55 protein-coding genes (2 of these 55 running past the window's edge) are annotated in these 54,461 nt (G+C 69.7%); 38 read left to right on the forward strand and 17 right to left on the reverse strand.

Features of this window, described 5'->3' with window-relative positions; all coding sequences use genetic code 11:
• On the reverse strand, positions 1-574 hold the 5' portion of the coding sequence (locus ACIGHN_RS19700; RefSeq protein ID WP_082517035.1) for a DNA-3-methyladenine glycosylase. 89 nt of this gene lie to the left of the window's left edge; only the first 574 of its 663 coding nucleotides appear in the window; its start codon is at positions 572-574; the stop codon falls past the left edge of the window.
• A 406-nt stretch (positions 575-980) separates the two neighbouring features.
• Here ACIGHN_RS19700 and ACIGHN_RS19705 point away from each other — a divergent pair, with 406 nt between their 5' ends.
• The gene (locus tag ACIGHN_RS19705) at positions 981-1,481 is read left to right on the forward strand and encodes a GNAT family N-acetyltransferase (RefSeq protein ID WP_396505668.1); all 501 of its coding nucleotides are present in this window, start codon (positions 981-983) and stop codon (positions 1,479-1,481) included.
• A gap of 155 nt (positions 1,482-1,636) precedes the next feature.
• On the forward strand, positions 1,637-1,888 hold the full coding sequence (locus ACIGHN_RS19710; RefSeq protein ID WP_056171071.1) for a hypothetical protein: 252 nt from the start codon (positions 1,637-1,639) through the stop codon (positions 1,886-1,888).
• Between the two features lie 57 nt (positions 1,889-1,945).
• Here ACIGHN_RS19710 and yjjJ read toward each other — a convergent pair whose 3' ends face one another.
• A complete protein-coding gene (yjjJ, locus tag ACIGHN_RS19715; RefSeq protein ID WP_396505669.1) occupies positions 1,946-3,313 on the reverse strand; it encodes a type II toxin-antitoxin system HipA family toxin YjjJ in 1,368 nt (455 codons plus the stop codon).
• Between the two features lie 178 nt (positions 3,314-3,491).
• On the opposite strand from yjjJ, the gene ACIGHN_RS19720 reads away from it, so the two are divergent.
• Positions 3,492-4,067 (forward strand): DUF1439 domain-containing protein, encoded by a 576-nt coding sequence (locus ACIGHN_RS19720; RefSeq protein WP_396505670.1) that lies wholly within the window; start codon positions 3,492-3,494, stop codon positions 4,065-4,067.
• Between the two features lie 156 nt (positions 4,068-4,223).
• Here the strand turns inward: ACIGHN_RS19720 and ACIGHN_RS19725 are convergent, their stop codons facing one another.
• The 3 genes from ACIGHN_RS19725 to ACIGHN_RS19735 form a co-directional block, all read right to left on the reverse strand.
• Positions 4,224-5,306: a serine hydrolase domain-containing protein gene (locus tag ACIGHN_RS19725; RefSeq protein WP_396505671.1), complete on the reverse strand. Its 1,083-nt coding sequence runs from the start codon at positions 5,304-5,306 to the stop codon at positions 4,224-4,226.
• A 144-nt stretch (positions 5,307-5,450) separates the two neighbouring features.
• The gene (locus tag ACIGHN_RS19730; protein ID WP_082485733.1) at positions 5,451-6,212 is read right to left on the reverse strand and encodes an aspartate/glutamate racemase family protein; all 762 of its coding nucleotides are present in this window, start codon (positions 6,210-6,212) and stop codon (positions 5,451-5,453) included.
• A gap of 138 nt (positions 6,213-6,350) precedes the next feature.
• On the reverse strand, positions 6,351-7,274 hold the full coding sequence (locus tag ACIGHN_RS19735) for a LysR family transcriptional regulator (protein ID WP_056411267.1): 924 nt from the start codon (positions 7,272-7,274) through the stop codon (positions 6,351-6,353).
• Between the two features lie 157 nt (positions 7,275-7,431).
• Here ACIGHN_RS19735 and ACIGHN_RS19740 point away from each other — a divergent pair, with 157 nt between their 5' ends.
• Positions 7,432-8,250: an SDR family oxidoreductase gene (locus ACIGHN_RS19740; protein ID WP_396505672.1), complete on the forward strand. Its 819-nt coding sequence runs from the start codon at positions 7,432-7,434 to the stop codon at positions 8,248-8,250.
• A 48-nt stretch (positions 8,251-8,298) separates the two neighbouring features.
• On the opposite strand, the gene ACIGHN_RS19745 is transcribed toward ACIGHN_RS19740, so the two are convergent.
• Positions 8,299-9,282, reverse strand: coding sequence for a LysR family transcriptional regulator (locus ACIGHN_RS19745; RefSeq protein ID WP_396505673.1), 984 nt, complete (start codon positions 9,280-9,282; stop codon positions 8,299-8,301).
• 168 nt (positions 9,283-9,450) lie between these two features.
• On the opposite strand from ACIGHN_RS19745, the gene ACIGHN_RS19750 reads away from it, so the two are divergent.
• The 3 genes from ACIGHN_RS19750 (at position 9,451) to ACIGHN_RS19760 (ending at position 12,071) form a co-directional block, all read left to right on the forward strand.
• Positions 9,451-10,341 carry an oxidoreductase gene (locus ACIGHN_RS19750; protein ID WP_056171047.1) on the forward strand — a complete coding sequence of 297 codons (891 nt, stop codon included), beginning with the start codon at positions 9,451-9,453 and terminating at the stop codon, positions 10,339-10,341.
• 170 nt (positions 10,342-10,511) lie between these two features.
• A complete protein-coding gene (locus ACIGHN_RS19755) occupies positions 10,512-11,516 on the forward strand; it encodes an SDR family oxidoreductase (protein WP_396505674.1) in 1,005 nt (334 codons plus the stop codon).
• A gap of 111 nt (positions 11,517-11,627) precedes the next feature.
• On the forward strand, positions 11,628-12,071 hold the full coding sequence (locus tag ACIGHN_RS19760; RefSeq protein ID WP_396505675.1) for a hypothetical protein: 444 nt from the start codon (positions 11,628-11,630) through the stop codon (positions 12,069-12,071).
• Positions 12,072-12,170: 99 nt separating this feature from the next.
• Here the strand turns inward: ACIGHN_RS19760 and ACIGHN_RS19765 are convergent, their stop codons facing one another.
• Positions 12,171-12,707, reverse strand: coding sequence for a hypothetical protein (locus ACIGHN_RS19765; protein ID WP_396505676.1), 537 nt, complete (start codon positions 12,705-12,707; stop codon positions 12,171-12,173).
• A gap of 23 nt (positions 12,708-12,730) precedes the next feature.
• Positions 12,731-13,525 (reverse strand): NIPSNAP family protein, encoded by a 795-nt coding sequence (locus ACIGHN_RS19770; protein WP_396505677.1) that lies wholly within the window; start codon positions 13,523-13,525, stop codon positions 12,731-12,733.
• Between the two features lie 187 nt (positions 13,526-13,712).
• Here ACIGHN_RS19770 and ACIGHN_RS19775 point away from each other — a divergent pair, with 187 nt between their 5' ends.
• Positions 13,713-14,726 (forward strand): helix-turn-helix transcriptional regulator, encoded by a 1,014-nt coding sequence (locus ACIGHN_RS19775; RefSeq protein ID WP_396505678.1) that lies wholly within the window; start codon positions 13,713-13,715, stop codon positions 14,724-14,726.
• A 69-nt stretch (positions 14,727-14,795) separates the two neighbouring features.
• On the opposite strand, the gene ACIGHN_RS19780 is transcribed toward ACIGHN_RS19775, so the two are convergent.
• Together ACIGHN_RS19780 and ACIGHN_RS19785 are read right to left on the reverse strand one after the other, a co-directional pair.
• A complete protein-coding gene (locus tag ACIGHN_RS19780; RefSeq protein ID WP_396505679.1) occupies positions 14,796-16,415 on the reverse strand; it encodes a methyl-accepting chemotaxis protein in 1,620 nt (539 codons plus the stop codon).
• 304 nt (positions 16,416-16,719) lie between these two features.
• Positions 16,720-17,367, reverse strand: coding sequence for a TetR/AcrR family transcriptional regulator (locus ACIGHN_RS19785; RefSeq protein ID WP_396505680.1), 648 nt, complete (start codon positions 17,365-17,367; stop codon positions 16,720-16,722).
• A gap of 100 nt (positions 17,368-17,467) precedes the next feature.
• On the opposite strand from ACIGHN_RS19785, the gene ACIGHN_RS19790 reads away from it, so the two are divergent.
• The 14 genes from ACIGHN_RS19790 (at position 17,468) to ACIGHN_RS19855 (ending at position 32,154) form a co-directional block, all read left to right on the forward strand.
• Entirely contained in the window at positions 17,468-17,896 is a 429-nt protein-coding gene (locus ACIGHN_RS19790; protein ID WP_056411656.1) for a VOC family protein, read from the forward strand.
• Between the two features lie 8 nt (positions 17,897-17,904).
• Entirely contained in the window at positions 17,905-18,564 is a 660-nt protein-coding gene (locus tag ACIGHN_RS19795) for a glutathione S-transferase family protein (protein ID WP_396505681.1), read from the forward strand.
• Positions 18,565-18,632: 68 nt separating this feature from the next.
• Positions 18,633-19,118 carry a DUF1579 domain-containing protein gene (locus tag ACIGHN_RS19800; protein ID WP_396505682.1) on the forward strand — a complete coding sequence of 162 codons (486 nt, stop codon included), beginning with the start codon at positions 18,633-18,635 and terminating at the stop codon, positions 19,116-19,118.
• A gap of 95 nt (positions 19,119-19,213) precedes the next feature.
• Positions 19,214-19,582, forward strand: a complete 369-nt coding sequence (locus ACIGHN_RS19805; RefSeq protein ID WP_056171024.1) for a DUF1428 domain-containing protein — start codon at positions 19,214-19,216, stop codon at positions 19,580-19,582.
• A gap of 289 nt (positions 19,583-19,871) precedes the next feature.
• The gene (locus ACIGHN_RS19810; RefSeq protein WP_396505683.1) at positions 19,872-20,957 is read left to right on the forward strand and encodes a pirin family protein; all 1,086 of its coding nucleotides are present in this window, start codon (positions 19,872-19,874) and stop codon (positions 20,955-20,957) included.
• 165 nt (positions 20,958-21,122) lie between these two features.
• Entirely contained in the window at positions 21,123-21,596 is a 474-nt protein-coding gene (locus tag ACIGHN_RS19815) for a peptidylprolyl isomerase (protein WP_396505684.1), read from the forward strand.
• Between the two features lie 82 nt (positions 21,597-21,678).
• Positions 21,679-22,215 (forward strand): prolyl hydroxylase family protein, encoded by a 537-nt coding sequence (locus ACIGHN_RS19820; protein WP_396505685.1) that lies wholly within the window; start codon positions 21,679-21,681, stop codon positions 22,213-22,215.
• A 346-nt stretch (positions 22,216-22,561) separates the two neighbouring features.
• Entirely contained in the window at positions 22,562-24,196 is a 1,635-nt protein-coding gene (locus ACIGHN_RS19825; RefSeq protein ID WP_396505686.1) for an S-layer protein, read from the forward strand.
• 340 nt (positions 24,197-24,536) lie between these two features.
• Positions 24,537-26,114, forward strand: a complete 1,578-nt coding sequence (locus tag ACIGHN_RS19830) for a sensor histidine kinase (RefSeq protein WP_396505687.1) — start codon at positions 24,537-24,539, stop codon at positions 26,112-26,114.
• On the forward strand, positions 26,099-27,505 hold the full coding sequence (locus tag ACIGHN_RS19835) for a sigma-54-dependent transcriptional regulator (protein ID WP_396505688.1): 1,407 nt from the start codon (positions 26,099-26,101) through the stop codon (positions 27,503-27,505). Before ACIGHN_RS19830 ends, ACIGHN_RS19835 begins: the two co-directional genes overlap by 16 nt.
• A gap of 364 nt (positions 27,506-27,869) precedes the next feature.
• Positions 27,870-29,042 carry an SLC13 family permease gene (locus tag ACIGHN_RS19840; RefSeq protein WP_396505689.1) on the forward strand — a complete coding sequence of 391 codons (1,173 nt, stop codon included), beginning with the start codon at positions 27,870-27,872 and terminating at the stop codon, positions 29,040-29,042.
• A 182-nt stretch (positions 29,043-29,224) separates the two neighbouring features.
• Positions 29,225-30,202: a hypothetical protein gene (locus ACIGHN_RS19845; RefSeq protein WP_396505690.1), complete on the forward strand. Its 978-nt coding sequence runs from the start codon at positions 29,225-29,227 to the stop codon at positions 30,200-30,202.
• A 118-nt stretch (positions 30,203-30,320) separates the two neighbouring features.
• On the forward strand, positions 30,321-30,869 hold the full coding sequence (locus tag ACIGHN_RS19850; RefSeq protein WP_396505691.1) for a hypothetical protein: 549 nt from the start codon (positions 30,321-30,323) through the stop codon (positions 30,867-30,869).
• Positions 30,862-32,154, forward strand: a complete 1,293-nt coding sequence (locus tag ACIGHN_RS19855) for an MFS transporter (protein WP_396505692.1) — start codon at positions 30,862-30,864, stop codon at positions 32,152-32,154. Before ACIGHN_RS19850 ends, ACIGHN_RS19855 begins: the two co-directional genes overlap by 8 nt.
• Before the next feature lie 81 nt (positions 32,155-32,235).
• On the opposite strand, the gene ACIGHN_RS19860 is transcribed toward ACIGHN_RS19855, so the two are convergent.
• Positions 32,236-33,210 (reverse strand): LysR family transcriptional regulator, encoded by a 975-nt coding sequence (locus tag ACIGHN_RS19860; RefSeq protein ID WP_396505693.1) that lies wholly within the window; start codon positions 33,208-33,210, stop codon positions 32,236-32,238.
• Positions 33,211-33,318: 108 nt separating this feature from the next.
• Between ACIGHN_RS19860 and ACIGHN_RS19865 the strand changes: the two genes are divergently transcribed.
• The 4 genes from ACIGHN_RS19865 to ACIGHN_RS19880 all read left to right on the forward strand — a co-directional run bounded on the left by ACIGHN_RS19865 (position 33,319) and on the right by ACIGHN_RS19880 (position 36,202).
• Positions 33,319-33,963: a glutathione S-transferase family protein gene (locus ACIGHN_RS19865; protein ID WP_396505694.1), complete on the forward strand. Its 645-nt coding sequence runs from the start codon at positions 33,319-33,321 to the stop codon at positions 33,961-33,963.
• On the forward strand, positions 33,960-34,946 hold the full coding sequence (locus ACIGHN_RS19870; protein WP_396505695.1) for a pyridoxamine 5'-phosphate oxidase family protein: 987 nt from the start codon (positions 33,960-33,962) through the stop codon (positions 34,944-34,946). Before ACIGHN_RS19865 ends, ACIGHN_RS19870 begins: the two co-directional genes overlap by 4 nt.
• 230 nt (positions 34,947-35,176) lie before the next feature.
• Positions 35,177-35,665, forward strand: a complete 489-nt coding sequence (locus ACIGHN_RS19875; protein WP_396505696.1) for a YcxB family protein — start codon at positions 35,177-35,179, stop codon at positions 35,663-35,665.
• 48 nt (positions 35,666-35,713) lie between these two features.
• Positions 35,714-36,202 (forward strand): hypothetical protein, encoded by a 489-nt coding sequence (locus tag ACIGHN_RS19880; protein WP_396505697.1) that lies wholly within the window; start codon positions 35,714-35,716, stop codon positions 36,200-36,202.
• Positions 36,203-36,253: 51 nt separating this feature from the next.
• Here ACIGHN_RS19880 and ACIGHN_RS19885 read toward each other — a convergent pair whose 3' ends face one another.
• From ACIGHN_RS19885 to ACIGHN_RS19895, 3 genes are all read right to left on the reverse strand, one after another.
• A complete protein-coding gene (locus ACIGHN_RS19885; RefSeq protein WP_396505698.1) occupies positions 36,254-37,150 on the reverse strand; it encodes a TIGR03915 family putative DNA repair protein in 897 nt (298 codons plus the stop codon).
• Positions 37,151-37,296: 146 nt separating this feature from the next.
• A complete protein-coding gene (locus tag ACIGHN_RS19890; RefSeq protein ID WP_396505699.1) occupies positions 37,297-38,577 on the reverse strand; it encodes a putative DNA modification/repair radical SAM protein in 1,281 nt (426 codons plus the stop codon).
• A gap of 337 nt (positions 38,578-38,914) precedes the next feature.
• Complete coding sequence (locus ACIGHN_RS19895) at positions 38,915-39,799, reverse strand: gamma-glutamyl-gamma-aminobutyrate hydrolase family protein (protein WP_396505700.1); 885 nt, start codon at positions 39,797-39,799, stop codon at positions 38,915-38,917.
• Between the two features lie 420 nt (positions 39,800-40,219).
• Here ACIGHN_RS19895 and ACIGHN_RS19900 point away from each other — a divergent pair, with 420 nt between their 5' ends.
• The gene (locus ACIGHN_RS19900) at positions 40,220-40,588 is read left to right on the forward strand and encodes an HPF/RaiA family ribosome-associated protein (protein ID WP_056411311.1); all 369 of its coding nucleotides are present in this window, start codon (positions 40,220-40,222) and stop codon (positions 40,586-40,588) included.
• 215 nt (positions 40,589-40,803) lie between these two features.
• Here the strand turns inward: ACIGHN_RS19900 and ACIGHN_RS19905 are convergent, their stop codons facing one another.
• Entirely contained in the window at positions 40,804-41,769 is a 966-nt protein-coding gene (locus ACIGHN_RS19905) for a PDR/VanB family oxidoreductase (protein ID WP_396505701.1), read from the reverse strand.
• A complete protein-coding gene (locus ACIGHN_RS19910; RefSeq protein WP_396505702.1) occupies positions 41,766-42,824 on the reverse strand; it encodes a Rieske 2Fe-2S domain-containing protein in 1,059 nt (352 codons plus the stop codon). Before ACIGHN_RS19910 ends, ACIGHN_RS19905 begins: the two co-directional genes overlap by 4 nt.
• 280 nt (positions 42,825-43,104) lie before the next feature.
• Here ACIGHN_RS19910 and ACIGHN_RS19915 point away from each other — a divergent pair, with 280 nt between their 5' ends.
• From ACIGHN_RS19915 to ACIGHN_RS19945, 7 genes are all read left to right on the forward strand, one after another.
• Positions 43,105-43,884, forward strand: coding sequence for a GntR family transcriptional regulator (locus ACIGHN_RS19915; protein ID WP_396505703.1), 780 nt, complete (start codon positions 43,105-43,107; stop codon positions 43,882-43,884).
• A gap of 292 nt (positions 43,885-44,176) precedes the next feature.
• Complete coding sequence (locus ACIGHN_RS19920) at positions 44,177-45,367, forward strand: ABC transporter substrate-binding protein (RefSeq protein ID WP_056170959.1); 1,191 nt, start codon at positions 44,177-44,179, stop codon at positions 45,365-45,367.
• 344 nt (positions 45,368-45,711) lie between these two features.
• Positions 45,712-46,584, forward strand: a complete 873-nt coding sequence (locus ACIGHN_RS19925; protein WP_396505704.1) for a branched-chain amino acid ABC transporter permease — start codon at positions 45,712-45,714, stop codon at positions 46,582-46,584.
• Position 46,585: 1 nt separating this feature from the next.
• Complete coding sequence (locus ACIGHN_RS19930) at positions 46,586-47,581, forward strand: branched-chain amino acid ABC transporter permease (protein WP_396505705.1); 996 nt, start codon at positions 46,586-46,588, stop codon at positions 47,579-47,581.
• A gap of 1 nt (position 47,582) precedes the next feature.
• Positions 47,583-48,356 (forward strand): ABC transporter ATP-binding protein, encoded by a 774-nt coding sequence (locus tag ACIGHN_RS19935; RefSeq protein ID WP_218382258.1) that lies wholly within the window; start codon positions 47,583-47,585, stop codon positions 48,354-48,356.
• Positions 48,349-49,080 (forward strand): ABC transporter ATP-binding protein, encoded by a 732-nt coding sequence (locus ACIGHN_RS19940; protein WP_218382257.1) that lies wholly within the window; start codon positions 48,349-48,351, stop codon positions 49,078-49,080. Before ACIGHN_RS19935 ends, ACIGHN_RS19940 begins: the two co-directional genes overlap by 8 nt.
• Positions 49,081-49,099: 19 nt before the next feature.
• Positions 49,100-50,080: a tripartite tricarboxylate transporter substrate binding protein gene (locus tag ACIGHN_RS19945; RefSeq protein WP_396505706.1), complete on the forward strand. Its 981-nt coding sequence runs from the start codon at positions 49,100-49,102 to the stop codon at positions 50,078-50,080.
• 181 nt (positions 50,081-50,261) lie between these two features.
• Here the strand turns inward: ACIGHN_RS19945 and ACIGHN_RS19950 are convergent, their stop codons facing one another.
• Positions 50,262-51,182, reverse strand: coding sequence for a LysR substrate-binding domain-containing protein (locus ACIGHN_RS19950; RefSeq protein ID WP_396505707.1), 921 nt, complete (start codon positions 51,180-51,182; stop codon positions 50,262-50,264).
• A 186-nt stretch (positions 51,183-51,368) separates the two neighbouring features.
• Here ACIGHN_RS19950 and ACIGHN_RS19955 point away from each other — a divergent pair, with 186 nt between their 5' ends.
• The 4 genes from ACIGHN_RS19955 to ACIGHN_RS19970 form a co-directional block, all read left to right on the forward strand.
• Positions 51,369-52,058, forward strand: a complete 690-nt coding sequence (locus ACIGHN_RS19955) for a substrate-binding domain-containing protein (RefSeq protein WP_396505708.1) — start codon at positions 51,369-51,371, stop codon at positions 52,056-52,058.
• A gap of 58 nt (positions 52,059-52,116) precedes the next feature.
• Positions 52,117-53,151 (forward strand): amidohydrolase family protein, encoded by a 1,035-nt coding sequence (locus tag ACIGHN_RS19960; protein WP_396505709.1) that lies wholly within the window; start codon positions 52,117-52,119, stop codon positions 53,149-53,151.
• Positions 53,152-53,333: 182 nt separating this feature from the next.
• Positions 53,334-54,017: a 4-carboxy-4-hydroxy-2-oxoadipate aldolase/oxaloacetate decarboxylase gene (ligK, locus tag ACIGHN_RS19965; RefSeq protein ID WP_396505710.1), complete on the forward strand. Its 684-nt coding sequence runs from the start codon at positions 53,334-53,336 to the stop codon at positions 54,015-54,017.
• A 91-nt stretch (positions 54,018-54,108) separates the two neighbouring features.
• A protein-coding gene (locus ACIGHN_RS19970) for a tripartite tricarboxylate transporter substrate binding protein (protein ID WP_056411328.1) crosses the window boundary here: on the forward strand, positions 54,109-54,461 show its start. 661 nt of this gene lie beyond the right edge of the window; the window shows 353 of its 1,014 coding nt (coding positions 1-353); it begins with the start codon at positions 54,109-54,111; the stop codon falls past the right edge of the window.

Consider the following 54,461-nt stretch of genomic DNA (forward strand, 5'->3'; position numbering starts at 1 on the left):
TGGAGATGCCGATGCGCGGGCCGGTCACCACGTCGTTGGGCGGCATGCCCGCGGCAGCCACCGCATCGGGCTCCAGCAGCGCGAACGGCGGCAGGTGCAGCGGCTGGCCGTTGAAGCTGGCGTCGATGCCCAGCGCCTGCGCCAGGCGCCCCGGACCCGCGCACAGCAGGCGCACATCCTGCAGCCCGCGCCGTGCCTGCTGCGTGTCGATGCCATGGGTGGGTTCCAGCGCGCGCAGCAGCACCCCGGCGCCGTGCCCGGCCTCGCGGCACACGGTGTTGACGCACCAATGCAGGCCGTACGAGCGGTACACATACGCGCAACCCGGTGGACCGAACATGGCCGCATTGCGCGTTGTGGGGCCGCCAAAGGTGTGCGACGCCGCATCCGTCTGGTCGTACGCCTCGGTCTCCACGATGCGCCCGCCCACGCCGTCCACCAGCAGCGTCACGCCGATCAGGCGGCGCGCCACCTCGTGTGCGGGCGCTGAAAAGTCGATGGTGGCCAGCACCAGTGGTGGGTTGGGCGAAGGCGCTGCAGCAGGCGGTGCGGTGGTTGAAAAGGGGCGAGGCATGTGGGCGATCCTGGTGGCTTGAATTGAACGCGGTGCATCGGTGGATCGGTCGGTGGACAGGCAGTGGCGGGTGATTCGGTGAGTGGTCAGCGAAGGGCAAGGTGGCCGCGTGGAGCGTGACCAAGGCCATGTGCACAAGTGCACAAGTGCTGTGTTGTCCTGCCCAGGTACGAGCCATGACGCAACCGATTGCCACCCCAAACACTAGCGAACCGCACGCGGCGCAGGCGCGGTGACGCGGCCTGTCGTGCTGTGCGCCATGGCCTACGCGCGCTGCTGTTGCGGCCGTGTGCAGTGCATGCAGCCCACTAATGCACAATCGCGCGCTTTTCCATGCGACCCACAGGCCCTGTGCGTGCCGCCCGCCATGCGCTTCGCGCTAGGTCGCTGATCCAATCGTCACCATATGCCCTCCCTCCTCATCCGCCACTTCCGCACGGGCGACGAAACCGCACTGCGCGCCGTGTTTCACGCGTCGGTGCACGGCCTGGCCTGCAAGCACTATTGCGCCGAACAGCTCGTAGCCTGGGCGCCGCTGGAGCACGACGCTGCGCAGTGGGCGCAGCGCATGCAGGCCAACCAGCCCTTCATCGCTCAGGCCGGCGACGGTGGCGCCATCGCCGGGTTTGCGGACCTGCAGGCCGACGGCACCATCGACATGTTCTACGTGGCCCCGGCGTTTGCGGGCCAGGGCGTGGCGCGGGCGCTGATGGCCCACATCCACGCGCAGGCCGTGGCGCGTGGCATCGCCCGGCTGCACGCCCACGTGAGCCTGACCGCCGAGCCGTTTTTTGCCGCGCAGGGCTTTGTGGTGCAGGCGCGCCAGCAGGTGGAGCGCGCGGGCGTGCTGCTGCACAACGCGCGCATGGACAAGGCGCTGGGGGTGGGGATGGGCGCCCACTCCTGATTCGATAGCTGGTGGCGCTTTATCATCGGGCACCACAGGCCGATTTGGCTTGCAGTCAGCCTGCCCTGCCGGGCTCCCGTGTTCGCCGGTGCCTTACAGTAGCCGCCCCGCAGCACGCAAACCACCCCCACCACAGCCCCCAGGCTGCCCCACCCATGACCAAAGACCTGGCCCGACAGAACGATCTCAAACCCATGGCTCTGTGCGAGCCGTGCCAGGGCATTCAGCGCAATTGGCGCAAGGCCCCCGGCCACGCCGAGCTGGTGCAGCGCGGCAACCGCAAGGAAGAGCGCGACCACGGCACCGTCACCATCACCCGCTATGTGTGCGACCGCTGCGGCACCGCGTGGGAGTATGAGAACGACAAGACCGACCAGAAGGTCGGCTGGTCGGTGGTGGGGCGCTGAGACGCCAGGGAATTTCAGCTATTGAAATAATAGCTGGCAGCGCTTTGTGGATAAGCGCTAGCGGCCTATTTGACCTATGTGACCTATGTGACCTATGTGGCTTGCATTCTCGGCCGCGATGCCCCGAAACTGAGCCGACACCCGCGCATCCGCCGCCGCTGCGCGCCAGAACGCCAGTGCCAGGCCCCGCGCGTCGGCCCATTCGCCCAGCGTGGCGGCGGTGGGTTGCAGGGGGCGGCTGGCAAAGTCGCGCGGCACCAGTTCGCCACCCACCGGGGCATACAGCATGGGCAGCATGTCGTAGGTGGGGGACAGCGCCCAGTCGTCATCTTTGAGCACCAGCGAGATGTTGCCGTAGTGCCGGTCGGTGTTGGCGATGAGCTGGCCGTAGGCCTCCAGCAGGCGCAGGGTGCGGGCGTCGGCCGGGGTCAGCAGGTGGCGCGCTGCCATGCGGTTGGCGGTGGCGGCCCAGTTGTCGATCTCGCCCACGTACTCGGCGTTGTACACCTGCAGCGACACCATGCCGATGCGTCCGCCCAGGCTGTCGGCGCCCTGCCCCGCCAGCGGCGTGCGGTCAAAACGCTCCGACTCCAGGAACACGCGCCCCGCGTCCATGAACAGCTGCGTGGGCGCCGCCGGCAGCCCGGCCTGCGCCAGGGTCTGCAGCGCCAGGTGCTCGCACACCAACAGGTCGCGCAGGCGCTGGTCGGCGGGCGCGGCGCCCGCGGGCGAGAACTTGACGATCACGTGCCGCCCCGCGGTGATGGTGCAGAACTTGGGCTGCTCACCGCCCGCCGACGAGCCGGGGTGGGTGCCGCGCATGGCCTGCTCGGCCAGGGCTGGGTAGGCCGCCGCAGAGTCCACCCGCGAGGCGCGTGCTGGCAGCGTGTGAAAGCGCTGGAACGCGGCCTCGCCCATGATGAGGTTGCCCGGCAGGTCGTCGCCATACAGCGTCATCGCGCGCAGCACGTCGTCGTCGCTCCAGTGGCCCGGGTCGTGGCCCAGCTGCAGCTCGGGGTGGGCGTGCGCAAAGGTGCGGCCCATGAAGCCCTGGGGCCGCATGTCGTCCAGAAACCAGGGCAGGCCGTCGTGTCGCGCGCTCACACCGTCGGCCTCGTCCACCCAGAAGGCGCCGCCCTCCAGCGGCACCATGCGCGCAAACGGTGACGGGTGGCCGTGCGCGTCGATGCGCATCACCAGCACTTCGTTGCCCACGTTGGGCACGGTGCGCGGCAGCACATAGCGCTGCGACCGCGCCGCGCCCACCTTTTGCACCTGGCCCCCGTGGATCAGCGGCGCCAGCGCCCGCGACACGGTGGGCTGGCTCACGCCCAGCCGCTCCTGCAGCTCGGCACTGGTGAGCACGCCGCCCTGGCGGCGCAGGGCGGCAAGGGCTTTGGAGGTGAGGTCTGGGGCGCGCGCCATGAATGATTATATGAATGGATAAAAATCAGTGGATAGCCAATGAATTCAATGGTTTTTTGATATTTTTGAATAGATAAATTGGAATGCAGCTGGCGCGAAGATGGCACGATGGCGGTGATGGCCCGGCACCTTTTCAAAGCATCCGTGTCTCACCCAACCCTTCAAGGAGAGAACCCCCATGCTGCACCGCCGACGATTTCTGACCACCGCCTCCCGCAGCCTGGCCCTGGGCGGCGCTGCGCTGACGCTGGCGGGGCGTGCCGCGTGGGCCCTGCCCAGCTACACCGTGCCGCTGTCGCAGCTGCAGGAGATGACGGCCACCAAGTTCCCGCGCAGCGTGCCGGTGCAGGGCCTGTTCGACCTGACCCTGCAGGCGCCGCGGCTGCGCCTGTTGCCCGAGGTGAACCGCATCGGCGCCACCATGGCGGTGGACGCGGCGGGCGCTGCGCTGCGGCGCAGCCATGCGGGCACGTTCGATGTGGAGTTTGCGCTGCGCTACGAGGCCAGCGACCGCACGCTGCGGGCGCACCAGATCAAGCTGGGCAAGCTGGATTTCCCCACGCTCAAGCCGGCGGTCAACGAACTGCTCAACGCCTACGGCCCGGTGCTGGCCGAGCAGTCGCTGGGCGAAGTCACGCTGCACCAGCTGCGCCCGCAAGACACCGCCATGTTCGACGGCATGGGCCTGCAGCCGGGGGCCATCACGGTGACGGCCAAGGGGCTCACGGTGGCGTTCGTGAACAAGCAGCAGTGACGCCGGTGGGGCGCTGCGGCCATCAACCGCCACCGCAGCGCCCTGCCTGACTCCCTCTCCCCCCGCGGGAGAGGGCCGGGGAGAGGGGGCTTTTGCGGGGGAGTGCGGCGCTTGTCCCTCCTCAGGCCAGGAGGGCGGATTCAACGCCCCGCCTTGCTACTTCCGCTCCGCCGCCACCCGCCGCTGCGCCGCTGCAAACGCATGGTTGCGAATCCACTGCAACGCCTGTCCGCGCTGCCCGCTCTCGGCCGACACGGTGGACGTGGTGGCCACCACCAGGTCCATCGGCGGATACACCCAGATGAACTGCCCGCCAAACCCGCTGGCCATGAAGGTGGGGCGCGGCGCCTTGCCGGGCACCACCCACCACAGGTAGCCGTACGACAGCCCCACCGGCGGGCCGCCGGTGCTCTGCACTTGCACCGAGGCATCGGCGAACCCCTCGGGCACCAGCGGCTTGCCGTCCCACTGGCCGCGTTGCAGGTACAGCTGGCCGAGCTTGGCCATGTCCAGCGTGCGCAGGTGCACGATGCTGCCCTGGTAGCGCGGCGCGGCCCACCCCATGGGGCCGACCAGTTGCTGGTGCGCATAGTCGGGCAGGGGCATGCCCGTGGCTTTTTCCAGCACGGCGGCCAGCAGCGGCGTCACGGAGTTGTCGTAGGCAAAGGCCTGGCCCGGGTCTGCCGCCAGCGGCCGCGCCCAGGCCTCGCGCGCGGGCAGCGGCGGCGCGTTGCCGGACCGGGTGCGCGGGTCGCTGGGCAGCGCAAAGCCCGCCGTCAGTGTCAGCAGGTGCCGCAGCGTGATGGTGGCGGCGCGCGGGTCGGGGTTCAGGGGCGCCCATTCGGGCACCAGGTCCACCACGCGCTGGTCCACGCTGGCAATGCGGCCCTGCGCGATGGCCGTGCCCAGGAGGGCCGACAGTGCGCTCTTGGAGGCCGACTGCGTGTCGCGCAGCTTGTCCGGCTCGCCATCGCGGTAGAAGCGGTACACCACGCGGCCGCGCAGCACCACCACGGCGCTGTCGACATCGGCAAACTGGGGCGTGGCCAGCGTGGCCTGCACGCCCTCGAACGCCGCGGCATCCAGCGCCTGCTCTTCAGGCGTGGAGGTTTCGCGCCAGGGCGTAGGGGTCGATTGCGTTGGCGATTGGGATTGCGCCTGCGCGGCAGGCCCGGCCAGACACGCCAGCAGGCCGACGGTGATGCCGATCGATCGGATGGGCCAGCGACGAGTGCGCATGCAGACTCCTTCATCAAGCGGTGGGCGGACGGTGCGTTCGCGCAGTGTAGAAGCGCAGACCTTTGCGGCAGCCAAAGGCGTCGCGCTGTGCCGCGCGCCCACGCGGTCGTGCGTTGAAGTGAGCCGGACCCGGGGAGCTATCGCTCAGTGGCCCGCCACAGCCCTGCGCAGCGCTGCGCGCGCCAGCAGCCGCGTCGAATCCAGCGTGGGCAGGGCCGAGTTCGCGTCGCTGAGGATGAGCGGGATCTCGGTGCAGCCCAGCACCACCGCGTCGCAGCCCTCGTCGCGCTGCATGCGCGCGATGACCTGCTGAAACGTCGCCACCGACGGCGCGCGGATCACGCCGGGCACCAGCTCGTCCATGATGATGCGGTTGATCTCGCTGCGCTCGGCCTCGGCGGGCCTGACCCAGGCCAAGCCCTGTGCAGCCAGGGCGTCGGGGTACACGCTGCTGTCCACCAGCCAGCGGGTGCCCGTGAGCGCCAGGCGCTGGTAGCCACGCGCCGCGGCCTCGGCGGCCACCACCTGGGCAATGTGCAGCCAGGGCAGCGGTGAATGCGGCTGCACCCGGTCGAACGCCTGGTGGATGGTGTTGTCGGGGCAGATCAGAAAGTCCGCGCCCGCCCGCGCGAGCTTGTGGGCCGACGCCAGCATCAGGTCGGCCACGCCCTGCAGGTCGCCGCGGTCCAGGCAGTCCACGTAGTCGGCCAGCGAGGGCGTGTGCATCGACACCTCGGGGTGCGCGTGCGCACGGCCCATCAGCGCTGCGCCTTCGGTGCACAGCGTGCGGTAGCACAGGGCCGCACCTTCGGCGGAGCAGCCCACGATGCCGATGTGCAGCGGCTTTGCGCGCGCGTGTGCCGGGGTTGGCAAGGGGGTGTGGGGGGCGGGCGTGGATGCGGTCATGCGGCGGCGGGCACGGTGGCCGGGTGGGCGACGGGGAGGCCTCCATGATGCCAGCCGCGCCAGCCGCGCCAGCCGCGCCATCCGCCACCTGCCCAAGTCAGCGCAGCGCCGTGCTGCCCGTGCCTGGCCGGTGCGCCGTCAGTCGCCCCGCACGCGCTGCGCAAAGCCGCGCTGCGCGAACTGCTCGACGATGAAGTCCACGAACACCCGGGTGCGCGCGGGCAGCAGCTTCTTGCTGGGGTAGTACAGCGAGGTGGGGCCCGAGTCGGCCCACCAGCCGGGCAGCACGCGCACCAGGTCGCCGCGCGCGAGCCAGGGCTGCGCAAACGGCATGGGCAGCACGGCCATGCCCAGGCCCATCATCGCGGCCTGGCACATGGCCTCGGGGTCGTCGAAGACGATGCGCGGGCGCAGCTCCGCAGGGGCCGCATCGCCCGCCTTGTTGCGCAGGGTGGTCACCTGCACGCGCCCGGTGCGGATGGTGCGGCGTGCAATACCGTCCCAGCGCGCCAGGTCGGCGGGGTGGCGCGGCGCACGCCGGCCGCGCAGCAGCGCGGGCGCGGCCACCACCACCAGGTGGATCTGCCCCAGCGTGCGCGCCACCATGTCGGGGTTCAGGTTGAGGCCGCCGCCAATGCCCGCGTCGAACCCCTCGCCGATCAGGTCGACCTGCCGGTTCTCGAAGCGCCAGTCCGGCTGGATGGCCGGGTAGCGCTGCAAGAACTCATCGAGCAGCGGCACCAGGTAGGCCCGTCCGAACGCCAGGCCCATGCTGACCTTGAGCGTGCCCGCCGGCTGCCCGTCGGCCTCGGCCGCGTGTGCCACCGCGTCGGCCAGCGTGCCCAGCGGCTCGCTGATCTGCGCCAGCAGCCGCTGCCCGCCCTCGGTCAGCGCCAGGCGCCGCGTGCTGCGCTGAAACAGCCGCACCCCCAGGCCGGCTTCGAGCCGCGCCACGTTCTTGCTCACGGCCGCAGGCGTCAGGCCCATGAGCCGCGCGGCGGCCGAAAAGCTGCCGGACTCGGCGGATTTGACGAAGGATTCGAGGTGGCTCAGGGGCTGCATGGTGGGTCTCGGTGTGATGTGCCATTTTCAACCAGGGGTTGAAATAAATACAGCCCATTCATGGCTACCGCCAATGCAATGGTTTGCCGACACTGCAGGTGTTTCGCGGCTTCCACAGCCGCTCTTTTGCAACCCCCTGATTTCCCTGGAGAACACCATGACCAGCACCTCTAGCCCTGTCTCTGCCCCTGCTTCCGTGCAGCCTTCATCGTCCCCCGCATTCACCGCGGGCGTTTTGGCCGGCAAGGTGGCGTTCGTCACCGGCGGCTCGCGCGGCATCGGCGCGGCCATCGTGCGGCGCCTGGCGCGCGACGGCGCTGCGGTGGCCTTCACCTACAGCAGCTCCGAGGCGCCGGCCCAGGCCGTGGCCGCAGCGATCGAGGCCGCCGGTGGCCGTGCGATGGCCTTGCGCGCCGACAGCACCGATGCCGCGGCCCTCACAGCGGCCATCGACAACGCCGCCCGCACGCTGGGCCGCATCGACATCCTGGTCAACAGCGCCGGTGTGGCGGTGGCGGGCGAGATCGACAGCTTCTCGCTGGCGGACTTCGACCACACGGTGAACGTCAACGTGCGCGCCGTGTTCGTTGCCACGCAGGCCGCCGTGCGCCACATGGGGCAGGGCGGCGCCTACGGCCGTGTGATCACCATCGGCAGCACCAACTCCGACCGCATTCCATGGGCGGGCTTCAGCGTGTACGGCATGAGCAAGGCCGCCATCGTGGGGCTGACCAAGGGCCTGGCGCGCGACCTGGGGCCGCGCGGCATCACCGTGAACAACGTGCAGCCCGGGCCGGTGAATACCGACATGAACCCGGCCGACGGCCCGCTCGCCGGCAACATGCATTCGATGATGGCGCTGGACCGGCACGCGCACCCCGACGAGATCGCGGGCATGGTGGCCTACCTGGCGGGGCCCGAGTCGGGCATGGTCACGGGTGCCAGCCTGCTGATTGACGGCGGCTTCGCGGCCTGACCGGCGTGACCAGCCTGAGCGGCCCGTGCATCGCCCGGTGCGCTACCGTCACTGCGCCGGCTTGCGTGCGCGGGGCTTTTTCTGGACTGCCGGGCCGTGGGCCGCCAGCTCCTGCGGCGTGAGGGTGTAGGCCGGGTTGCCCGCCACCATCTCCACCGCCAAGTCGATGAAGGCCCGCACCCGCGCGGGCAGCGCGGTGCGGCTGCCGTAGTACGCGTACAGCGCCAGGTGCTGCGCCACGTGCTGGGGCAGCAGCGGCACCAACTGGCCGCTGCGCACCAGCGGCGCTGCGGTCACGCCCACCAGCTGGCCCACCGCGTGGCCGCCCACCACGGCGCGCGCCTCGACCTCGATGTCGTTGGTGCAGAACGCGGGGTGCACCGTGCGCGCCACGATGTCGTCGCCCACCTGGAACTCCCACGGCATGGGCTTGCCGGTGGACGGGTGCCGAAACCCGCTGCAGCGGTGCTGCGCCAGGTCGTCGATGCTGGCAGGCGCGCCGTGGCGGGCGATGTAGGCGGGCGCGGCGCACACGATGAGCTGCAGGGTGATCAGCCGCCGCGCGACCACGCCGCCCTCGGGCGGGTAGCCCGAGCGAAAGCCCACGTCCACGCGGTCTTCCACCCAGTTGCCGATGCGGTCGTCCAGCTGCACATCGGGCTCCACCCGCGGGTGGCGGCGGCAGAACTCGTGCAGCACCGGCCAGATCACCTCCAGCACGATGGAGCGCGGCGCCGCAATGCGCAGCGGCCCGGCCATCTCCTCGCGCCCGCGCCGGGCGCCCTGCACTGCGTGCTGCAGCGTGGCCAGGCCCGGCTGCGCCGACGCCAGAAACTGCCGGCCCTCCTCGGTCAGGCTCAGGCTGCGCGTGGTGCGGTGGAACAGCCGCACGCCCAGGTGCGACTCCAGCTGCACCAGCAACTGGCTGGCCGCCTGGGGCGTGATGCCCTGCGTGGCGGCGGCCTGGCGCAGGCTGCCCAGCTCGGCGGCCTTGGCGAAGTTGGCGATGGCGCGCAGTTCATTGATGGCCATGGTGGGCAGGCATTGTGCGGTTCGGGTGCGGGGTGAGTGTGTGGTGGATTGGCAAGCAATGCTTGCGAATGAATCCAGAGATTATGGGCTAGTCGCGTGGCAATGACGTGCCTAGAGTTCACGGCCATGGGCACCGCCCATTGCTCAACACCACCTCCAGGACCTGCCATGACTTCCACCACAGCCACCACCACCCATTCCTCGTATCCCCGCGTCTGGATGATCACCGGCGCCTCGCGCGGCATCGGCGCGCGCATTGCCGAGGCCGCGCTGGCCCAGGGCGATGCCGTCGTCGCCACATCGCGCAGCGCCGCATCGGTCGAACAGCGCCTGGGCGCCCGCGACGCGCTGCTGCCCCTGGCGCTGGACGTGACCGACGAAGCCCAGGCGCAGGCCGCCGTGCAGCGCGCGCTGGCGCACTTCGGCCGCATCGATGTGCTGGTCAACAACGCTGGCTACGGCCTGCTGGGCGCGGTCGAAGAAGCCACCGCCGACGAGGTGCGCCGCCTGTACGACACCAATGTGTTCGGCCTGCTGCACGTGACCCGCGCGGTGCTGCCCGCCCTGCGTGCACGCCGCGCCGGGCACGTGGTCAACATCTCGTCGCTGGGCGGCGTGCAGTCGGCCGCGGGGTTCGGCGTGTACTGCTCGACCAAGTTCGCGGTCGAAGGGTTGACCGAGGCCCTGCACGCCGAGCTCGCGCCGCTGGGCATCCACGCCACGGTGGTGGAGCCCGGGTACTTTCGCACCGAGTTCCTGGACGGCAGCTCGCTGGCCGTGTCGCCCCAGGTGATGGACGACTACGCCATGAGCGCCGGCGCCGTGCGCGAGGCCGCGCGCCGCATCAACCTGAACCAGCCCGGCGACCCGGTGCGCCTGGCCCAGGCCATCATGCAACTGGTGGCCAGCCCCACGCCCCCGCTGCGCCTGCCGCTGGGCACGGACACGCTGCAGACCATTGCCGACAAGCACGCGTTCGTCGAGCGCGAAACCGCGCAGTGGCGGGCGGTGGCGGCGTCCACGGACTTTCCGGCAGAGACGGCATTGCGCGCGGCTTGACGCAGTCCGCATGCACGGCGCGGGCTGGGCGGCGTGCGCCCCGCCCGCCGCATCGGGTGGGGGTTCTGGCAACCGTCCTACAGCGGCGCGGCAGCGCGTGGATTACAACCGGACATCGTTGTTGTCCATGCCCTGCCGACACACCGGCCGGCGCTGATCCCCCTTCTGCCATGGCATCTCCATCCCCCGCTTCTTCCAACGCCTTCCGTACCGCCAGCGCCCGGGTGGCGCCGGTGGTGGTCATCACCGGTGCCTCCAGCGGCATCGGCCACGCCACCGCGCTGGCCTTCGCCCGCCGCGGCGCGCGCCTGGTGCTGGCCGCCCGCAACCCCGACACCCTGGCCCCCGTGGCCATGGCCTGCCGCGAGGCCGGCGCCAACACCGCGCTGGGCGTGCCCACCGACGTGACCGACCCCGACGCCGTGGCCCAGCTGGCCGATACCGCGCTGCGCCACCATGGCCGCATCGACGTGTGGATCAACGGCGTGGGCGTCGGAGCGGTGGGTCGGTTCGACGAGACACCGGTGTCATCGCACCGCCGCGTGCTGGAGGCCAATCTGCTGGGGCACCTGCACGGCGCACATGCAGCGCTGCGCCACTTCCGCGAGCGCGGCGAGGGCACGCTGATCAACATGATTTCTGCGGGCGGCTGGATCCCGTCGCCGTATGCGGCCGCGTACACGGCCAGCAAGTTCGGGCTGCGCGGCCTGTCCGAGGCGCTGCGGGCCGAAGTGTCCGACCTGCCCCGGGTGCATGTGTGCGATGTGGCGCCCACCTTCGTCGATTCGCCAGGTCTGTCGCACGGCGCCAACTACACCGGCCGCAACCTGCAGCCCCGCATCCCGATGCTGGACCCGCGCCGCGTGGCCGACGCCATCGTGGCGCTGGCCGACAGCCCCCGGGCGGTGACCTGGCTCGGCGCTGCCGCCGTGCCGGGCCGCGTGGCCCACACGCTGGCGCCGGAGCGCCTGGGCGCGGTGATGCGCTGGGTGACCGAGCGCGCCCTGGGCAGCGCGCGCGCCGTGCCGTCCGGTGACGGCAACCTGTTCGAGCCCTCGCGCGGCACCGCCATCGACGGCGGCCAGCGCCGCGCGCAGCGCCACAGCCTGGGCCTGGTGGCCGCACTGGGCGCCGCAGGCCTGGCCCTGGGCGTGTGGGCGGGCCGCCGCCGTTGATGATGATGATGGGGACGACCCAGCGCAGATAACGAAACCCAGCGCAGCGGCTCTGGCCGGCCGCTGCAACGACGCCCGCAGAGTTTTTACAGCCGCTCCAAGGAGCTTGCCATGCCGGATTCCATCCCCCTGTCGTCGGCGCCCGTTGCGGCACCGGTCGCTCCCGCTGTTCCCACTGCCCCTGCTGCGCCTGCTGCGCCTGTGGCTGCTGCGGGCAGGGCCGCGGTGCCCTTCGTGCTGTATGCGGTGCGGGGCCGCGTGTACGCCAGCAACGTGAAGAACAAGCTCGTGGACCTGGGCCGCCTGTCGCACGACGGGGCCGATGGCACGTATGCCTATCTGCTCGATGGCGACAAGGCCACGGGCAGCGGGTTCGCCGATGCGCAGGCGGCGCTGGCGCACATCGCGCAGACGACCACCTTCCTCTTCCTGGACGGCCAGTTCACCGCGCTGGAGGACCTGGGCGGTGCCGACCGACCCGACATCGCCGATGTACCGCAATTGTCGGTCGCGCTGGAGCGCCCGGGGCGCGGCGATACGGCGGTGTCGAGGTAGCGAACGAGCTTCGGCCGGGGCACTGCCAGGCCACCGCCAGGCCGCGCCCGGCATCGGCCAGGGGGACTGTCTGGCACGGCGGCCTGCAGCGCGGCGTGTTCACACCGGCCGCGAGAACTCCATCACCCAGTTCACTTCCCAGGTGCCGCCACCGTCGCCTGAAAACGCCTGCTGCCAGCGCGGCGTCGGCGTGCCGGTCCGGGTCCATTCAAAGCGCACCTGCACGGGGCGGCCGTCCAGCAGTTCCTGGCCTTCAAAAATGCCCACGCCGTTGTCGAAGCCGCCCACCACCGGCGGCATCAGCAAACCCGTGGCGGCATCAAGCCCGCCGGTGGTGTTGTCCAGCCAGTAGATGCTCCAGCGCTGCGCGGCGGGGCTGAACACCCGCAGCGTCATGCCCACGAAGCCGGGCTTCCAGGCCAGCGGCACAAAGTCGTCGCAGTTGCCGATGCCGCCGGGCAAGGGCCGTGCATGGCCGGTGGCGTCGAACACCTCCCAGTCGTTGCAGCCCGCCAGACGCCGCACCAGCCGCGTGTTGCGGATGCGCCAGGGGCCCATGAGGAAGTCGAAGTCGCGCGCGGCGCTGGGCGCCACGGCGGGCGAGGGGATGGTGATGAGGTGGGGTGTCGTGGCCATGGTGGTGCTCCGGTGAGGCCGCTTCAGGCGTGCAACGCGCTGCGCGCCGTGGGCTGCAGCCGCAAGGACTCGGGCGCGCGGGCCAGCCAGGGCGCCAGGCCCGGCGCGACGCCGCGCTCCCAGGCGCCGCTGGTGGCAAACGCCTGCGCCGCCGATTCGCTGCCGAACAGTGCCAGTGCCAGCAGCACATGCTCGCCTTCGCGCACCGGCAGGCGGGGAAAGGTGTTGGGGCTGGTCTCGGTGCAGTACCACGCCACCTGCCGCGCGCCGCTGCGCTGCAGCAGGGGCGCCATGCGGTGGCGGCAAAAGTCCAGCAGCGCGGGCGTGGCGGCCTCGTGCAGGTGGAACACGGTGGCCGCCAGCAGGCCGGGGGCTGCGCCGCTGGCGACGGCGGCACCCGGTGCGGGGCGCGGGTGCTGGGGCAATGCCGCCGCGGCGCCGGGCCAGGCGGGGCGCAGCAGCAGCACGTTGTCCGAGTCGATCATGGTGGCGTTGGCGGCGCTGCGGTGCGCCGCCCAGGTGGGCCCGCCGTAGAAGGCTTCGAGCGCCTGGCGCCGGGCGGGCATGCTGGCAAAGCCGCGCAGCCAGACGAACAGGTCGGGCCGCTCCAGGTCGCGGAACTGGCCCAGCACGCGCATGCCCTGGGCCTCCTGCGTCTCCACGAACTCGCGGTCGAACAGGTCGATGAGCACGTCGCGCTGGTGCGGGTGCAGCGTGTACTGGCGCAGCTCGACGATGGCGCATTCGTCGGCGGCAGCGGGCGGGGCGGCGGTGGCGGAGGTGTCGGGCGTCGTGGCGGTGAGGGTGTCTTCGGGCATGCGGGCTCCTGGTGGAAATGGCGGGTGAAAGGCGTTGAAAGGCAACCAGGGCCGCAGTCTGCGCCCGCATACCTGCCACCGCATGGCAGGTATTTCGGCTATCTTTGCGATGCCTGTTTCTGGCGGGGTGCGGCCGGCCGTTCGGCCCGCCGGTCCCCGTCACGCCACCGACCTCATCGATCCACCCATGCGCGCCAGCCGCCTGTTGTCCCTTCAGATGCTGCTCGAGACCCAGGGCCGCATGAGCGCGACCGTGCTGGCCGATGCGCTGGAGATCTCGGTGCGCACGCTGTACCGCGATGTGGACCAGCTGAGCGCGGCGGGCGTGCCCATCTACGCCGAGCGCGGGCGCCACGGCGGGTTCGCGCTGCTGCCGGGCTGGAAGACCACGCTCACCGGGCTCACGCCGTCGGAGGCGCAGGCCGTGTTCCTGAGCGGCCTGCCCGGCCCCGCGCAGCAGCTGGGGCTGGGCGACGAGGTGGAGGGCGCGCGCCTGAAGCTGCTGTCGGCCCTGCCCGCAGCCTGGCGCGAGGACGCCCAGCGGGTGAGCACGCGCCTGCACCTGGACCCGGTCGACTGGTACCGCGAGAGCGACCCCACGCCCCACCTCGCCACCGTGGCCGCCGCCGTGTGGAACGGCCACCAGATCACGATGCGCTACGTAAGCTGGGCCGACACCGTGCAGCGTACCGTGAGCCCGCTGGGCCTGGTGCTCAAGGCCGGTGTCTGGTACCTGGTGGCGCTGCCTGCCGCCCGGGCAGGGGGCGATGCCCCGGCGCGCGGCGAGGGCGGGCCGCGCACCTACCGCGTCTCCAACATCCTGGCGGCGCAGGCGCTGGAGGCGGCGGTGCGGCGCCCGGCGCGGTTCGACCTGCCCGCGTATTGGGCGGCATCCATCGAGCGCTTCGAGTCTTCGCTGTACACCGGCGAGGCCACGCTGCTGGCCACGCCGGCAGGCCTCAAGGGGTTGCGCATGCTCAGCAGCGCGGTGGCGCGGGCGGTGGCAGCGGCGCCGGCCTCACGCCGGCAGGACGGGCGGGTGGCGGTGACGGTGCCCATCGAATCGGTGGAGCATGCCTGCGGCCAGTTCATGCGCCTGTCGCCCCAGGTCGAGGTGGTCAAGCCCGCCGCGCTGCGCCGCGCGCTGGTGGATCGGTTGCGCCGCACGGCAACGCTCTATGGCCTGTCGGTCGATGGGTAATAGGGTGCTATTAAATTTGTAGCTGATAGCGCTGGATGGTCGCGCGGTAGAGGCCGAAAAGATTCTGAATCAGGCCGCGAGCAGTGCCGGTGCGGGATGCGCGTGCGTCAGCTGAAAGCGGGTTTCCACGCGGAACACGGCCACCGATTGCACGAGCCCGTGGGTCTGCTGGTTCAGGGTGTGCGCGGCGGCGGCCATCTGCTCCACCAGGGCCGCGTTCTGCTGCGTGGACTGGTCGAGCTCGGCCACGGCGCTGCCGATCTGGCTGATGCCGGTGGTCTGCTCGCGGGTGGCGGCGCTGATCTCGCCGATCAGGTCGGCCACGCGGTGCACTTCGCCCACGATCTCCGTCATGGCCGAGCCCGCGGTGGTGACCAGGGTCGAGCCGGTCTTGACCTTGTCCGCACTGGCTTCGATGAGCGACTTGATCTCCTTGGCGGCCTGGGCGCTGCGCTGCGCGAGCGTGCGCACCTCGCTGGCCACCACGGCAAAGCCGCGGCCTTGCTCGCCGGCGCGCGCCGCCTCGACCGCAGCGTTCAGCGCGAGGATGTTGGTCTGGAACGCGATGCCGTCGATCACGCTGGTGATGTCGGCGATGCGGCGCGAGCTGGTGGCGATGTCGTTCATGGTGGTGACCACCTGGGCCACCACCGTGCCCCCGTTTTCGGCGGCGGCGCGCGCGGAGGATGCGAGCTGGCTGGCCTGCTGCGCGGTGTCGGAGTTCTGTTGCACGGTCGCGGTCATTTCTTCCATGGACGCGGCGCTCTGCTGCAGGCTGCGCGCCTGCTGTTCGGTGCGGTGGGACAGGTCGGTGTTGCCCGTGGCGATCTCGCGCGAGCCCGCTTCGATGGCGGTGGCCGCGGCGCGGACCTGGTCCACGATGCCCGCCAGCGCCGCCTGCATGCCGCCCAGCGAGGCGAGCACGCTGTCGGCCGGCGCTGCCGCGCCGCCGGGCACCGGGCCCAGGTCGCCCGAGGCCACGCGGCGGGCCGCGGCGCTTAGTTCCACGGGGTCGGCGCCCAGGGAGCGCATGAGGCTGCGGTTGATCAGCAGCGCCAGGCCCACGGCCGCAGCGATGGCGACGAGCGCCACCGCCACGAGCGCCAGGCGGTTGTCGCTGTAGTGTTCAGCGGCGATGCGGATCTCCTGCGCGCCCGACGCGGTGATGAGCTGCGTGTACTGCGACGTGGTGGCGATGAGCTGCTGCAGCAGCGGCTGGCATTCAGCGTTCATCTTGACCGTGGCCTCGTCCTTCCTGCCGGCAAGCGCCAGGGCCACGATGTCGAGCGCCACCGGGCCGTAGCGGCTTTCGATGGCCTCGAGCTTCTCGAACAGCGCGCGCTCGCCGGGCTCGACGTGCGTGCCGCGGGCCAGTGCCGCGCGCAGCTGGGACATCCCGTCCTGCACCCGCTCGTGCGCCGCCTTCACGGCGGCGGTTTCCATCGCGATGTCGGACGCACCGGTGAGCAGGATCAGGTTGCGCGCCGAGATCGCCCGTGCGCTGGCGGCGGCGTGCACATCGCGCGCCAGGCTGCCGCGGGTGAATTCGTTGCCGACGAAGCTCTGGAACTCGGCCTGTGCGCCGCCCAGGCTGCGCAGCGACAGGATGGAGACACCGATCAACAACGCGATCAGTACAAAAAATGCCATCGTCAGTTTCTGGGTGACGGTTTTGCTGTGGAAGTTCATGGTGGTGCTCAAGGGGCGCTGCAACGGTCACATCGGCGTGCGGCTCCCGGGGGACGCACTGGCGGTTAGCGGCTTTGTGACCAATTGGTTTGGTTTGTGACTTTTGGTTTCAATATGTGAATTATTGGTACGCAGGCAGCGCGGCTGTGTAGGCGAACTTCGACAACCCAGTCTAAAAAGGGGGCATCGGGTGGCAATGCGAGGGGGTGCAGGCCCCTTTGAGCGGTCCCTGGCCGCAGCGAAGGGGCCGCCTCCAGGCGATGCGGGTCGGAGGGAGGGTGGGCTGCGCCGTGTGCGCCGCGGTCTACAGCCCGCGCTCGACCATGTCCAGCAGCCGCTGGCCCAGGGCGTCCAGCATCGGCTGCGGCGTGCCCCGCAGCGGGCCGTCGATGGCCAGCAGCGCCATGCCGTGCACGGTGGACCAGGCCAGGTACTCCGCGCCGGGGCGGCGCTCGGCGGGCAGCGCGCCAGCGGCCACCAGGTCATCGAGCGCCGCACTCAGGTGCTCGAAAGGGTTGAGCCCCGTGGCGCCGCCCATGGCCGGGTCCGGGTCGTGCTGCACCGTGAAGCGGCCGCCGAACGCCGTGCGGAACAGCCCGGTCTCGGCGTGCGCAAACCGCATGTAGCCCGCGCCCACGGCGCGCACCCGGGCGTGGGCCTGCTCGGTGGGCGTACCGGTGGCGGGCACCCGGGACAGCTCGGCCTCCATTAAGCGCGCGGCCGAGGCCACGGCGGCGGCGCGCACGGCATCGAGCAGATCGTCGCGGTTGGCGAAATGCCGGTACGCCGCGTTGGGCGCCACACCCGCGCGGCGCGTGGCCTCGCGCAGCACCACCGCGTCGGGGCCGCCCTGGCGGGCCAGCTCGATGCCGGCATCCAGCAGGGCGCGGCGCAGGTCTCCATGGCGGTAGGTGCTTCGTGCGGCCGGGGTGTTGCGGGTGCTTACGTTCATGGGTGGGGCAGATGTGGACACTGTCCATTATCTCTGGTATTGTTTGTGGACGGTGTTCACAATTGCGCGCCGCACCCCACACGACCCCAAGGAGACCGCCATGAAGATCGAGCCGTACCTGATGTTTGAAGGCCGCTGCGAAGAAGCCCTGGATTTCTACCGAAGCGCCCTGGGCGCCCAGGTGACCACGCTCATGCGCTACAAGGACAACCCCGACCCCGCCGCCGGCCCGGGTTGCGCCGAGGGCGGCGGGCCCGGCCCCACGCCGGAGATGGTCATGCACGCCGCGTTCACCGTGGGCGAGACGCAGCTCATGGCGTCCGACGGCATGGGCTCGGGCAAGGCCAGCTTCCAGGGCATCTCGCTGGCCCTGAGCCCTGCCGACGAAGCCGAGGCCCGGCGCTACTTCGATGCGCTGGCCGACGGCGGCCAGGTGCAGATGCCGCTGACCAAGACCTTCTTCTCCAAGGCCTTCGGCATGGTGGCCGACCGCTTCGGCGTGTCGTGGATGGTGGTGGCACCCGAATGAGCGCGCCGATGCTTGCCCTCTACGGCCACCCCTTTTCGTCGTACACCCAGAAGGTGCTGACCGCGCTGCATGAAACCGGCACACCGTACGAGCTGCGCAATCTCGACCCCGCCGCGCCGGGCGGCCACGCCGCCGAGTGGCTGCGCCACTGGCCGTTGGCGATGTTCCCGGTGCTGGTGGACGGCGAGCGGACGGTGGTGGAGAGCAGCATCGTGATCGAGCATCTGCAACTGGCCCACCCGGGCCCCGTGCGCCTGATACCGCTCGACCCGAAGGCCGCGCTGGAGGTGCGGTTCATGGACCGCTTCTTCGACCTGCACGTGATGGCCCCGGTGCAGCAGGCCGTGAGCGCGGCGCTCACCGGCGACCCGGCCCGCCGCGCAGAGGGCGTGGCCGCGGCGGCCGACAAGCTGCAAAAGGCCTACGCGTGGCTGGAAGGCGAGTGGGGCGGCCGGACCTGGGCCGCAGGCGCCGATTTCACGATGGCGGACTGCGCCGCGGCACCCGCGCTGTTCTACGCCGACTGGACGCATCCCATTGCCGACGCCTGCCCCATGCTGCGCGCCTACCGGGCCCGGCTGCTGGCCCGCCCATCGTTTGCGCAGGCGGTGGACGGCGGTCGCCCCTACCGCCACTACTTTCCGCTGGGCGCACCCGACCGCGACTGAGTGAAGCCCGTGCCACCTTCCCCCCCATCCTCCATCCCAGCATTGACTGAACCCATAAGGAGACCGCCATGATGAACACCGAACCCCACGCCATGCACCGCTGGCTGCAGCAACTGCTGGGCGACTGGACCTGCACGTCCGACTGCGACATGGGGCCCGACCAGCCCGCCGAAACGGGCACCGGCACAGAACACGTGCGCGCGCTCGGCGACCTGTGGGTCATCATGGAAGGCACAGGCACCATGCCCGGCGGTGGCGGCGAGGCGCGCATGCAGATGACGCTGGGCTATGACCCTGAGCAGAACGTGTTCCTCGGCACCTGGGTCGGCTCGATGATGACCCACATGTGGGTGTACCGCGGCACGCTGGACGCGGGCCAGAAGGTGCTCACGCTAGAAACCGAAGGCCCGAGCTTCAAGGGCGATGGCGCCACGGCGCGCTACCGCGACGTCATCACCCTTGTCGGCCCCCGTGAACGCACGCTCACCTCGTTCGGCCAGCAGCCGGACGGGAGCTGGAAGCAGTTCATGCAGGCGACGTACCGTCGCAAGTGATGGCAAGGCGGGCTCCGGTCCGCCGGGCCGGGTGAATACAGGATGAGACGCCCCAGGTGGGCACTTCGAACAGTCAACCTCACAGGAGTCAGGATATGTCTTACATCGATGGTTTCGTGATCGCGGTCCCCACCGCCAACAAGCAGAAATTCATTGAGCACGCACGCCAGCTCGACCCGATATTCATCGAGCTCGGCGCTCTGCGCGTGATCGAAGGCTGGGGCGATGACGTCCCCGACGGCAAAGTCACCGATTTCCGCCGCGCGGTCCAGGCGACGGCCGAGGAGACGGTGGCCTTCTCGTGGATCGAATGGCCGGACAAAGCCACGCGCGATGCAGGCATGAAGAAGATGATGGAAGACCCGCGCATGGACCCCTCCACACCCGGCAACCCGCCCATGCCGTTTGATGGCAAACGCATGATCTTCGGCGGCTTCGTACCGGTGGTCGAGGTGAAGGCCTGAGCCGCTGTCGCAGTCGTGCCGCCCGGGCCCGGGCCATGGGACGAGAAGGGCGACCATCACGATGGCTGTCCTGATATCAAAACCATAGCTATCTGCGCTTGCCAGACAAGCGCTGGAGCCGAATTTTGTCAAATATCTCCGGCATGGCTGGGTGAGCCGCCAAGCCCCCACTGTCCCGCCCGGCGCACCGCACTGTCCTATCCGCCGCACTTCTGTTCAGGCACCATGGGCTCCATATTCGACAGGCAACCGTCCGATAGTGGCGGTGCACAACACGAGGAGCCCCCTGATGTCGTCGTCCACCCCTGCCACCACCGCCACGCTGGTCCCCATCGTCCGGGCCCAGCTGCTGGGCCCGCAGTGGCCCACCATGGACCCGTTTCTTTTCTGCGCCCACCACGACGATGCCTACCCCGCGGGCAACGCCGCGTTCGGCCCCGCCGTGCCGGTGGAAGACCGCCAGATCGGCAGCGACTTCAGCGGCAAGGACGGCTGGAGCATGTACCACGGCGACACCGTGCCCGGTTTTCCCGGCCACCCGCACCGCGGCTTCGAGACCGTGACGCTGGTGCGCAAGGGCCTGATCGACCACTCCGACTCGCTGGGTGCGGCTGCGCGCTTTGGCGGCGGTGACGTGCAATGGGTCACGGCCGGCAAGGGCATCGTGCATTCCGAGATGTTCCCGCTGCTCAACGCCACCGAGCCCAATCCGCTGGAGCTGTTCCAGATCTGGCTGAACCTGCCTGCCAAAAACAAGATGGTGGAGCCGCACTTCACCATGCTGTGGGACGAGCGCATTCCGCGCCTGGTGCACAACGACGCCGCCGGCCGCGCGACCACCGTCACCGTGGTGGCGGGTGCGCTGCCCGGCGCGCCCGACCCCCTGGCGCCGCCGCCCGAGTCCTGGGCCTCGCAGCCCGAGGGCGACGTCGCCATCTGGACGCTGCGCATGGACCCGGGCGCCGAGTGGACCCTGCCCGCCGCGCAGGGCGAAGGCACGCAGCGCATGCTGTACTTCTTCGTCGGCGACAGCCTGCGCGTGGGCCCGCAGGACGTGGACCGCCACGCCGCGCTGCAGGTGCGCGCCACCGAGGACTGGCTGCTGACCAACACCGGCCCCACCACCGTGGAATGCCTGGTGCTGCAGGGCCGCCCCATCGGCGAGCCCGTGGCGCAGTACGGCCCGTTCGTGATGAACACGCAGGCCGAGATCATGCAGGCCATGAACGACTACCGCCGCACCCAGTTCGGCGGCTGGCCCTGGGACGACCAGGACCCTGTGCACGGCACTGAAGCCCGCCGCTTTGCGCGCTACCCCGGCCAAGCCCAGGAAGAGCGCCCGGGCGAGGACGCCGCAGCGGCGGTGCAGGCCTGAACACCTTCGCCCGGTGGGTCGCCGGGGGTGCCCGGCAGGCGCCGGGCGGCTCGTGGACAATCCAGGGTTTCGACGCGCGCAGCGCTGCCAGGGGTTGGTGCCCGCTGGCCGACCGCTGCGCTGCGCCCTCTTTTTTAGACACCCAGACGAAAGCGCCAGCGAGCCATGACCACCATCACCAAAGACTCCGCCGTCACCATCACCTACAAGGTGACCACGCCCCAAGGCAAGCCGCTCGATGCCGGCAGCCTGGCCTACCTGCATGGCGGCTATGACAACATCTTCCCCAAGGTCGAAGCCGCACTCGAGGGCCAGGCCGTGGGCTTTGCCACCACGCTGCCACTGGCGGTGGAAGACGCCTTCGGCGTGCGCGACGAAGGCCTGGTGCGCACCATCCCCAAGAGCGAGTTCCCGCCCGGCGTGAAGGTCGGCGGCCAGCTGCAGGGCGTGGGCTCCGACGGCCAGCCCGCGGTGTTCAACGTGGTCAAGATCAAGGGCCCCGAAGTCCACTTGGACGGCAACCACCCCCTAGCCGGGCAGGCGCTCACCTTCAGCTGCAAGGTCACCGCAGTGCGGGCCGCCAGCGCCGAAGAGATTGCGCACCGCCACGTGCACGGCGACCACGGTCACCAGCATTGAGACCGGTCATCTGACACCACACCCGCACCGCACCGCACCGCACCGCACCGCACTGCACTGCACTGCACTGCGCCGCATCCCCATGCGCCTCATCCGTCACTCCGAGCGGGCCTTTTCGCTGCAGGACTTCCTGTCCGCCGATGAGTGCGCGCAGCTGGTCGACCTGGCCGAGGCGGGCGGCTTCAGCGCCGCGGGCGTGCGCACCACCGGCGGCCCCAAGGCCATGCCCCTGGTGCGCAACAACGAGCGCGTGATGGTCGAGGCACCCGAGTGGGTGCAACTGCTGTGGCAGCGGCTCGGCCAGGTGGCCCTGCCCGCCGTGGGCACGCAGGTGGCGCAGGGGCTGCCCAAGGACCTGCGGTTCTACAAATACGCCCCCGGCCAGCGATTCAAGATGCACAAGGACGGCCCGTGGATGGAGTCGGGCCTGACCAGCCAGCTCACGCTCCTGGTGTATCTGAACGACGACTTTTCCGGCGGCACCACCGACTTCCGCGAGTTCGCCGTGGCACCGCGCACGGGCAGCGCGCTGCTCTTTGTCCACGACACCTGGCACGAAGGCACCGCCGTCACCGAGGGCACCAAGTACGTGCTGCGCTCGGACGTGCTGTACGGCTGAGGCCTGGGGCGCCCGGCCCCGATCCCTCAGCGCCTGCCACCCGCACCACTGGCCCCGACGGCCCGGTTTCGGCTGCCGCAGCTTGCGCTGAAGTGCGGCGCGCGCTCCCCATTTCCTGTTGAAGGTGCCTGTGGTTTCAGTATCGCAGTGTGTGTGTCAGGGCGCGCCAGCACCGTCCGAAAACACGCCTGCCCATAGGCGCGCAGCGCTTGAAGAGTGCCTTTTTCAACGCTGAAAGAGCCTCCCGACGGCGTCACGGAACGTTCATATGCCCTGCCTATAACCACGCGCTGTGCGGGCTCCATGGCGGACTGGCCCGACCGCCACTTCACCATCCCTTTGATTCATGAACTCCCCATTCCCATCCCGCGTCCCCCCTGCGCGCCGCGCGCCCCTGGCGTCTGCTGCCGTCCTTTCCCTGCTGCTGCTCGGCGCGTGCGGCAGCTCCGGCGACGGCACGCCGGCCGCTGAACCCGGCCGCTGGACCACCGGCGACCTGCACGTCCACACCGTGCAGTCCGACGACTCGCGCACCACCCAGACGCTCGACTTTGTGCTGGGCAAGGCGTTCGGCACCTACCACCTGGACTGGATGTCGCTGAGCAACCACCTGCGCTCGTCCAAGTACGACCACGCTGCCAACCCCCTGCCGGCGCCCAAGGCCTTTGCCTACGGCATGGAGGCCTACGAGATGCCCCGCGTGGCCGCACTGCAGGCCGCGGGCACCTACGCCGACAAGACCATCTTCTCGGCCTTCGAGTGGGACATGCCCACGCGCGACCACGTCAACGTCGGCATCTTCGAAGGCAGCCCCACCTTCAAGACCTCGGCCAGCGCGGCCAAGGAGTTCCAGTACCGCTTCACCACGGGCGACGAGTCGCTGTTCGATGCGGCCGACGTCGCGCGGTGGAAGGCGCAGTTGCCCGAGCGCTACAACAAGACCGGCGAAGACGCGATGAAGGCCATCGCCTGGCTCAAAGACAAGCACCCGAGCACCAGCTACGCCACCATCAACCACCCCTCGCGCAACCCCGGCAAGTACACGATCGCCAACTTCCGCGAGATGCACGACCTGGCGCCCCGGATCGTCTTCGCGATCGAAGGCATGGTCGGCAACCAGCTCGAACCCGACCGCGGCGGCTACACCTCGGCCTACATCGACGCCAACAAGCCCAACCGCACCTACGGCGGTGTCGACTACGTGGTGGCGCAGCTGGGCGGCACCTGGGACGCGCTGCTGGGCGAAGGCCGGCGCATCTGGAACATCGCCAACTCGGACTCGCACTTCGAGATCGACGCCAACAACAACAGCAGCGGCTACTACCCGGGCGAATACGCCAAGAACTACGTCTGGCAGACCAAGTCGCAGTCGCAGGCCGGCATCGCCGGCGTGGTGGACAGCCTGCGCGCGGGCCGCAGCTTCGGCGTGTTCGGCGACCTGATCAACGGCCTGGACTTCAACGCCACGGGCGCCGAGGGCACCGCCACCATGGGCCAGGACCTCAAGGCCACCAAGGGCGAGACCGTCACCGTGCGCATCCGCTTCAAGAGCCCGCCGGTCAACAACTACCAGCGCCCGGTCAGCAGCGGCAACCTGGGCAACATGACGCCCAAGGTGGACCACATCGACCTGATCGCGGGCGACGTGGGCCCCCGGGCACAGCCCGGCACGGCCGCCTACCAGCAGGCCACGAACGCGAGCACCCGCGTCGTCAAGCGCTTCACCGCGGCGGACTGGACGCAGGAGAGCGACGGCTACTACGCCATGGAGATCACTCTGCCCGCGGCCAAGAGCCAGTACTTCCGCCTGCGCGGCACCAACCTGGGCGAGAACGTCGCGGGCCTCACGCTCCAGGGCGAGCCGCTGGCCGACCAGCCCGTCAAGACCGCCGACGCGGCCACCCGGCACGACCAGATCAACGACCGCAACTACGGCAACCTGTGGTTCTACTCGAACCCGATTTTCGTGTCGGTGCGCTGAGGGTGCTGGCAGCTCTGTGGGCTCTGGCCGCCATCCAGCGGGTCTGCGGGCGTTGACGGCGGGCGTCCGAACCTCGCCAAAAGGCTTGGGCGCACAGCAGGCTGTGACGCTCGGGTGCATAGCCCTGGCGCTGGCTGCCTGTAGGCGCCTTGCCCCACGCTTCTGGCCCTTTTGCCCCACGCGCCGCGGGCCCTGGCTTGGGTACGATGGCTGCCGGGTCGCTTGCCCTGCTTCCTGAGTGCTCTCAGGCGCTGGCGCAGCCCCTCGCAGCTTCCATTGCTGGTCTTGATCGTCGAACTCATCGAACGCGAACCCCGCCACCCTTCACCGCCCGCCTGCCATGAGATCGCTCCGAAGCCAGCTGGTTTTCTTCTGGGTCCTGTTGTTCGCCATCTGCGCCACGCTGGCGGTGGTGATGGTGTCGGTCTACCGGGGCAGTGCCGGTGCCCAGCTGGCGGCCGGCCGCACGGCGGCCGAGCGCTCGTGCAGCGCCATCGCCGCACGCTACGCGCGGTCGGTGCCGCAGCCCGCGCCCGCGCAGCCGCAGATCGACCTGCTGCAGGTGCTGCTGCAGCTGGTGCTGATCGAGGTGCCGCATGTCGAGGGCGGCGTGTGGCAGGCCCAGGGCGGGTTCCTGGCGTATGCCTACCCCACCTACGAAGGCAGCGGCGTCAAGCGCGACGTGCCTGCGGCCGAGCAGCCGCTGATCCTGGAGATGGCCGAGCTGGCCGCCCGCACCCGCCAGCCCCAGACCGACGTGGTGCGCGGCAGCCGCGAGGCGCTCATCGTCACCGCCTGCCCGCTGGCCGCGCCGGGCAACGACCTGGCCGCCTGGACCATGACGCGCACCCATGCGGGCGCGCTGGCGGCCGAGAACAGCCTGCGCATCGGCCTGGCGGTGCTGCTGGTGGCCGTGCTGGCCTCGGGTGGTTGGCTGGGCCTGATCCTGCTGCGCGGCCTGCGGGCGGTGCAGCGGCTGGAGGCGCGCCTGGCCGCCGCCGAGGGTGACGCGGTGCCGGTGCTGGAGCTCACGGGCGTGCGCGAGATCGACCGCATCGTCGACGGCTTCAACCGCTACCGCCTGCGCTTCGAGGAAACGCGGGCCCAGCTGCGCGCCGCCGCCCAGCAGCGCAGCCGCGACCAGCGCCTGGCCGCGCTCGGCCGCATGACCGGCGGCCTGGCCCACGAGATCCGCAACCCCATCGCCGCGATGCGCCTGAAGGCCGAGAACGCACTGGCCGCCGCGCCCGAGCGCCACCCGGCGGCGCTGCGCGCCATCCTCGGCCAGATCGAACGGCTGGAAGGCCTGGTGCAAAGCCTGCTCGCGCTGGTGCAGCCCTTGAACCTGGCATCCCGGCGCATCGACCTGCCCGCGTGGCTGCAGGAGCGGCTGGAGGCCGCCGCCCCCCGCGCCGCCGGGCGCGGCGTGGCGCTGGTGCTGCGGCCCGGCGCCCCCGCACAGGCCGAGTTCGACCCGCAGCACGTGGGCCGCGCCATCGACAATCTGCTCGACAACGCGGTGCGCCACGCGCAGCAGGGGGGCACGGTCACGCTGGGTGCCGTGGTGCAGCCTGCCGACCGCCTGGTGCTGCAGGTGGACGACGACGGCCCCGGCGTGCCCGAGGCGCTGCAGGCGCGGCTGTTCGAGCCCTTTGCCACCGGCCGCGCCGACGGCACCGGCCTGGGCCTGGCGCTGGCGCGCGAGGTGGCGCTGGCCCATGGCGGCGACCTGCACCATGTGGCGTTGGGCGGCGCCACCGCCACGGCCTCCACCGAAGCACCCGAAGCACCCGAAGCACCCGAAGCAATCGACGCCCCCGCAGCGCCCCACCACGATCCCGCAGGCGCCACGCCGCCTGCCGCCGCGCCGCCCCGCGGCACCCGCTTTGCACTGGAGCTGCCATGGCACGCCTCTTGATCGTCGACGACGACGACGCCTTCCGCGAAACCCTGGCCGAGACGCTGGAGGGCCTGGGCCACACGGTGGACCAGGCCGCCAGCGGCGATGCAGCGCTCGAAGGCATGCCGCGCCAGCGCTACGACGCCGTCTTTCTGGACCACCGCATGCCCGGCATGGATGGCCTGCAGACCCTGGCCGCGCTGCAGGCCCGGCTGCCCCGCCTGCCGCCGGTCATCGTGCTGACGGCGTATGCCAGCGGCGCCAACACCATCGACGCGATGCGCCTGGGCGCCTTCGACCACCTGACCAAGCCCATCGGCCGCGACGCGGTGATCGAGGTGCTGGCCCGCGCGCTGCGGCAGGAGACGGCGTCGCCCGACACGGCGCGGCAGCTCACCCACGGCGCGGAGGACAGCCGCGATGGCAACGATGACGAGAACACCCTCGTCGGCCCCAGCCAGGCGATGCGCGAGGTGCACAAGCGCATCGGCCTGGCGGCGGCCAGCCACGTGCCGGTGCTGGTGCTGGGCGAGACCGGCACCGGCAAGGACATGGTGGCGCGGGCGCTGCACCGGCATTCGGACCGCGCCCACGCGCCCTTCGTCGCGATCAACTGCGCGGCCATTCCGCCCGAGCTGCTGGAGAGCGAGCTGTTCGGCCACGTGCGCGGCGCCTTCACCGGCGCCACCGGCGACCGGCCCGGGTGCTTCCGTGCGGCCGACGGGGGCGTGCTGCTGCTCGACGAGATCGGCGACATGGCGCTGCCGGTGCAGGCCAAGATCCTGCGCGTGCTGCAGGCGGGCGAGGTGACGCCGCTGGGCAGCCACCGCACGGTGAAGGTCGACGTGCGCGTGGTGGCCGCCACCCACCACGACCTGGCCGCCGCGGTGCGCGCCGGGCGCTTTCGCGAAGACCTGTACTACCGGCTCGACGTGCTGTCCATCCGCGTGCCGCCGCTGCGCGAGCGCCTGGCCGACATCGTGCCGCTGGCCGAGCATTTCCTGCGGCTGGCAGCGGGCCACGGCGTGCCCAAGGCGCTGTCTGCCGACGCGGCGCAGGCGCTGCTGCAGTACCGCTGGCCCGGCAATGTGCGCGAGCTGCGCAACCGCATGGAGCGCTGCCAGGCGCTGGTGCGCCACACGGTGATTAGCGCGGCGGACCTGCAGGGCGACGTGGCACACGGCCCCGCGCCCACCGATGCCCATGCTGTGGGCGCGGAAGGCGCCGCCAGCGCATTGCCCGCCGACTGGTTCGACACCGAGCTGCCCGTGGCGGTGGAACGGCTGGAGCGGCTGCTGATCGAGCAGGCGCTGCAGCGCGCCCAGGGCAACCGCGCCGAAGCCGCGCGGCGCCTGGGCATCCACCGGCAGCTGCTGTACCGCAAGCTGTCGCAGTACGGGCTGGAGTAGCGATGGCGATGAACGCTCCGCGCGCGCGGCCGGCAGCCTGCGCGCGCCGCCAGTGCGGCTACAAGCTGTCGCCGTCACGCGCCCAGGTGTCTCATCCGCGGACACCGCCTGTCCGCATTGCATCCACGCCAACGTGCCTGGCAGCCCGGCCGCCCTGTACGGGGCGGCGTTCGTGCAGTGTTGAACAGCGGGCACGGGTCTTGAGTGCCACACCACTTCCTGCGCGCTGCACGCACTGGCCATTGGGCTGGCACTGTGACCGGCCCATGCCTGCCTCTGTGTCCGCCGCCGTCGTTGCCGCTTTCGATGTCGCTGTCGCGTTCTCATCGCTCCGCGCGCCTCGTTTTCTTACCTTCGCCCGTCCATGACCGACTCCTCTCCCGCCCGCGCAAACGCACCTGCCACATCCACTGCGCCTTCCCACAGCGCGTCCTCTGCAGCCGATGAGGCGCCCGGCGGCGGCAACGGCCTGCTGTGGGTGCTGGTGGCCGTGGCCGTCCTCTTTGCCGTGCTGCGGCCCCGCGCACCCATGGACTACCTGCGGCTGGTGGACTGGCAGACCGTGGGCGCGCTGGCGGGTCTTTTGGCCATCACCCAGGGCGTGGAGAAAAGCGGCATGCTGCAGGCCACCGCCCAGCGGCTGCTGGGCCGCGTGACGGATCTGCGCAGCCTGGCGATGCTGCTCACGGCCGGTGCCGCGGTGCTGTCGGCGCTGGTCACCAACGACGTGAGCCTGTTCCTGCTGGTGCCGCTGACCCGCGTGCTCGCCACCCAGGCCGATCTGCCGCTGGCGCGGCTGGTGGTGCTGCAGGCGCTGGCGGTGAATGCGGGCTCTGCGCTCACGCCCATCGGCAATCCGCAGAACCTGTACCTCTGGCACCGCTCGGGCGAGAGCTTTCTCGGCTTCATGGGGATGATGGCGCCCACGGTGGCGATCATGCTGTTCTGGCTCTTCGTGGCGGTGTGGGTGCTGGTGCCGCGCACCGCGATCACGCTGCGCCCTGCGACCGAGGCCCCGGCCGTGCAGCCCCGGCTGTTGACGCTGGCCGGCGTGCTCTTCGTCGCCTTCGTGGTGGCGCTGGAGCGGCACTGGCTGGTGGCCGGTTTGGCGCTGGTGTTCGGCGCATTCCTGGTGTTCTACCCGCGCGTGCTCAAGGGGGTGGACTGGGCGCTCCTGGCCATCATCGCGCTCATGTTCGTGGACCTGCGCCAGCTGGCCGAGCTGCCCGCGGTGGCCAGCCTGCTGCAGCACGCGCCCATCGCCGAGGGCTGGCGCGCGTACCTGGCGGCCATCGTCGCCTCGCAGTTCATCAGCAACGTGCCTGCGGCCATCCTGCTCGACGGCCCGGTGCGCGACCTGCCCGCGCTCGCCGCCGGGGTGAGCGTGGGCGGCTTCGGCTGTGTGCTGGGGTCGCTGGCCAACCTGATCGCGCTGCGGTTGGCGCGCCTGCCGCACGGCCTGCGCGAGTTCCACAAGATCAGCATTCCCTTCCTCATCGTGTGTGCGCTGTCGGCGCTGTGGCTGCGGATGGGGTGATGCGGGGGCGGCGATGGGGGGGGATGGCCTGTGCCACCTGTCCGCAAAGCGGACGCCAGGGTGTCCCCCGCGCATGCAGCCAGCCGGCGGTGCAACGATGCAAGTGGTTGATTTGAAAGGGAATCGTGCCTGGCACGCAATGTGAGTACAGCCAGGGCATTCCCACCCACTGGAGTTGATCCATGCGACATTCCCTTCGTCCCCTTGCCCTGTGCGCAGGCCTGTGCCTGGCAGGTGCTGCCTGGGCCCAGCAGCCCCCACCACCGCCTCTCGCGCCGCCACCAGCCGGCGCAGCGGTCCCCGGTCTCGCAGGCGCACCCGGTGCCCTGCCACCGCCCGGCGCACGCCCCGCGCGGCCGCTGCCGCCGCCGCCGCCGCCGCCCGATGCGGCGCAGCAAGGCGCGGCGCCCGTCGTCTCCGGCCAGCTCAAGCGCTGGCTGGTCAACCCCGGCGGCGACGTGGACGGCCTGCTGCTGACCGACGGCACGCAGGTGCAGTTGCCACCCCACCTCTCGCCAGCCCTGCTGCAGGCCGCGCGGCCCGGCGACACGGTGCAGGTCAGCGGCTGGCGTGCGCCCAATGCGCCGGTGCTGCGTGCCGTGCGGCTGACCGTCGGTGGCCGCACGGTCGAAGACACGCCACCGGCCCCGGGCAGCGCCCCGCCTGCGCGGCCGGACCCCGCTGCGCTGGCAGCGATGAGCGCCAGCGGCCGCGTGGCCCAGGTGCTGTACGCCCCCGGCGGCGAGGCGAACGGCGTGCTGATGGACAGCGGCACCATCGTGCGCTTTCCGCCGCATGTGGGCACGGCCATGGCTGCGTCATTGCAGCCGGGCAGCACCCTGTTCGCACGCGGCTGGGGCTCTCGCGGGCCGCATGGCAGTGCGCTGGAGGCCACGGCGATGGGCCCTGCTGCCGACACCGCCCGCGAGCTGTTCGCAGGCCCCGGCGTGGAGCCCCCGCTGCCCGGTCCGCGTGGAGCCCAGCCGCCCCAGGCCGGTCCCAAGGGCGGCCCCGGAGCACGCGGTCCTGCCGGCCCCAAGGGCCCCCGCGAGCCAGGCGCCGGACCTGCAGGTCCTGCCGGTGTCCCGCCGGCAGCCGGGCCGGGAGCGCCCATGGCGCCGCCAGTACCACCTGTGCCAGCCCCGCAGCCCGCGTCGTGACCTGTCGTCAGGCCGGCGGTGTCGCAGCCGCCGCCTGACGGGTCCCTGCAGCGTTGTCAGTCCTTTTTCTCTTGCATTTTTCTTTCCCGTTTTTCGTTCACTTCACACAAGGATTCCCATGCCCGCCCAACCCCATGACATCGACGTCTGGTCCGTCGAAGGCCAGTTCCTGCACCTGATCTACAGCCCCAAGGGCACCATCGAAGGTGTGCTGATCGACAGCGAAGGCGCCCCCGCCCAGTTCGTGTGCGACGCGCACGACAGCGCGGCCCATGCCGCACTGGCGGGCCTGAAGCCCGGCCAGGCCGTGGTCATCAAAGGCACCGTCGCCGAGCCCTCGCCCAAGGGTGAAGCCGAGCACGAGGTCTACCAACTGGAGCGCGTGGTCTCGGTCGACGGCAAGCCCGCCGCGCCGCACCACCACCCCGGCCACGTGGCAGGCACCGTGGCGCGCCTGAACTACGCCAGGCACGGCGAGCCCAACGGGGTGGTGCTGGACACCGGCGACTTCATCCACACCAAGCCCGACGGCCTGAAGCACCTGGGCCTGAAGGTTGGCGACAAGGTCAAGGCCGAGGGCGATGTGCGCCCCCTGGCCACCGGCGGCGGCCAGGTGGTGCAGGCCCGCACGTTAAACGGCAAGCCCGTGGGGCCTGGCCATGGCTGATGCCGGCGCAGCAACTGTCGGCGGCCTGCCCGCCGGCGGCAAGGCTGGCGCGGGCCCGGCAGCGGTGCCGGGCTCGCTGATGGCGCTGGCGCTGCTGGCGTTCTTCATGGCCGATGTGCGCGACGGCCTGGGGCCGTTCCTGGCCACCTACCTGCAAAAGAGCCAGGTGCAGCAGGAGCTCATCGGCTACACCATGACCGCTGGCGGCCTGGCGGGCATGGCAATGACGCCGCTGGCCGGCGCGTGGGTGGACGGCTCGCGCGCCAAGCGCCTGCTAACGGTGGTGGCGGCGCTCGCCATCCTGGCCGCCAGCGCGCTCGCGTTTTCGACGCTGCAGGGCACGTGGCTCATCGCATCACAGGTGGTGACCGGCGTGGCCGGGGCGTTGCTGGCGGCCACCATGGCCGCGCTCACGCTGGGGCTGGCGCGGGCTTCGGGCTTCAAGCACCAGACGGGCCGCAACGAGGCCTGGAGCCACGCGGGCAACATGGTGTCGGCCATCGGCGCGGGGCTGGTGGCGCACTGGTTCGGCGCGCACTGGATCCTGGCCGTGATGGCAGCGATGACCGTGGGCGCGGTGCTGGCGGTGTTGTCGATCCGCGCGGGGGACATCGACCACCAGGCCGCGCGCGGCTGCGAGTCGCCCGAGACGCTGGGCGAGCATGTCGAGCGCGGCACCGGCTGGGGCGCACTGCTGTCCAACAAGCCGCTGCTGCTGTTCGGCATCACCTGCCTGTTCTTTCACCTGGGCAATGCAGCCATGCTGCCGCTGCTCAACCAGCGGCTGGCCGCCACCGTGGCCGATTCGTCGCCGCTGCTGTGGACCGGTATCGCCATCGTGGTGGCCCAGGTCACGATGATCCCGGTGGCGCTGTGGGTGTCGCGCAGCAAGCGCTTCGACGTGGCGTGGTTCGTGTACGCCGCCATCCTGGTGCTGCCGGTGCGCGGCGCGCTGGCCTACCTCATCGCCGCCGACTGGGGCAACGTGCCGGTGCAGATCCTGGACGGCCTGGCCGCCGGCGCGCTGGGGGTGGCCACGCCGCTCATGGTGCAGCGCTTCACGCAGGGCAGCGGCCGCTTCAACACCGCGCTGGGCCTGGTGATGACGCTGCAGGGCGTGGGCGCGGCGCTCAGCCCCACGCTGGCCAACTCGGTGGTGGGCGCCGGGCAGCATTTCGGCCTGGCCTTCGTCGCGCTGTCGGTGGCGGCGCTGGTGGCATTGCCGATGTTCTGGTGGGCGCAGCGGCACGCGCCGGTGATCGATGGTGCAGTTGCTATTGATTAGATAGCTGCTTGCGCAATGGCAGCGAGCGCAAGGCCGTGAAATCGCCTTGAACTGCGTGGTCCACCGCGCACCCGCCGGTGCTCACCGCTTGCTGCTTCTGGTGCTGCTGCTACTGCTGCTGCTGCTGCTGCTGCTGCTGCTGCTGCGCCGTGCCAGGCCGCGGCCCTGCAGCACCGGCTCGGCGGCCAGGCGGTGCCGTGCGAACTCCACGAAGGCCCGCACCTTGGCCGGTGCGCGCCGCCCCGCGGGGTAGACGATGTGCACGGGCACCGGGTCGGGCTCATGCTCGGCCAGCACGATGCGCAGGCGCCCGGCGCGCAGGCTGGCGGCGGCCTGGTAGGCCAGGCAGCGGGTGAGCCCCAGGCCCACCTCGGCCGCGGCGATGTCCACCTCGTTGCTGTTGCTGATCCAGGCCTGCTGCGGTGTGCCCGTGGTGCCATCGCGAAACCGCCAGGGCGAGGGGGCCCGCGCGTCGAACGAAAACGCAATCGCGCGGTGCTGGCCCAGCTCGTGCGGGTGGCGCGGCTCGCCGTGCCGCGCCAGGTAGCCGGGCGATGCGACCACCATGCGCCGCAGCGCGCCCACCTGCAGCGCGGTCAGGCCCGAGTCGTGCAGGTGCGCGATGCGCACGGCCACGTCCATGTCCTCCTCCAGCAGATGCACCACGCGGTTGACGAACAGCGTGCGCGCCTGCACCCGTGGATGCGCCTGCAGAAAGTCGAGCACGATGGGCGCCACATGCTGAATGCCGAACATCTGCGGCGCGGTGATGGACAGCAGGCCCTGCGCCTCGGCCTGTGCGCCGCGCGCCGCCTGCTCGGCCTCGTGCAGGTCGTTCAGCAGCGGGCGGCAGTCGGTCAGAAAGCGCTCACCCGCCTCGGTCAGCCGCACCATGCGCGTGCTGCGCTGGAACAGCAGCACCGACAGGCGCGCCTCCAGCGCCGCGATGGCGCGAGTGACTGCCGCCGCCGAGCAGCCCAGCCGCCGCCCCGCCACCGCAAAGCCGCCCGCATCGGCCACCGCCACAAAGCAGCGCAAGGTCTCCAAGTGGTCCATTGTTTCGATTCGTGCAATTTTGAAAGTCGCACTATCGCTATTCACGCCGTGGTGCGCAATAGATAAGGTCGAGTCCTGCACAACTTCTGACACCAAGGACACGACACCATGGCCCCCACCCCACCCATCACGCTGTACCGCATGGCCGTGTCCGGCCACTGCCACCGCGTCGAACTGATGCTGTCCCTGCTGGGCCTGCCCTATCAGCTGGCCGAGGTGAACCTGCTGCAGGGCGAGCACCAGCGCGCAGAGCACCTGGCCCTGAACGCCCTGGGCCAGGTGCCCGTCATCGTGGATGGCACCGTGGTGCTGAGCGACAGCACCGCCATCCTGGTCTACCTGGTGCAGCGCTACGCCCCCGGCAGCGCCTGGATGCCGCAGGACCCGGTGGGCCAGGCGCGCCTGCAGCGCTGGTTCAGCCTGGCCGCCGGGCTGCTGGCGCCGGGCGTGGCCGTGCCGCGCTTTGCCGCCATCACAGGCAAGCCCTTGAACGCAGCCTCCCAGGCCATCGGCCAGCGGCTGCTGGCCTTCATGGAGGGCGAGCTGCAAGGCCGCACCTGGCTGCTGGACGGCGAAGCGCCCACCCTGGCCGACATTGCCATGGTGAGCTACATCTCGCAGGCACCCGTCGGTGGACTGCCGCTGGCCGCCCACCCGCGCGTGGCCGCCTGGGTGGCGCGGATGGAGGCCCTGCCGGGTTACGTGCCGCTGGCCGACCGCCTGCCCGAGGCCGCTGCAGCGGTACCCGCATGAGCGCCGGCCTGCGGCCCCCTGAAGCCCCGGCCTTCCACGCGGGCGAGCAGGCCCTGCAGGACCGGGTGGGCGTGCGCGAACGCATGGGCGAGATCGGCCCCATGGTGCTGCGCGACCACATGCCCGACCAGCACCGCGAGCTGTTCGAGAAGCTGCCCACGCTGCTGCTGGGTGCGCTCGACGCCCACGGCCAGCCCTGGGCCACCATGGTGGCGGGGCCCCCGGGCTTTGTGCACACGCCCGATGCGCACAGCATGCAGGTCGCAGTGCAGCCCGATGCGGCCGACCCGGCGCTTGCGCAGCTCGCGCCCGGCACCCCTGTGGGCGTGCTGGGCCTGGAGCCCCACACCCGCCGCCGCAACCGCATGAACGGGCGCGTGGCCGCCTTCGGTGCGCAGGGCCTGGCGGTGGACGTGGTGCAGAGCTTCGGCAACTGCCCCAAGTACATCCAGGCGCGCGCGCCCGGCCTGCGGGAGGTGGTGACCCCGCCCGCACCGGCACAGGCCCTGGGCCCGCAGCTCGACGCCGCCGCGCTCGCGCTCATCGCCCGCAGCGACACGCTGTTCATCGCCAGCGCCTCGGCCGCGCGCCCCGGCGCAGCGCGCAACGAAGGCGTGGACGTATCGCACCGCGGCGGCGAGCCGGGCTTCGTGCACATCGCGCACAGGGAGGAGGGTGGCGTGGTGCTGTCGGTGCCCGACTACCCCGGCAACCTGTTCTTCAACACGCTGGGCAACCTGGCCCTGCACCCGCTGGCGGGGCTGCTGTGGGTGGACTACGACGGCGGTGGCCTGCTGCACGTCGCGGCACGGTCCGAGCTGCTGTGGGACGACGCAAGCCGCGCGCCCTGGCCCGGTGCCCAACGCGTGCTGCAGCTGCAGGTGCTGGGGGGCGTGTGGCGGGCCAATGCGATGCCGTGGCGGTGGACGGCGGCGCAGGCGGCGCCGCAGTTCGGGGTGCTGCGGGCGCGGGCGGCGGGATAGCGCAATGGGGCATTTGCGCAGCGGACGCACGCGCCCTCGGTTGCGATTGAGCAAAAAGACGCGGGCCTGAGCCTCAAACCGGTCTGGCACACTGCAGAATCTCATGCATCCAAGTGCGCTCATCCGGTGTGGCTTGGGCCATTCATGCCTCTCCATCAGTCCATGCACTCGCCGGCCTCTCTGCAGACAGCCAGATTCTTCTCGAGCGACGCGCAACGTCGCACCGCTCCATGACCAAGGCCACGCTGCACTACACCGACAGGCTAGTGAAAAATGCGGTCGCTGCGTTTTGGTGGCGAACCGTGGGCTGGAAGTTCATAGCTTCCCTTGTTCTCCTGGCGGCCTACTTTGCGTACGCGCTAGCCAGTGGCCTGCATTCGTGGACCACTGCGGTGTTGGGCGTGCTGCTGATACTGGGCCTTGCACTGATTGGTGCGCTGTACGTGGTGCATCTGCGCGGCTCGCTCGCACGGTTTCGACGGATGCGGATGAAGCAGGCTTTTCTGGAGACGACGCCGGACCGCCTGCGCTTGTCGTCGGACATGGGCAGCTGGGACGTGGACTGGTCTGCCGTGACGGAGGTCTGGCGCTTCAAGGACTTTTGGTTGCTGTTCTTCTCGCGTGCGCAGTTCGTCACGCTGCCTTTGGCCGACTTGAGCGACGAGGTACGGCACATCGTTCTGGACAAGGTCAAAAGCCATGGCGGAAAAATCCTGTAGCTCGACGGGCGGCTGGGTGCTGCGTACCGTCTGCGGGTTGAGCCTGTGATGACGCCGCTCCTGAGACTCGTCATCGCCTTCGCTGCAGCGGCGATGGCGCCCGTCATCGCGCTGGCGCTCGGGTATCTCTTCGAGCAATTTCAGATGATGGGGACAGGGGATCCATCCCTGTGGATTCGAACACTGGGGTTCATGTCTCTGTGCGCGCTTGTGTCGACAGCTCACGTGGTCCTTCTCGGGATTCCAGCCTTTTGGCTGCTGTGCCGGATCGGCACCCTGAGGTGGTGGAGCGTGTTGTTGGCAGGCTTTGTTCTGGGGTGCATGCCCATGGCCGTTTTGTCTTGGCCGCTGCGCTATTCAGACATGAAAAGTTCAGTGACGATCGGCCATGTGCAGACCATCATCAGCGGGATTCCGACGATCGCTGGCTGGCAACAGTACGTGGCTGTTGTTGCGTTGTTCGGGATCTGCGGCGCTTTTGCGGCTGCAGTGTTCTGGATGGTTTTCAGAGCAGGCCGTCACCGTGCTGTTGACTGACTGACGGTCATCGTCACGGGTCATCGGGCCGCATCTGCAGTGCCTGCCGCGCTACGCGCTTGATGCACCCCGCCGCATCGGCTCGATCCGCTTGCGCGGCGTGGTCGCCTCGGCCTCCACCATGTGCCCGCTGCGTTCGTGCGCGCCGTGCGACAGCTCGGTGATCAGCGCGGCCTCGGGCAGGTTGCGCCAGTAGCGCGTGGGCATCTCCTTTTTCATCATCGTGGTCTTGAGCCGCGCGGGGTTGAAGATGTGGCGGTAGTAGGTGAGCCAGAGCGCCTCGCCGGCGTCGGGCGGCGGGGCGTCGCTGCGTTGGCCGCCGGGGCCCACATGCAGCGCCGTGCCGTCCCAGCGCACGCTGGCGTCGGGCGTGAGGATGGCCCAGTGCATCTGCGTGAAGCGCCGCACGAAGAAGCCCGCGTTGGCCTCGGTGATGTAGTGGTCGGGCTCGAACCAGGCGACCTGCACGGTGTGGCCGTCGCTGTCGGTCACCGGGCGAAAGCGCACGAAGGCGTGCATCTTGTGCATGTCGCGTGCCACGGCGCGCACCATGTGGTGGGCCTGCATGCGGTCGGCGTCCAGCGGGTCGTGGCGCAGCGCGCGGTCGTGCGCCAGGCGCCACAGCAGCCGGTACATGAGCGCGAAGCGCGCGGGGTTGCGGTGCAAGACCAGGCGCTCGCACAGGCGCACGAAATCCTCGGGCACGCGCGGCGCTGGGCGGTCGGTGCGGGGCTGCAGTGCGGCCAGGTCGAGCGGCGTCGATGCGCCAGCATCAGCATCGGTGCCAGAGCCAGCAGTTGAATTGGCGAACAAGTCTTCCGAGACGTCCTGCGTGGTGAACCAGTCGACAGCCTGCGGCGGCACGCCGGCCTGCACCAGCGTGCGCGCGGCATGGCGAAAACCGGCCCAGTCGGTCGGGTGGTCGAGCGTCACAGTGTGTTGTGCCATGGCTTATCGAGGCACGTGGTAATGCGCGCCACGGACCGTTCGGGCTGAGCCCGTCGAAGCCAGGGTGCTGCCGCAGAACGTGGCCCGGGCGGGGCCCGAGGGCGCAGGGAGGGTCTTGCTGGCGCAGCGGGGCATCGATCGGTCCCTCAAAACAGGCTGCGCTGCGCGGGCGGCGGCGCGAGGCGGGCGGCCAGGTCCGCGGCATCGAGCGCGCGGCCCGGGCGGTAGTCGGCCGCTTCCACAAACGGCAGCACCTTCTTGAGCGGCACATGCAGACGGGTGAGGTCAGCATGCCGCAGGCGGCGCACGCGGCGGGCGGCCAGCAGGCGGTCCACCGTCTGCACGCCGAAGCCGGGCACGCGCAGCAGCAACTCGCGCGGGGCGGTGTTCAGGTTGACCGGGAAGCGCTCGCGGTGCGCAATCGCCCAGGCGAGCTTGGGGTCCATGTCCAGCGCCAGCATGCCGCCCTGGCTGGCGGGCACGATCTCGCCGTGGGTGAAGCCGTAAAAGCGCATCAGCCAGTCGGCCTGGTAGAGCCGGTGCTCGCGCACGGTGGGCGGGGCGATGAGCGGCAGCGCGCGCGCCGCATCGGGGATGGGGCTGAAGGCCGAGTAGTACACGCGCCGCAGCCGGTGCACGCCGTACAGCCCTGCGCTGGTGGCCAGGATGGTGCGGTCGTCGGTGGCGTCGGCGCCCACGATCATCTGCGTGCTCTGCCCGCCCGGCGCGAAGTGGGGCGCCGCAGCGCGCCGCGTGAGGGTGCGTGTGGTGGCGGGCATCGACACCACCTTGGCCGCGGCCTGCTCCTTGCGCGCCTGCCGCGCGTCCTCGATGCGCACCGCCATGCGCGCCATCGATCGTTCAATCGCCGCGCCGTCCTTCTGGGGTGCCAGGGCGGCCAGGCCTTCGGGCGTGGGCAGCTCCACGTTGATGCTCAAGCGGTCGGCATAGCGGCCGGCACGCTCCATCAGCTCGGGCGACGCATCCGGGATGGTTTTGAGGTGGATATAGCCGCGAAAGTCGTGGTCCTCGCGCAGCACGCGGGCCACCTCCACCACCTGCTCCATGGTGTAGTCCGGGCTCTGGATGATGCCGCTGGACAGGAACAGGCCTTCGATGCAGTTGCGCCGGTAGAAGTCGAGCGTGAGCTGCACCACTTCATCGACGGTGAAGCGTGCGCGCGGCACGTTGCTGGTGACCCGGTTCACGCAGTACAGGCAGTCGTACTGGCAGAAGTTGGTCAGCAGAATCTTGAGCAGCGAGATGCAGCGCCCGTCCGGTGCATAGCTGTGGCAGATGCCCATGCCCTCGGTGGAGCCCATGCCCCGCCCGCCCACCGAGTCGCGCGGCGCTGCGCCGCTGGATGCGCACGAGGCGTCGTACTTGGCGGCGTCGGCCAGGATGGCGAGTTTGGACTGTAATTGCACTGGATGAATTTACAGTATTTTCATCTCCGAGGACAGCGCAAGGGCATCCAGTAGTTTGATGTTTGCTATTAAATTCATAGCTTCTAGCGCTTGTCCAGAAAGCGGTAGAGCATGAAACGGGCTGAGAAGAGCGAGTCACTGCGTGGCGGTAACCAACGCAGCGCTGTGTGCAAGACCGCGACCGTCCAGATCGGGAGGGCGTTGCTGTGCGTTCAGCCAGTGCTCGCTGTGGCCCTGTTCAGCGAGGAACGCAAGGCCAACTGCATCGATGTGACTGGCTGAGAACATGTGGCAGCTCGGAGCGGCTGGTGCCGCACGCCGAGCTGGGCAAGGGCGGTTACGACGCAGCCCGGCTCCGGTCCCGACGCAGCGCTTGCCGCAGGAGGCGCGTAGCGCGGTCACGCATGCCAGTGGGGTGGCTCACGGCCGGCGGGTTAGCCTTGGCTTCTGCGCAGGCCGCCAGAAAGTCCTGCAGGATGGCGGTGTCATCGAGCGTGTCCGCGCCGACCTTGTGGAACTCGGGGTGCCACTGCGTGGCGGCGATGTAGCCGCGCCCCGGTGCCGACTGCAGGCGGATGGCTTCGGGCACGCCGTCGGGCTCGCTCAGGGCTTCGACGACGAAGTCGGGGGCGACCCGCTTGATGCCCTGGTGGTGGATGCTGTTCACGCGGGCGCGGGGCTTTTCGGGGTAGAGCTGCGCCAGGCGCGTGCCTTCGACGATGTGGATGTCGTGGAAGTGCTGGTCGTAGGTCGATGCATTGCGGTGCTGCAGCGCGCCCGGGTGCTGGGTCTGCAGGTCCTGGTAGAGCGCGCCGCCAAAGGCCACGTTGATCAGCTGCAGGCCGCGGCACACGCCGAAGATGGGCTTGCGCACTTCGGCAAACGCCTTGACCACCGCCAGGTCGTACAGGTCGCGCACGCGGTCGCCGATCCACTCTTCCCGCAGGGGCTCTTCGCCGTAGTTGCCCGGCCACACGTCCGCGCCGCCGTGCATCACCACGCCGTCGAGCCACTCGGCGTAGTGCGCCAGCGTCACGTCGCCGCGCGCCGTCTCGCCGGTGGGGCAGGGCACCATCACCACCATCGCACCGGCCGACATGATCCAGTGCGCGATGGACTGCTCGACGTACTGCAGGGTCTTGTTCGTGAACAGCGGGCGGGTGGGGTCGGCGTGCTGGAAACAGGCAGACAAACCAATCTTAAGGCGGCGATCAGCGGGCATGGATAGGGGGCTCCGTGCAGCACGCTGAAACGGTGCTGCGATTGCAGTGAACAGGTATTCAATTTGTAGCACTGCAGACGGGCCGGCGTCTGTAGGAGAGCGGCCTGCGCCCCTGCGCGCGCCTAACTTTTTGCGCTGGGACCGCGATGCAGTCCATGACACCACGCGTGGATGCAGGCAGCACCTGAATAAGTGAGCACCTTGCGGCAACGCGGGCTTCGTCGACACCACAGACAAGCCAGCAGCGCGCGCATAGCCAATCGCGAAGGCACACGCAGTGCCTGGCCCCACAAGACCCGCCGACTAACAGGTTCTTACTGCCGCGGAGCCCCGAAGGTGCGACCATGGTGGTTCACGGGACGGCTGCCAGCCGGGACGGCGGGCAGGGTCCTTCGCTTGAATTCTTCAAGGAGCACCACCATGCAAGTACAAGTCAATACGGACGACCACATCGAAGGCGGCGAATCCCTCAGCGAGTGGATCGCCACCGAAGCCAAGAGCCGGCTGTCGCGCTTTCAGGACCATGTGACGCGGCTGGATGTGTTCTTGAGTGACCTCGACGCCGGCAAGTCCGGTGCCAACGACAAGCGCTGCCGCATCGAGGCGCGCGTCACCGGCCGCCAGCCGATCTCCGTGGCCGACGATGCCAGCGAGATGGGCCGGGCGTTCATCTCCTCGGTCGACAAGCTGACCCGCGCGCTCGACACCGACCTGGGCCGCGCCAAAGACCGCCACGGGCGAGACACGATCCGAACGCTGGACGCGTCGGATGCCGCCGCCGCGGGTTGACCTTGAATGTTGCACCCCATGCCCCGCTACCGCTCTCCGTTCATCATTTTGTTGCTATGTGAACGATAGCAACCGAAGGCGGCGCCTGCATTGCGCGGGCGCGCCTTCGCTGGCTGGGGCTGGCGCGCGGCGCAGCCCGTCACACAGCCACCCCGCGCCGTGCGGCATGGCGCCGGCGCAGTCACCTCAGCCTGCGGCCATCGCCGCCGCAGCGCTCACAGATCCAGCACCAGCAGCTTGCTGCGCGCACGCGAGCAGCAGGGCATGAACTGCTCGTTGCTCGCCTTTTCCTCATCGGTCAGGTACATGTCGCGGTGGTCCACCTCGCCCTCCAGCACGCGGGTGATGCAGGTGCCGCACACGCCCTGCTCGCACGAGGTCATGATGTCGATGCCCTGGCCGCGCAGCGCTTCCACGATCGAAATGTCCGGCGCAATCGCATAGGTCTTGCCGGTGCTCGCGATGCGCACCTCGAAACCCTCATCGCCCGAGGTGTCCTGCGCGGGCGCCGCAAAGTACTCCAGGTGGATGCGGTCCTGCGCCCAGCCCATGGCCTGCGCAGTGGCCACCACATGGTCGATGAAGCCCGCCGGGCCGCACACGTACACCCGCTTGTCGTCTCCCGGCGCTGCCAGCACGGACGCCAGGTCGAGCTTTTGCTCGGGCGCCCCTGCATCGAAGTGAAAGTGCACGTGCGGTGCCATGGGCGAGGCGGTGATCTCGCCGGCAAACGCGGTGCGCTCGGCCGAGCGCGTGCAGTAGTGCAGCGCAAAGCCCGCGCCGGTGCGCGCCAAGCGGTCGGCCATGCACAGCAGTGGCGTCACGCCGATGCCGCCCGCGAGCAGCAGCGTGTGCTGCGCGGGGTGCAGCGCAAAGTGGTTGCGCGGCGTGCTGATGGTGATCACGTCGCCTTCGTTCACGCGGTCGTGCATGCCCACCGACCCGCCGCGGGAGGCGGGGTCGCGCAGCACGGCGATGCGGTAGCGGTGCTGCTCGTGCGACGCATTGCACAGCGAGTACTGGCGCACCGTGCCGCCGGGCACATGCACGTCGATGTGCGAGCCCGCGCTGAACGGCGGCAGCGGCTGGCCGTCGAGCCGCGCGAGCTCGAAGCTGGCGATGCCCTCGGCCTCGGCGGTCTTCTTGGCGACGCGGACCTGGAAGGTCTCCTGCGCGGTCATGCGGCCACCACCGGCTGCGGGGCTGCGGGCGCGCGCTCGGCGGCGATCACGCGGTCCAGCACCTTGCGCGACTGCACGCCGCCGGCATCGATGTTGAGCATCAAGAGCTTGCGATCGGGGTAGCGCAGCAGGTTGTGCTGCTGCTTTTCCAGCATCTCCTGGTCCTCGGCGAAGATGCCGCCCTGGCCTTCGCGGATCTTGGCGGTGAGCTCCGCGTCCTGCGGCTTGAAGTTGCGGGCCATGCCCCAGAAGTAGTGGATGGAGGTGTCGGTCTCGGGCGTGATGAAGTCCACCACGATGCTCGATGCCTTCTTGTCCGCAGGCGCGTCGTAGCCGCCGTGGCCGGCCAGCGCCACGCCCACCTCGATGAGCACATGGCTCGGTGGCGAGAAGTGGCAGATCTGCCAGCGGTCCACCGGCTGGTCGTCGGGCAGGCCGTTCATGCGCAGCGCCATCTGCCAGAACGGCGGCGCCTGGATGCCTTCCATGAAGCGGCTGGTGATGACCTCGTCGCCCTCCACCCGGGTCTTGCAGGGCACCTCGTCGATCTCTTTCTGGCCGATGCTGGTGGCGTGCACATACGTCTCGTGCGTGAGGTCCATCAGGTTGTCGATCATCAGGCGGTAGTCGCAGGCGATGTGGTAAAGCCCGCCGCCGTAGGCCCACTCGTCGCTCTCGGCCCAGGGCAGAGAGTGGATCTTGGCGGGGTCGGCCAAGGCGGCATCGCCCGTCCACACCCAGATGAAGCCGTAGCGCTCTTCCACCGGAAAGCTGCGCGTGCGCGGAAAGCCCTGCACGCGTTGGCCGGGCATGGACACCGCCTTGCCGTCGCACCCCACGCGCAGGCCGTGGTAGCCGCACATCAGCTCGCCGTCGCACACCTTGCCCAGCGAAAGCGGTGCGCCCCGGTGCGGGCAGAAGTCCTCCAGCGCAGCCACCTTGTCAGGGGCGGGGCGGTAGAACACGATCTTCTCGCCGCAGACCATGCGGCCCAGGGGTTTGTCGGCGATCTCGTCGGGGGTGCAGGCAACGTACCAGGCGTTTTTGGGATACATAGTGTTGTCTCGTGGGTGTCGATGGCTTGTTCGTGGGGCCAGTGCGCGCCCGGAAAGCCGCGCACTGGGATACAGCGGATTGTGCGAAAGGAGCGTGGCGCTGTATACATAAAAATACTGAAAACCAGCTATCGCACGCCGGCATAGCTTGTAAGTCGTTGTTTTAAATCGGATTGCACCTGTGGCGCCTGGATTTGATGCGGGTTTGTGTATACATTCAGGGCTCGTTGCGGCCCAGCCAGGCTGCCGTCCTCCCTCCGTCCACCCCGTCCCGCCAGCCATGCACCTGACCGACGATCCGCAGATCGCAACCCTTTCAGCGCCCGCTGGCGACGCCGCCACCTCGCAGGCCGTCAAGGCGCAGCTGCGCCTGCGCGAGATGATCCTGGCGGGCGAGCTGCCCGGGGGCGCGCGCATTGCCGAGCTGACGCTGGTGGAAAAGCTGGGCGTCTCACGCACCCCCATCCGCGCCGCGCTGATGCGGCTGGAGCAGGAGGGGCTGCTGCACCGCCTGCCCGGCGGCGGCTACGCGGTGCGCACGTTTTCAGAGACCGACGTGGCCGACGCCATCGAGCTGCGCGGCACCATGGAAGGGCTGGCCGCGCGCCTGGCGGCCGAGCGCGGCGTGGAGGCCGCGCTGCTGGCCGAAGCCCACGCCTGCCTGGATGCCATCGACGCGGCCCTCGCGCCCCGCACGCTGGACGACGAGGGCTTCTCGCGCTACGTGGAGCTGAACGCGCGCTTTCACCTGCTGCTCAGCCGCATGGTCGGCAGCGACGTGATCGCGCGCGAGCTGGACCGGGTGAAGGGCCTGCCGTTCGCATCGCCATCGGCCTTCGTCGTGGTGCAGACCCATTCCCATGAAGCGCGCGACATGCTCATCGTGGCGCAAGACCAGCACCGCCAGGCCCTCGACGCCATCGAGCGCCGCGAGGGCGCCCGGGCCGAAGCCATCCTGCGCGAGCATTCCCGCATCACGCGGCGCAACCTGCTGGCTGCGGTGCAGGCGGCCCAGGTGCAGGGCTTGCCGGGTGTCGGGCTCATTCGTGAACGCGGGTGATCTGCATCCAAAAAAAGCTTCCGAGCGGGTCGCTGTCGGCGGATGCCGGGCGGCGGAGGAAGAGGGCGTGGCTTCCGCCAGGTAGCCGCGGAACTGGCTGTGCCAGGCCGCTGGCTGCGTCCCCCTCCCGCGCGCAGCGCGAGAGAGGGGGAAGGCGCCGCAGGCGACTCAGGGGGTGATATCCCGTTCTGAGATATCTAAAAGTGGGAAAGCCCGCTTGTCGAAGTCTCCAGCGCGATTCACACTGCGGCCAGCATTGTTCTGTATACAACGACATCCCCAGGAGACATCGATGCCCACCAAACGCCACCTTCTTCGTGCCTCCGCGGCTGCGGCCCTGGTGCTGACCAGCGGCCTGGCCGCACTGCCCGCCGCCGCGCAAGACAGCAACGTCTTCAAGATCGGCCTCATCCTGCCCATGACGGGCCAGCAGGCCACCACCGGCCGCCAGATCGAAGCGGCCGCCAAGCTCTACATGGCGCAGAACGGCGACACCGTGGCGGGCAAGAAGGTGCAGCTCATCATCAAGGACGACACCAGCCTGCCCGACGTGACGCGCCGCCTGGCGCAGGAACTGGTGGTGAACGAGAAGGTCAACGTGCTCGCCGGCATGGGCATCACGCCGTCGGCCATGGCGACTGCGCCGCTGGCCACGCAGTCCAAGACCCCGCTGGTGGTGATGGCCGCGGCCACGTCCAGCATCACCGAGGCATCGCCCTATGTGGTGCGCAGCAGCTTCACGCTGCCCCAGGTGTCGGTGGCCCTGGCCGACTGGGCGCCCAAGAATGGCATCAAGAAGGTCGTGACCCTGGTCAGCGACTACGGCCCCGGCATCGACGCCGAAAAGTATTTCAACCAGCGCCTGACCTTCAACGGCGGCCAGGTGACCGAGGCCCTGCGCGTGCCGTTGCGCAACCCCGATTTCGCCCCGTTCTTGCAGAAGGTGCGCGACGGCAAGCCCGACGCGCTGTTCGTCTTCGTTCCCTCGGGCGCGGGCGCGGCGGTGATGAAGCAGTTCCTGGAGCGCGGCCTGGACAAGGCCGGCATCAAGCTCATCGCCACCGGTGACGTGACCGATGACGATCAGCTCAACGACATGGGCGACGGCGCCCTGGGCGTGGTCACCTCGCACCACTACTCGGCCGCGCACCCCTCGCCGCTGAACAAGAAGTTCGTCGACGCGTTCGAGAAAGCCAACAAGGGCCTGCGCCCGAACTTCATGGCCGTGGGCGGCTACGACGGCATGCGCGTGATCTATGAAGCGCTGCGCACCACCAAGGGCGCAGGCGGCGGCGATGCGCTGCTGGCCGCGATGAAGGGCCAGGTGTTCGAAAGCCCGCGCGGCCCCGTGTTCATCGACGCGCAAACGCGCGACATCGTGCAGAACGTGTACCTGCGCAAGGTGGAGCGCGTGAACGGGCAGCTGTACAACGTGGAGTTCGATGTGATCAAGGATGTGAAGGACCCCGGCAAGACGAAGTAGCCCCCCTGAGCCGCTGCGCGGCTTCCCCCGGAGGGGGACGCCACCGGTGGCCTGGCGAAGCCAGTTCCACGGTGGCACTGGTCTTGGGGCGCGCCGGTTGTTGCGGGCGGGGGTGCTCTCCATCCATTGTCGGACGCGCTAGTTTTTGGGTTGGTAGCCTCCCTTCCTCCACCCGTTCGGGCTGAGCCTGTCGAAGCCGGGGCGTCACCGTTCAGGCTGAGGCAGTGGAAGCCAGGGCACTACCGTTCGGGCTGAGCTTGCCTGTCCTGAGCTTGTCGAAGGGTCGAAGCCAAGGCGCCACGCACGAACCCATGACCCTTGTTCGTCTTCATTGAAGTGATTTCATGCTGACCATTCTTTTCGACGGCGTTGCCTACGGCATGCTGCTGTTCATCCTGGCAGTGGGCCTGGCCGTGACCATGGGGTTGATGAACTTCATCAACCTGGCGCACGGGGCCTTTGCCATGGCGGGGGGGTACATCACGGTGCTGCTGATGCAGCGGCTGGGTGTGCCGTTTCTCGTGTGTCTGCCCATCGCGTTCGTGGGCGCGGCCTTGCTGGGGGCGGTGCTGGAGCGCACGCTGTACCGGCCGCTGTACAACAAGGCGCACCTGGACCAGGTGCTGTTCTCCATCGGGCTGGTCTTCATGGCTGTGGCCAGCGTGGACTACTTCGTGGGCTCCACGCAGCAGATCATGCAGCTGCCCGAATGGCTCAAGGGCCGCACCGAGATCGGCAGCGGCGCCTTCATGCTGGGCATGGGGCACTACCGGCTGTTCATCATCGCGGTGTGCGCGGCGCTCACGGTGGGGCTGCAGTACGTGCTGACCAAGACGCGCTTCGGCAGCCGCCTGCGCGCGTCGGTGGACGACCAGCGCGTGGCCGCGGGCATGGGCATCAACGTGAACATCGTGTTCCTGTCCACCTTTGCGTTCGGCTCGGGCCTGGCGGGGCTGGGCGGTGCGCTGGGGGCCGAGGTGCTGGGCCTGGACCCGAGCTTTCCGCTCAAGTTCATGATCTATTTCCTGATCGTCGTGGCGGTGGGCGGCACCTCGTCCATCACCGGACCGCTGCTGGCCGCGCTGCTGCTGGGCATTGCCGACGTGGCGGGCAAGTACTACATCCCCAAGCTGGGCGCCTTCATCGTGTACAGCCTCATGATCGTGATCCTCATCTGGCGCCCGCAAGGCCTCTTCGTTCGTAAAGGAGGGAAATGAGATGAACGCTCAGACCTCCATCCTCTTGAAGGCCCGGCGCTTTCGCTGGTGGGAACCCATCTTCTGGATCCTGGCCTTCGTCGCGCCGCTTGCCCTGCCCAGCCACGCGCTCATCATCAACGAGATCGCCATCGTGGCGCTGTTCGCGATCTCGCTGGACCTGATCCTGGGCTACACCGGCATCGTGTCGCTGGGCCACGCGGCCTTCTTCGGCATGGGCGGCTACGCGGCGGCGCTGTTCGCCAAGCATGTGATGCCCGACCCGCTGGTGGGCCTGGCCGTGGGCATCGCAGCCGCCACGGTGCTGGGGGCTGTGGCGTCGCTCACCATCATGCGCGGCACCGACCTCACGCGGCTCATGGTCACGCTGGGCGTGGGCCTGATCATGCTGGAGCTGGCCAACAAGCTCGACTGGCTGACGGGCGGCGCCGACGGCCTGCAGGGCGTGGTGATGGGCCCGGTGCTGGGCCAGTTCGAGTTCGACCTGTATGGCCGCACGGCGGCGTGGTATTCGCTCACGGTGCTGCTGGTGTTCTTCCTCATAGCGCGGCGCATCGTGCAGTCGCCGTTCGGCGCCACGCTCAAGGCCATCCGCGACAACCGGCTGCGCGCCATGGCCATCGGCATCCCCGTCACGGCCAAGCTGGCGCAGGTGTACACGCTGGCGGCCGCGCTGGCAGGCGCTGCGGGCGCGCTGCTCACGCAGACCACGGGCTTTGCATCGCTCGACCTGTTCGAGTTCCACCGCTCGGCGGACGTGATGCTGATCCTGGTGATCGGCGGCGTGGGCTGGCTCTACGGCGGCATCCTGGGCGCCGTGGGCTTCAAGCTGCTGCAGGACGTGATCTCGTCTGTCACGCCGCAGTACTGGACGTTCTGGATCGGCCTGTTCCTGGTGGTGCTGGTGCTGGTCGGGCGCTACCGCCTGTTCCGCCCCTGGACCTGGTTCGGGGCCGGGCGCAAGCCCGGTGCCAGCTCCAGCGCGGGAGGCCATTGATATGAACACGACAACCTCCACCACCGTGCTGTCGGCGCAGGGCCTGGTCAAGCGCTTCGGCGGCATCACCGCCACCAACAACGTCACGCTGGACTTGAAAAAGGGCGCACGCCACGCGCTCATCGGCCCCAATGGCGCAGGCAAGACCACGCTGATCAACCTGCTGACCGGCGTGCTGGAGCCCACCGAAGGCGCCATCGTGCTCGAAGGCCAGGACATCTCGCGCCTGGCGCCGCACCAGCGTGTGGCGCGCGGCATGGTGCGCACGTTCCAGATCAACCAGCTGTTCGACAGCCTCACGCCGCTGGAGACCCTGGCGCTCACCGTGTCGCAGCACCAGGGCCTGGGCGGCAAGTGGTGGCAGCCGCTGGGTGCGCGCCGCGCCGTCACCGAGCGCTGCGAGCAGCTGCTCGAGCAGTTCCACCTGACCTCGGTGATGGCCGAGGAAACGCGGGTGCTGGCCTACGGCAAGCGCCGCCTGTTGGAGATCGCCATTGCCCTGGCCTGCGAGCCGCGCGTGCTGCTGCTCGACGAGCCCGTGGCCGGCGTGCCCGCGGGCGAGCGCGAAGAACTTTTGCAAACCGTGGCGGCACTGCCCGCCGATGTCTCGGTGCTGTTGATCGAACACGATATGGACCTGGTTTTCAGCTTTGCCAACCGCATGACGGTGCTGGTCAACGGCACGGTGCTGACCGAGGGCGACCCGGACACGATTGCCAACGACCCGCAGGTGAAGGCGGTGTATCTCGGCCATGGGGAGGACGCCCATGTCTAAGACCGAGCTGCTTCGCATCGAGGGTTTGAGCGCGGGCTACGGCGAAGCCGTGGTGCTGCAAGGCATCTCCCTGTCGCTGGCCGAAGGCGACACCCTGGCCCTGCTGGGCCGCAACGGCACCGGCAAGACCACGCTCATCAACACGCTCGCAGGCGCCACGCGCCAGCACGGCGGCACGGTGATGCTGGGCGGCGCGGCGCTGCACAAGCTGCCCTCGCACGAGCGCGCCGCCGCGGGCATCGGCTGGGTGCCGCAGGAGCGCAACATCTTCAAGTCGCTCACCGTGCACGAGAACCTTACGGCCGTGGCGCGCCCCGGCCGCAAGGGCTCCACCGCGCGCCCATGGACGCCCGAGCGGGTGTACGAGATGTTCCCGCGGCTGGCAGAACGCAAGACCAACCTGGGCACGCAGCTGTCGGGCGGCGAGCAGCAGATGCTGGCCGTGGGCCGCGCGCTGGTGCTCAACCCGCGCCTCTTGCTGCTGGACGAGCCGCTCGAAGGCCTGGCGCCCATCATCGTGGAAGAGCTGCTGCGCGCCATCCGCCGCATCACGCGCGAAGAAGGCCTGTCGGCCATCATCGTGGAGCAGCACCCGCAGGCCATCCTGGCCATCTCTGACCAGGCCGCCGTGCTGGACCGGGGCACGGTGGTGCATGCGGGCACAGCGGCAGAGCTGAGCGCGCAGCCCGCGCTGCTGGACCGCCTGCTGGGCGTGTCGCGCTGACAGGGGCCAAGGCATGCGCATGAACCTCACCATCCACCGCAGAACCTTCCTGGCCCTGGCCGCAGCGTGGGGCGCGGCCGCCGCCCACGCGCAGCCCGCGTTCCCCTCGCGCCCGATCCGCATCGTGGTGCCCAATGCGGCGGGCGGCGCGGCCGACATCACCGCGCGCACGGTGGGCCAGAAGATCGCGGGCCCGCTGGGGCAGAGCGTGGTGATCGAGAACAAGCCCAGCGCGGGCGGCGTGGTGGCCGGCGAGCAGGTCGCGCGCGCCGAGCCCGACGGGCACACGCTGCTGCTCATCAGCAGCGGCACGGCGGTGAGTGCCGCGCTGTTCCACACGCTGCCGTTCGACACGCTGAAGGACTTCGTTCCGGTGTCGCTGCTGGCCACGTTCGACCTGGCCATCGTCGTGCGTGAAGGCGGGCGCTTCGGCACCCTGGCAGAGCTGCTGGCCTATGGCCGCGCGAACCCGGGCAAGCTCAACATCGGCACGCCGCAGATCGGCACCACGCAGAACCTGGCGGCCGAACTCTTCAAGGTGACCGCCGGCATCGACGCCCAGGTGGTGCCCTTCAACGGCACGCCGCCGGTCATCACCGCACTGCGCGGCGGCGAGATCGATGCCATGGTGGACATCCTCGGCGGGCTGATGCCGCAGATCGGCTCCAGGGCCCTGCGCCCGCTGGCGGTGCTGGGCGCCCAGCGCGCGCCGCAGCTGCCCGACGTGCCCACGGTGCGCGACAGCGGCGGGCCGCTGGCCGGCTTCAACGTCACGTCCTGGAACGGCCTGGCCGTGCCCGCACGCACCCCGCCCGCCGTGGTGGAGCGCCTGTCGCGCGAGGTGCAATCGGCCCTGGCCCAGCCCGACGTGAAAAAGCGCCTGCTGGAGCTGAACCTGCAGGCCCAGGGCAGCACGCCCGCGCAGGCCGCCGAACACCTGGCGGCCGATGTGCGGCGCTGGGGCGATGTGATCACGCGGGCCAAGATCGCGCGGCAGTAGGCGGGGTTCGCGTTCAATCAGCCGGCCCGATACCGGTCGGGCTGACTGCCCCCGTACCGCACCCCTTGCCGTTCGGGCTGAGCTTGTCGAAGCCTGGTGCCGCGCTTCGACAGGCTCAGCGTGAACGGTAGAAGGTGAACCGTTTTTCTACTTCCATAAGCAGCGTGATACCCGGCAACGCTCAAGGGTGCTCGAACACCAGCGGCACCGTGCGCTGGATCAGCTCCAGCGCCGCTTTCTGCACCTGCGTGGCCGGCCGCTGCAGGCTGGTGGCCAGCGACAGCGCGATGCGCAGCGGCGGCTTGCCCGGCGTGCCGATGACCTGGGCCGTGTAGGCCGAAGGCCGGGGCGAGTTGAGCAGCGCGTTGCGCGAGAGGATGGCGCAGCCCGCGCCGTCGGCCACCAGGTCCAGGATGGCGGAGACGCCGTCGATCTCCAGCGCCACCTCGGGGCGGCAGCCGATGTTGGCCATCTCCGATTCCACATGCATGCGGATCGCGTTGGGCCGCGACGGGATGATCAGCGGCAGCCGCGCCACCTCGGCCAGCGGGATGGGGCCGGGCGGCGGGTCTTCGGCCAGGCCGGGCGGGCGCACGCGCACCAGCACCAGGTCTTCGTCGATGAGGTGCGACACATCGATGTCGCGCGAGGGCTGGGCGTTGTAGAGCACCACGATGTCCAGGCGCCCGCTGACCAGGCCTTCCAGAATCGCGCCCGACAGCCCCTCGCTGATGGACAGGCGCGCCTCGGGCAGCTCCTGGCGGAAGGCGCGGGTCAGCGGCACCGTCATCACCCGCGCCACGCTGTTGGGCAGGCCGATGGCCACGCGGCCCGACAGCCCGCCGCGCATGCGGTCCATGTCCTCCCGCGCCCGCGCCATCTGGTGCAGGATGCCGCGCCCGTGCTCCACCAGCAGCTTGCCCGCTTCGGTGGGCGTGGCGCCCCGGCCATTGCGCACCAGCAGGTTCTGGCGCAGCTCCACCTCCAGCAGGCGGATCTGGCGGCTCAGCGCCGACTGCGCCACGTCCAGCGCCGCGGCCGCGCGGGTGAAGCTGCCGAGCTCGGCCACGCGCACAAAGTATTCCAGCTGCTTGAGGTCCATCGGAGAGGCGCGAAGCGGGGGCTCGGCAAAAAGTGTTTCCTATCGGTAAATGATATACCTGCTAGACGGTGCAGCTACTTTTTGTATAGCTCGGCTTCGCCCAGAATCCGGCCTAGACAGCGCTCCAAGGCTCCGTGCGGGCTGGGCGCTCTGGCCCTTTTGTCTGCTTTTCACCTTCACGCCACCATGCCCCAACACCTTCGCGGAATCTCGTCCATGGCCACCCGCCAGGTGCTGGCCGAGCTGACTGCGGGCTTCGAGCAGGCCACGGGCCACCGCGCCAGCATCGAGGCCGTGGGCGGTGTGGACGCCGCCCAGCGCGTGATGGCCGGCGAGGCCTTCGATGTGGTGGTGCTCGCGGCCGATGCCATCGCCAAGCTGCTGGCCGCGGGCTGCATCGTGCCCGGCAGCGTGGTGGACCTGGTGCATTCGGGCGTGGCGGTGGCCGTGCCCGCCGGTGCGCCGCAGCCGGACATCGGCTCCGAAGACGCCGTGCGCCAGGCCGTGCTGGCCGCGCGCAGCATCAGCTACTCCACCGGCCCGAGCGGCGTGGCGCTGGCAAAGCTGTTCGAACGCTGGGGCATCGCCGGCGAGATCGCCGGCCGCATGGTGCAGGCCCCGCCCGGCGTGCCCGTGGGCTCGCTGGTGGCCAAGGGCGAGGTGGCGCTGGGTTTTCAGCAATTGAGCGAGCTGCTGCACGTGCAGGGCATCGCCATCGTCGGGCCGCTGCCGCCCGCCATCCAGATCACGACCACGTTCTCCGCCGGCATCGGCGCGTTGTCGCAGCAGGCCGATGCCGCCCGCGAACTGCTGGTCTACATGGCGTCGCCGCAAGCAGCGGGTGCCAAGCGCAAGCAGGGCATGGACCCCGCGTGACCGGCCTGCGCCACAGCACAAGCACTTCGACAAGAACATCTTTCAGGAGCACCACCCCATGAGCCTCATCATCGACTGCCACGGCCACTACACCACGGCCCCCAAGGCGCTGGAGAACTGGCGCAACGCGCAGATCGCCGGCATCAAGGACCCCGCCCAGATGCCCAAGGTGGCAGACCTGACCATCAGCGACGACGAACTGCGCGAGTCCATCGAGACCAACCAGCTCAAGCTGATGAAGGAGCGCGGCAGCGACATCACGCTGTTCAGCCCGCGCGCGAGCTTCATGGCCCACCACATCGGCGACTTCGAGGTGTCCAGCACCTGGGCCGCCATCTGCAACGAGCTGTGCTATCGGGTCTCCACGCTGTTCCCCGACCACTTCGTGCCCGTGGCCATGCTGCCGCAAAGCCCCGGCGTGGACCCCGCCACCTGCATCCCCGAGCTGGAAAAGTGCGTGCACGAATACGGCGCCGTGGGCATCAACCTGAACCCCGACCCCTCGGGCGGCCACTGGACCAGCCCGCCGCTGACCGACAAGCACTGGTATCCCATCTACGAAAAGATGGTGGAGTACGACCTGCCGGCCATGATCCATGTGAGCACCAGCTGCAACGCGTGCTTTCACACCACGGGCGCGCACTACCTGAACGCCGACACCACTGCCTTCATGCAGCTGATCCAGGGCGATCTGTTCAAGGACTTCCCCACGCTCAGGTTCTTGATCCCGCACGGCGGCGGCGCAGTGCCTTACCACTGGGGCCGGTTCCGCGGCCTGGCGCAGGAGATGAAGAAGCCGCTGCTGGACGACCACCTGATGAACAACGTGTTCTTCGACACCTGCGTCTACCACCAGCCCGGCATCGATTTGCTGAACACGGTGATCCCGGTGAAGAACGTGCTGTTCGCCAGCGAGATGATCGGCGCGGTGCGCGGCATCGACCCCACCACCGGCAACTACTACGACGACACCAAGCGCTACATCGAGGCCAGCAAGATCCTGAGCGCTGACGACAAGCACCAGGTCTACGAAGCCAATGTGCGCCGCGTGTTCCCGCGCCTGGATGCGCGCCTGAAGGCCAAGGGGCTGTGACCTTGCTGCCGGCCTAGATCACCCCCAACCCCGGCCGTTCACGCTGAGCCTGTCGAAGCGCGGCACCAGGCTTCGACAAGCTCAGCCCGAACGGATGGGAACGGATCGAACGCGATGCAATGCGATGCGATGCGGCGCGATCAAAGTCCCGACACCACCCACACCAACGGAGAGAGACAAACATGTACGAACTAGGCGTTGTCTACCGCAACATCACCCGCGCCGACCGCGCGGCCGCCGACGGCCTGGCCGCTTTGGGCTCGGCCACCGTGCACGAGGCCATGGGCCGCGTCGGCCTGCTCAAGCCCTACATGCGCCCCATCTACGGCGGCCAGCAGATCAGCGGCACCGCCGTGACCGTGCTGCTGCAGCCGGGCGACAACTGGATGCTGCACGTGGCGGCCGAGCAGATCCAGCCCGGCGACGTGGTGGTGGCGGGGGTCACGTCCGAGTGCACCGACGGCTACTTCGGCGACCTGCTCGCCACCTCCTTCCAGTCGCGCGGTGCGCGTGCGCTCATCATCGACGCCGGCGTGCGCGACGTGAAGACGCTGCAGGAGATGAACTTCCCCGTGTGGAGCCGCGCCATCAGCAGCAAGGGCACGATCAAGGCCACGCTGGGCTCGGTGAACATCCCCGTGGTGTGCGCCGGTGCGCTCGTCAAGCCGGGCGACGTGATCGTGGCCGATGACGACGGCGTGGTCTGCGTGCCCGCCGCCCGTGCAGCCGAGACCCTGGCCGCCGCGCAAAAGCGCGAGAGCTTCGAAGGCGAGAAACGCGCCAAGCTGGCCTCGGGCGTGCTGGGCCTGGACATGTACAACATGCGCCCCGGCCTGGAGAAGGCGGGCCTCAGGTACATCGACTAGATCAGGCAGCCTTGAATATTTCAGGCCTCTACCGCTTGACTGGCAAGCGGTAGCAGCTATCGAATTTATAGCGTTTGTTTTTTTGCATTCCATGACCTCTCGCACCTTCTCCCCCCTGCGCCGCAGCGTTGGCCTGGCGTCCGTTGTCTCGCTCGGCCTGGCCGCCACCCTGGGCCTCGCGTCCCACGGCGCACACGCCCAGGCCTTCCCCACCAAGCCGGTGCGCATCATCACGCCCTTCCCGGTGGGTGGCGGCCCTGATGGCGTGGCCCGCCTGGTAGCCGACAAGTTGTCCAAGAGCTGGGGCCAGCCCGTGGTGGTCGAGAACCGGCCCGGCGGCAACGGCTTCATCGCCATCGACGCCTTCAAGCGCGGCGCCAAGGACGGGCATGACCTGATCGTGCTGGACAACGTGCACCTGGCCGCCTACCCCAGCCTGTTCAA

Origin of the sequence: Acidovorax sp. NPDC077693, from assembly GCF_044542805.1 — a bacterium.
Lineage (GTDB): Bacteria > Pseudomonadota > Gammaproteobacteria > Burkholderiales > Burkholderiaceae_C > Acidovorax.

Bases quoted from the DNA above. Each gene is read 5' to 3' on its own strand.
- ACIGHN_RS19705 (WP_396505668.1), top strand. From the start codon at position 981: ATGCCCTCCCTCCTCATCCGCCACTTCCGCACGGGCGACGAAACCGCA.
- ACIGHN_RS19710 (WP_056171071.1), top strand. From the start codon at position 1,637: ATGACCAAAGACCTGGCCCGACAGAACGATCTCAAACCCATGGCTCTG.
- yjjJ (WP_396505669.1), bottom strand. From the start codon at position 3,313: ATGGCGCGCGCCCCAGACCTCACCTCCAAAGCCCTTGCCGCCCTGCGC.
- ACIGHN_RS19720 (WP_396505670.1), top strand. From the start codon at position 3,492: ATGCTGCACCGCCGACGATTTCTGACCACCGCCTCCCGCAGCCTGGCC.
- ACIGHN_RS19725 (WP_396505671.1), bottom strand. From the start codon at position 5,306: ATGCGCACTCGTCGCTGGCCCATCCGATCGATCGGCATCACCGTCGGC.
- ACIGHN_RS19730 (WP_082485733.1), bottom strand. From the start codon at position 6,212: ATGACCGCATCCACGCCCGCCCCCCACACCCCCTTGCCAACCCCGGCA.
- ACIGHN_RS19735 (WP_056411267.1), bottom strand. From the start codon at position 7,274: ATGCAGCCCCTGAGCCACCTCGAATCCTTCGTCAAATCCGCCGAGTCC.
- ACIGHN_RS19740 (WP_396505672.1), top strand. From the start codon at position 7,432: ATGACCAGCACCTCTAGCCCTGTCTCTGCCCCTGCTTCCGTGCAGCCT.
- ACIGHN_RS19745 (WP_396505673.1), bottom strand. From the start codon at position 9,282: ATGGCCATCAATGAACTGCGCGCCATCGCCAACTTCGCCAAGGCCGCC.
- ACIGHN_RS19750 (WP_056171047.1), top strand. From the start codon at position 9,451: ATGACTTCCACCACAGCCACCACCACCCATTCCTCGTATCCCCGCGTC.
- ACIGHN_RS19755 (WP_396505674.1), top strand. From the start codon at position 10,512: ATGGCATCTCCATCCCCCGCTTCTTCCAACGCCTTCCGTACCGCCAGC.
- ACIGHN_RS19760 (WP_396505675.1), top strand. From the start codon at position 11,628: ATGCCGGATTCCATCCCCCTGTCGTCGGCGCCCGTTGCGGCACCGGTC.
- ACIGHN_RS19765 (WP_396505676.1), bottom strand. From the start codon at position 12,707: ATGGCCACGACACCCCACCTCATCACCATCCCCTCGCCCGCCGTGGCG.
- ACIGHN_RS19770 (WP_396505677.1), bottom strand. From the start codon at position 13,525: ATGCCCGAAGACACCCTCACCGCCACGACGCCCGACACCTCCGCCACC.
- ACIGHN_RS19775 (WP_396505678.1), top strand. From the start codon at position 13,713: ATGCGCGCCAGCCGCCTGTTGTCCCTTCAGATGCTGCTCGAGACCCAG.
- ACIGHN_RS19780 (WP_396505679.1), bottom strand. From the start codon at position 16,415: ATGAACTTCCACAGCAAAACCGTCACCCAGAAACTGACGATGGCATTT.
- ACIGHN_RS19785 (WP_396505680.1), bottom strand. From the start codon at position 17,367: ATGAACGTAAGCACCCGCAACACCCCGGCCGCACGAAGCACCTACCGC.
- ACIGHN_RS19790 (WP_056411656.1), top strand. From the start codon at position 17,468: ATGAAGATCGAGCCGTACCTGATGTTTGAAGGCCGCTGCGAAGAAGCC.
- ACIGHN_RS19795 (WP_396505681.1), top strand. From the start codon at position 17,905: ATGCTTGCCCTCTACGGCCACCCCTTTTCGTCGTACACCCAGAAGGTG.
- ACIGHN_RS19800 (WP_396505682.1), top strand. From the start codon at position 18,633: ATGATGAACACCGAACCCCACGCCATGCACCGCTGGCTGCAGCAACTG.
- ACIGHN_RS19805 (WP_056171024.1), top strand. From the start codon at position 19,214: ATGTCTTACATCGATGGTTTCGTGATCGCGGTCCCCACCGCCAACAAG.
- ACIGHN_RS19810 (WP_396505683.1), top strand. From the start codon at position 19,872: ATGTCGTCGTCCACCCCTGCCACCACCGCCACGCTGGTCCCCATCGTC.
- ACIGHN_RS19815 (WP_396505684.1), top strand. From the start codon at position 21,123: ATGACCACCATCACCAAAGACTCCGCCGTCACCATCACCTACAAGGTG.
- ACIGHN_RS19820 (WP_396505685.1), top strand. From the start codon at position 21,679: ATGCGCCTCATCCGTCACTCCGAGCGGGCCTTTTCGCTGCAGGACTTC.
- ACIGHN_RS19825 (WP_396505686.1), top strand. From the start codon at position 22,562: ATGAACTCCCCATTCCCATCCCGCGTCCCCCCTGCGCGCCGCGCGCCC.
- ACIGHN_RS19830 (WP_396505687.1), top strand. From the start codon at position 24,537: ATGAGATCGCTCCGAAGCCAGCTGGTTTTCTTCTGGGTCCTGTTGTTC.
- ACIGHN_RS19835 (WP_396505688.1), top strand. From the start codon at position 26,099: ATGGCACGCCTCTTGATCGTCGACGACGACGACGCCTTCCGCGAAACC.
- ACIGHN_RS19840 (WP_396505689.1), top strand. From the start codon at position 27,870: ATGACCGACTCCTCTCCCGCCCGCGCAAACGCACCTGCCACATCCACT.
- ACIGHN_RS19845 (WP_396505690.1), top strand. From the start codon at position 29,225: ATGCGACATTCCCTTCGTCCCCTTGCCCTGTGCGCAGGCCTGTGCCTG.
- ACIGHN_RS19850 (WP_396505691.1), top strand. From the start codon at position 30,321: ATGCCCGCCCAACCCCATGACATCGACGTCTGGTCCGTCGAAGGCCAG.
- ACIGHN_RS19855 (WP_396505692.1), top strand. From the start codon at position 30,862: ATGGCTGATGCCGGCGCAGCAACTGTCGGCGGCCTGCCCGCCGGCGGC.
- ACIGHN_RS19860 (WP_396505693.1), bottom strand. From the start codon at position 33,210: ATGGACCACTTGGAGACCTTGCGCTGCTTTGTGGCGGTGGCCGATGCG.
- ACIGHN_RS19865 (WP_396505694.1), top strand. From the start codon at position 33,319: ATGGCCCCCACCCCACCCATCACGCTGTACCGCATGGCCGTGTCCGGC.
- ACIGHN_RS19870 (WP_396505695.1), top strand. From the start codon at position 33,960: ATGAGCGCCGGCCTGCGGCCCCCTGAAGCCCCGGCCTTCCACGCGGGC.
- ACIGHN_RS19875 (WP_396505696.1), top strand. From the start codon at position 35,177: ATGACCAAGGCCACGCTGCACTACACCGACAGGCTAGTGAAAAATGCG.
- ACIGHN_RS19880 (WP_396505697.1), top strand. From the start codon at position 35,714: ATGACGCCGCTCCTGAGACTCGTCATCGCCTTCGCTGCAGCGGCGATG.
- ACIGHN_RS19885 (WP_396505698.1), bottom strand. From the start codon at position 37,150: ATGGCACAACACACTGTGACGCTCGACCACCCGACCGACTGGGCCGGT.
- ACIGHN_RS19895 (WP_396505700.1), bottom strand. From the start codon at position 39,799: ATGCCCGCTGATCGCCGCCTTAAGATTGGTTTGTCTGCCTGTTTCCAG.
- ACIGHN_RS19900 (WP_056411311.1), top strand. From the start codon at position 40,220: ATGCAAGTACAAGTCAATACGGACGACCACATCGAAGGCGGCGAATCC.
- ACIGHN_RS19905 (WP_396505701.1), bottom strand. From the start codon at position 41,769: ATGACCGCGCAGGAGACCTTCCAGGTCCGCGTCGCCAAGAAGACCGCC.
- ACIGHN_RS19910 (WP_396505702.1), bottom strand. From the start codon at position 42,824: ATGTATCCCAAAAACGCCTGGTACGTTGCCTGCACCCCCGACGAGATC.
- ACIGHN_RS19915 (WP_396505703.1), top strand. From the start codon at position 43,105: ATGCACCTGACCGACGATCCGCAGATCGCAACCCTTTCAGCGCCCGCT.
- ACIGHN_RS19920 (WP_056170959.1), top strand. From the start codon at position 44,177: ATGCCCACCAAACGCCACCTTCTTCGTGCCTCCGCGGCTGCGGCCCTG.
- ACIGHN_RS19925 (WP_396505704.1), top strand. From the start codon at position 45,712: ATGCTGACCATTCTTTTCGACGGCGTTGCCTACGGCATGCTGCTGTTC.
- ACIGHN_RS19930 (WP_396505705.1), top strand. From the start codon at position 46,586: ATGAACGCTCAGACCTCCATCCTCTTGAAGGCCCGGCGCTTTCGCTGG.
- ACIGHN_RS19935 (WP_218382258.1), top strand. From the start codon at position 47,583: ATGAACACGACAACCTCCACCACCGTGCTGTCGGCGCAGGGCCTGGTC.
- ACIGHN_RS19940 (WP_218382257.1), top strand. From the start codon at position 48,349: ATGTCTAAGACCGAGCTGCTTCGCATCGAGGGTTTGAGCGCGGGCTAC.
- ACIGHN_RS19945 (WP_396505706.1), top strand. From the start codon at position 49,100: ATGAACCTCACCATCCACCGCAGAACCTTCCTGGCCCTGGCCGCAGCG.
- ACIGHN_RS19950 (WP_396505707.1), bottom strand. From the start codon at position 51,182: ATGGACCTCAAGCAGCTGGAATACTTTGTGCGCGTGGCCGAGCTCGGC.
- ACIGHN_RS19955 (WP_396505708.1), top strand. From the start codon at position 51,369: ATGCCCCAACACCTTCGCGGAATCTCGTCCATGGCCACCCGCCAGGTG.
- ACIGHN_RS19960 (WP_396505709.1), top strand. From the start codon at position 52,117: ATGAGCCTCATCATCGACTGCCACGGCCACTACACCACGGCCCCCAAG.
- ligK (WP_396505710.1), top strand. From the start codon at position 53,334: ATGTACGAACTAGGCGTTGTCTACCGCAACATCACCCGCGCCGACCGC.